A 57494-nucleotide genomic window follows, 5' to 3' on the forward strand; every position below is an offset into this window, starting at 1 on the left:
CCATGACCTTGCGGAGCGCGGACCCGAGCGCCCGGTCCAGGCCGAGCGCCGAGTGCGCGCCCCGGGACGCGAGGACGAACAGGGCCCGGGACTCGTCCTCGGTGAGCCCGGTGACATCGGTCCGGAACCCGGGCAGCAGGGTGATCCCGCCGTACCGCCCGCGCTCGGCGTAGACCGGGACCCCGGCGGCGGAGAGCGCCTCGACATCGCGGTAGATGGTGCGCACGGAGACCTCCAGGCGCTCCGCGAGTTCGGCGGCGCGCACCAGCCCCCGGGTCTGGAGGAGGAGCAGGATCGACAGGAGCCGGTCGGATTTCACGGGCTCGATCCTCCCGCCCCGAGGTGACGGGCGGTGGCGGGTTTCCCGTGGAGAGTGCGGATCGTCACAGCGCGGACGGCCACCGGGAGACGGACTGGACGAACGCGGCGCCGCCCGCTTCCCGGAGCCGGTGAGGACCGTGTGGCCGGGGCCCGTGCCCTCAGCCCGGCAGCCGTCCCAGCCGGGCCGCCAGCTCCGCGATCCTGGCCCGCCAGGCGTCGAGGGCGGCCTCGGGGGCGGCCGTGGGCGGCCCGGTCTGGGTGAGGATCAGCCGGGCGCCGTGGCCCGTGCCGCCGGTGAGCCGCCAGCGGACCTCGCCCGGCGGGGTTCGGGCGTAGGCGAGCAGCCCGGGCGGGCGCAGTGCGGTGATCCGGCCGGGCGGGCTCGCGGGGGTGGTGAATCCGCGCGGGACGGGCCCGCCGAGCAGCGGGGTCGAGCCCGCCGCCAGCTCGGCCCAGACCGTCCGGGCCGGGCGCACGAGCTGGCGCTCGAAGCGGATGCGCCAGCCGTCGCCGGTGGTCTCGACGGTGCCCTGGTCGAGGCCGAAGCGGGCGATGTACTCCTCGTGCAGGGTGCCGCCGGTGTCCCGCTCGGCGCTGATCTCCGCCCCGTCGAGCAGCTGTCCCAGGGCGGTGACGCAGAGCTGCCACCCGGCGGCGAAGCTCGCCGCGCCGAACCGGTCGCCGAAGGTGTGCGCCAGGGTGAGGAGGGAGCCGTCGCCGTCGGGGGCGATCTCCCAGCGCAGCCGGTCCTCGCCCCAGGTGTACGCGAAGAGGCGCGGCTCCTCGGCGTCGGTGACCGTACCGGTGGTCTCGGGCTCTCCCCCGCCGGGGAAGAGGAAGCCGATCCTGCCGCCGGGGTGCGGCTCCACCCGCACCTCGGCGGGGAACCAGCGGGCGAGCAGCCCGGGCCGGGTGACCGCCTCCCAGACCCGCTGGGGCGGGTGCGCGAGACGGCGCTCCATCCGCAGGGTGGTCCGGCCGTCGACGGTGGTGAGGGTGTCGGGGTGGTGGGTGGTCATGGGGCAGCCGTCCTCCGTCGAGGCCCCCCGGTCGCGGGTCCTCCCGGTCGCGGGTCGCCGGCCGTCGCGGGTCGCCGGCCTGTCACGGGCCCCCGGTCGCAGTCTGCGGCAGTCCCGGGACCCCTGCACCCCGGCCGGCCCGGCCACCCGGGCCCGCGGGCGGACGGTGACCGGCCCTCGCGGCCTCAGTGCCCGCCCGGCACCTTCGCGAGCTGGCGCGACTGCGCCACCAGCCGGTCGCGGCTGTCCCAGACCTCCGCGTCCTCCTCCAGGAAGCCGCCCGCCACGTTCCGGGTGGTGATCGCGACCCGGAGCGGGCCCGGAGCGGGCCGGCAGCGGATGTGGGTGGTCAGCTCGATGGTCGGGGTCCAGCCCTGGATGCCCAGCTCGAAGGCGGTCGGCGGGAGGGCGTCCACGGTGAGCAGCAGGGAGAGCGGATCGGCGTCCCGCCCGTCGGCGAGCCCGAACCAGCCGCGCATCTCCCCCTTGCCGGAGGGCGCGCCGAGGGCCCAGCCGACGGTCGCGGGGTCCAGCCGGAGGCTCAGCCGGTCCAGGATGGCGGTGCTGCCGGGGAGCACCGGCTGCGGCGCGTCGTCGGTGCCGGGGCACTGCTCGTACGGCGGGATGGGCGGCGGGGTCGCCGATGTGCCCACGTCCGGGGTGAGCAGCTCCAGGTCGCCGTAGGTGGCGAGCACCCGGATGCGCTCGACCTCGGTGCCGTCCTCCTCGTACTGGACGAGGGAGGCCTGTCCGGTGGAGAGGGTGCGGCCGGTCCGGACGGTCTCGGTGCGGATCACGGCGGGGCCGGGCCGGGAGGCGCTCAGATAGTGCGCCGAGACGGTGAAGGGGTCGGGGTGCGGGAGGGTGTCGCTCAGCGCCCGGCCGAGGAGGGCGAGCAGATAGCCGCCGTTGACGGCGCGGAGGATCGTCCAGCCCGCCGAGAGCTCGGCGTCGTAGACGCCGGGTGCGCGCCGGGTGACGGCGGTGTCGCGGTCGAACTCGCTGTCCCCGATGGATGCCTGAACTGCCTGTGCCATGGCAGCACCGTACAAGAATGACCCTACTGAGCGGTAGCTTTTTCCGGGAGGATCTCCCCCTCACTGACCGTCGTCCGCCATCGCCGAGCGGCGGTTCCAGGCGCGCGGCGCCCGCCAGTGGTACCGGATCGCGAGCAGCCGCAGGGTGAGCGCGGTCATCACGGCGAGCCCGCTGGTCAGCGCGTTCAGGGCGTCGAAGCGGATACAGAGCGCGGTGATCACCGCGCCGACGATCGCGGGTACGGCGTAGAGGTCGCGGTCCCAGCGCAGCAGCGAGGGGACCTCATTGGCCAGGACATCGCGGAGCACCCCGCCGCCGACCGCCGTCGCGAGCCCCAGCACCGCCGAGAAGGTCAGGCCGAGGCCGTACTCGTACGCCTTGACCGTCCCCGTCACACAGAACAGCCCGAGCCCGGCCGCGTCGAAGACATTGACGCCCGTCTGGATGCGCTCCACATGGGGGTGGAGGAAGAAGACGAGGGCGGTGGCCACCAGGGGCATCAGAAAGTACCCGAGGTCGGTGAAGGCGGCCGGGGGCACGGCCCCGATGATCAGGTCGCGGAAGAGCCCTCCGCCCAGCGCGGTCACCTCGGCGAGCACCGCGATGCCGAAGACATCGAAGTTCTTGCGTACGGCGAGGAGCGCGCCGGAGATCGCGAAGACGAAGATCCCGGCGAGGTCGAGCGCGTGCTGGACGGAGGGGGTGAAGAATTCTTGGAGCACCGCACGATTGTGCCGGGTGCCGGGAGCGCTTCCGGCCCACCCGCTCCCGACCCGCCCGGCAGCCCGCAGGTCCCGGCCCGGTGACTCCCGGCGACTCCCGGTGACTCCCGGTGACTCCCGGTGACTCCCGGCGACCGTCCGGCCCGGTGGCTCTACTCCGCCGCCGTGCCCGGCTCCCCGGCTCCGCCCTTCACACTCTCCGTGATCTGCGCGCCCTCCGCGCCTTCTGTGTTCTCAGCGGTCGCGGCGTTCGCCGCGTTCGCGGTGCTCTCAGCGTTCTCCGGGTGGTGGCAGGCCACCTGCCGGTCCGGCCCCAGCGCGATCAGCGGCGGCTCCTTCTCCTCGCAGACCGCGGTCGCCTTCCAGCAGCGGGTGTGGAACCGGCACCCGGGCGGCGGCGCGATCGGTGACGGCACATCGCCCTTCAGCAGAATCCGCTCGCTCCGCACCCCGCGCCGCCGGGGGTCGGGCACGGGCACGGCGGAGAGCAGGGCCTTGGTGTAGGGGTGCATCGGCGACTCGTACAGCGAGGCCCGGTCCGCCAGCTCCACGATCTTGCCGAGGTACATCACCGCGATCCGGTCCGAGACATGGCGGATCACCGAGAGGTCATGGGCGATGATCACATAGGTGAGCCCCAGCTCGTCCTGGAGGTCGTCCAGCAGATTGACCACCTGCGCCTGGATGGAGACATCGAGCGCCGAGACCGGCTCGTCCGCCACCACCAGCTTCGGCTTGAGGGCGAGCGCGCGGGCGATGCCGATGCGCTGGCGCTGGCCGCCGGAGAACTCGTGCGGATAGCGGTTGAAGTGCTCGGGGTTGAGACCGACCAGCTCCAGCAGCCGCTGGACCTCCTTCTTGATCCCGCCCTCGGGCCTGATGCCCTGGAGCCGGAACGGCGCCGAGACGATGGTGCCGATGGTGTGCCGGGGGTTCAGCGAGGAGTACGGGTCCTGGAAGATCATCTGGACGTCGCGGCGCAGCGGGCGCATCGCCCCGACCCCGAGATGGGTGATGTCGTGGCCCTGGAACTCGATCTTCCCGGCGGAGGGTTCGAGGAGCCGGGTGATCAGCCGGCCCATGGTCGACTTCCCGCAGCCGGACTCGCCCACCACGCCGAGGGTCTCCCCGGGCCGGACGTCGAAGGTCAGCCCGTCGACCGCCTGGACGGCGCCGGTCTGCCGCCGCAGCATCCCCTTGCGGATGGGGAAGTGCTTGACCAGCCCCTCGACCTTCAGCAGCGCGTCGGGAGCCGCCGCCGGGACGCCGGCCTGTCCGGGAATCTTCACAGTCTCACTCACAGCTTGGGCGCAATCTCTTCGGTCCAGATCCGCGTCCGCGTCTCCGGTGCCATGTGGCAGGCGGAGAAGTGCGCGCCGCCGACCGTCCGGAGGTCCGGGCGGACGGTACGGGTCACATCCTTCTCCGGCACGTCGGCGTACGGGCACCGCGGATTGAAGGCACAGCCGTCGGGGATGTTGATCAGGCTGGGCGGGGAGCCCTTGACCGGGATGAGCCGCTCGGTCTGGTCGCGGTCGATACGGGGCATCGAGCCGAGCAGACCCCAGGTGTAGGGGTGCTGCGGCTCGTAGAAGACCTTCTCGGCCGGGCCGCGCTCCACGCACCGGCCGCCGTACATCACCAGGATGTCGTCGGCGAGTTCGGCGACCACCCCCAGATCGTGGGTGATGACGATGACGGCGGAGCCGAACTCCTTCTGGAGGTCGCGGATCAGATCGAGGATCTGGGCCTGGACGGTGACGTCCAGGGCGGTCGTCGGCTCGTCGGCGATCAGCAGCTCGGGGTTGTTCACCAGCGCCATCGCGATCATCGCGCGCTGGCGCATCCCGCCGGAGAACTCGTGCGGATAGTTGTCCACCCGCTTGTCCGGCTGGGGGATGCCCACCCGGTCGAGCATCTCGACGGCCCGCTTGCGCGCGGTCTTCTTGTCGACGTCGTGGTGGACCCGGTACGCCTCCACGATCTGCCGGCCGATCGTGTAGTACGGATGGAGCGCGGAGAGCGGGTCCTGGAAGATCATCGCCATGTCCCGGCCCCGGAGCCTGCGCACCCGGTCGGGGTCGGCGCCGAGCAGCTCCTGCCCGTCGAGCCAGACCTCACCGGAGATCCGCGCCTTGCGGCGGCCGTACTGCCCGGCGGTGTGCAGGCCCATGATGCCCAGCGAGGTGACGGATTTGCCGGAGCCGGACTCGCCGACGATGCCGAGGGTCCTGCCCTTCTCCAGCTGGAAGCTGAGCCCGTCGACGGACTTCACCAGACCGTCGTCGGTCGGGAAGTGCACCCGCAGATCGCGGACTTCGAGGAAGGCGGTCGGGGCGGCCGAGCCCGCGAGGGCGACCTCGCCGGCGGCCAGTCCGGACGGACCCGGTGCGCCGGCCGGGCCGGACGCGCCGGGGTCGGCGGACGCGCCGGGGTCGGTGGGGTCGGTGGGGTCGGTGGTGCCGAGGTTGGTCATCCGAGCCTCACTCGCGGGTCGACAACGGCGTACAGCAGGTCCACGAGGAGGTTCGCGACACAGATGAAGAGCGCCGCGAAGAGGGTCACGCCGAGGATCAGCGGAAGGTCCTTGGTGTTGATGGACTCGATCGCGAGCCGTCCGAGGCCGGGAAGGTTGTAGGTGGACTCGGTGAGCACGGCGCCTCCGAGCAGGGCCCCGAGGTCCAGTCCCAGCAGGGTCAGCACCGGCGTCCAGGTGGAGCGCATCGCGTGCCGGCCGATGACGACCCGTTCGGTGAGGCCCTTGGCGCGGGCGGTGCGGATGTAGTCCTCACCCATGATCTCCAGCATGGTGGCGCGGGTGAGCCGCGCGTACATCGCCGCGTACAGGAAGGCGAGGGTGATCCACGGCAGCACCAGCGTCTGGAACCACTGGGCGAAGTCCTCCTCCAGCGGCGCGTACTCACCGCTGACCCAGTCGAGCTGGTAGCTGAAGACGGCCAGCGAGAGCAGGCCGGTGAAGTAGATGGGGAGCGAGACGCCGGCCAGGGCGACGGTCATGGCGGCCCGGTCCCACACCGTGCCCCGGCGGAGCGCCGAGACCACTCCGGCCGCGACTCCGCCGCCCACCCAGAGGAGACAGGCCCCCGCGGCGAGCGACAGGGTGACCGGGATCGCCTCGGTGAGCTGGGGCCACACATCCTGCTCGGTGCGGAAGGAGTAGCCGAAGCAGGGGGCCGGGCACTTGGTGACATCGGCGCCGTTGGCGTACTCCCGGCCGGCGAACAGGCCCTGGACGAAGTTCCAGAACTGCACCAGCACCGGATCGGCGAGGCCGAGCTTCTGCCGGATGCCCTCGATCGCGGCCTCGTCGGTCTGCTTCCCGGCGAAGAGATACGCCGGATCGGTGCCGGCCCACTTGGGCAGCACGAAGAAGATGCAGAAGGTCGTCAGGGTCACGACCAACAACATCATGGCGACGGCGAACAAGCGCCGGATGACATAAGCAAGCACTGTGCGCGGCCCGGCGGTGGCCCGGGGAACCCCTCATCGGGGTTCCCCGGGCCACCGCCCGAGGCCATCACCTGCCCTTCGGGACTGGCGGGGTGGGCGATGGTGGGAGGTGACTCGTCACCAGGGGCGGTCGGCCCGCCGGCTGGCAGCCGGTGACTTCTACTTGACGACGCCGAGCGAGACGTAGTCGTACCGGCCGTTGTACGCCGCCGAGGAGTAGGCGTTCGTCAGCCGCGAGCTGCGCCAGGTGAAGTTCTTCTCGTAGATGAACGGCATCATCACGGCGAGGTCCGCGACGGCGTGGTTCATCTCCTTGTAGATCTCACCGGCCTTGTCCGGGTCGGTCTCCTTGAGCGCGTCGTCGAAGAGCTTGTTGATCTTCGGGTCGTTGGTCTCGGAGATGTTGTAGTTGCCGTTGGGGACGATGAAGCGGCCGTCCACGATCGGCTGCGAGAAGCCCTGGCCGGTCGGGAAGTCGGGACCCCAGCCGATCATGACCAGACCCAGACCGCGCTTCTTGACCACCGCGGGCGAGCCGGTGATGCTGGCGGACTCGGCGCCGTCCAACGTCTCGACCTGGGCGTTGATGCCGACGGCCTTCAGCGACTCCTGGAGCGCCTCGGCGGTCTGGACCTCGCCCGGGTTGTTGGTGCGGGCGGTGATGTTGGTGGAGAAGCCGTCGGGCTTGCCACAGGCCTTCAGCGCGGCCTTCGCCTTGGCGATGTCCGGCTTGCCCTCACGGGCGAGGATGCCGAAGGGGTCGTAGTCGGAGGAGCCCTTGATGGACTTCGGCAGCATATTGGTGGCGATGTCGCCACCCGCGTCCGGGCCGCCGCGCACGGTCTGCATCGACTTGTAGTCGGCCGCGTAGATCACGGCCTTGCGGCACTCGATGTTGTCGAACGGCGCCACCTTGCTGGCGATGTTGACGTACCGGATGAAGCTGGTCTCGATGTTGTCGACGTTGTCCTTGTGCTGCTTGAGCGCCTTGGTGCGACCCGCCTGCGACATTCCGGTGGCGTTGAGGTCGATGTCGTACTCGCCCTTGATCAGCAGCTCGTCGATCGCCTCGATGTTGGAGTTGATCGTGACGGTGACCTTGTCGGGCAGCGCGGCCCGGATGGGGTCGGACGCCTTCTGCCACTTGTCGTTGCGGACGAGGACGGCACCCTTCTTCGGGGTGTACGACTCGAACTTGTACGGGCCCGAGGAGAACGGCTTGAGCTGGTACTTGCCGCCCGTGTCCTTCTCCTTCTTCACCGGGGAGCCGGTCGGCATGGCGAGCATCTGCTCGAAGTCGCCGTTGGCGGTGGCGAGGTTGAAGACAATGGTCTTGTCGTTCGGGGTCTGGATCGCCTTCAGACCGAGCTTGTCGGCGCTCTTGTCCTTGTAGGGGCCCTTGTACTCGCCCTTGGGGTCCAGGACCTGGCGCAGATAGGCGGGGCCGCCGGTGATGACATCGGTGGCCCAGCTGCGCTGGATGCCGTACTTGATGTCCTGGGCGGTGATCGGCGTGCCGTCCTCCCAGGTGATGCCGTCGCGCAGCTCGTAGGTGTAGGTCTTGCCGTCGTTGGAGACGACACCCTTGGCCTTGGCGAGGTCGGGCACCAGCTCGGCGCCGGCCGGGCCCGGCTTGGGGGCGTACGAGATCAGCTGGCGGGCGTAGAAGCGGGAGAAGTCCCAGGACATGCCGTAGTACTGGCGCTGCGGGTCGGTGGAGTCGAAGTCCTGCTTGCCGATGAACTTCAGCGTGCCGCCCTTCTTGGCGGACTGGTTGGCGACGCCCTTCACCGCGGCGTTGTAGCCGGCGCCCTTGCCGTCGCCCCCCTCCTTGCCGCCGCCACCGCCGCCGCACGCCGCGGTGGCCGTGAGGGCGGCCACGACGAGCGCCGCTCCGGCGATGCGCCTGGTCCTCGACGAACGTTGGGGTGTCATTGTTCCTGCAACCTCCGGGGTAGCGCGGTTCCCGTGGAGCCGGGGACCATCGGGTGCCGCCTGGCCTGCTGTGGCAGGGGCGCGTTCAGTTGTGGGTCGGTCGGTGGTGCTCGGGCGCGGATCGGCGGTGCTCGGGCGCGGCCCGGGGGTTCTCACCGGGTGCCCTTGGGGTCGAGCGCGTCGCGCACGCCGTCGCCGAAGAGGTTGAAGGCCAGCACCGTCACGAAGATCGCGAGCCCGGGGACGACCATGAAGGTCGGATTGGACTCATAGGTGTCCACCGCGGTGGAGAGCATCTGGCCCCAGGAGGCGGTGGGCGGCCGGACCCCCGCGCCGAGGAAGCTGAGCGCGGCCTCGGTGAGGATGTTGGTGGGGATCATCAGCGTGGTGTAGACGGTGATCGGGGCGACCAGGTTGGGCAGCAGCTCCTTGAAGAGCACATAGCGCTGGCCGGCGCCGAGGCTGCGGGCGGCCTCGACGTATTCCTTCTCGCGCAGGGAGAGGGTCTGACCCCGGACGATGCGTCCGACGTAGGGCCAGCCGAAGAAGCCGATCACCAGGACCAGGATGGTGATGCGGACATTGCTGCCGGTCATGCCCAGCAGGTCGTTGGGGAGGACCGAGACCAGCGAGATGATGAAGAGAAGCTGCGGGAAGGCCAGCAGCATGTCCATCACCCGGCTGATGGCGGAGTCGACCCAGCCGCCGAAGTAGCCGGCGATGATCCCGAGGACGGTGCCCAGCACCACGGCCACCACGGCCGCGAGGAAGGCGACCAGCAGCGAGATCCGCGCCCCGTAGACGACCCGGCTGAAGACATCGCGCCCGTTGTTGGGTTCGACGCCCAGCAGGTGCTCGGAGCTGATGCCGCCGTAGGAGCCGATGGGGGTGCCGAAGAGCGGGTCGATCTTGTCCTGGTGGAACTGGTTGGGCGGATGGCCCAGCAGGCTGACGATCAGGGGGGCGAAGACCGCGACGACGACGAGGAGGAGCACGACGACACCGCCGGCGAGCGCGAGCTTGTCCCGCTTGAGGCGGGCCCAGGCGATCTGCCGCAGCGACCGTCCCTCGACCGACGTGCCGGCTGCGGTCGCCGCGGCATCGACGGTCGCGGACTTCTCCGCGTCCACGCTGGTGTCGTGCAATGGTGCCGTCATCGTGGTGGGGACCCCTCTCGGCCGGAGGTATCCGGCCCGTACCCGCCGCTGAAGCGGCTTCTCTCACAACATCGGGTGCACCAAGGCCACTTGATACGAGTACGTACCGGTGCGGCGCTCCGTACACGGGGGGAATCTTCCCTTGCTGCGGGAGTCTTCAATGGTCGTGCGACCAGCCGCCAGCCCCCTCGGTGAATGGTTGCTCAAACGTGATGCGCGTAGAGGGATTCCGTTATCCGGACGGCGCCGTTGGCTGAGCGGGACGCCATCTTCCGTCTACTGATGGGTAGTTGACGGAATCGGAGAGAGGGGACCGACGGAACCGCCCTGGGATTCCATGGTGTTGAGCGGGACTGGGTGGTGAATTCACCGGAGGATGGGGGTGGAGACCGTGGAACAAAGGCGGGGTGGGGTGGGTGGCGTCCGCTGAAACGAGCGAGCCCCGAACGCGTTTGCGTTCGGGGCGGGTTGGGTATCCGGCGGCCCCCGGAGTTCCGCGCGGGTGCCGCGATCGCGGGTGCCCCGGCGGCTGCCGGCCCCCGCGGTGATCACGGTGATTCCGGTGATTCCTGAGTGATCACGTGTGATCGAGGGGCCGGGCGGGGCCGGTGGGGCGGTGGGGCGATGGGTCAGTGGGTCAGTGGGGCGGTGGGCCGGAGGGGCGGTGGGGCGGTGGGCCGGAGGGGCGGTGGGCCGGAGGGGCGGTGGGGCGGTGGATCAGCGGGGTGGGATCGGCGGAACGGGCGGGGCCGGCGGGTAGCCGTAGCCGGCGGCGGGGCGGTCGGGGGCGCCGTGCGCCTCCCGGTCGTAGAACGGACGGGCGTGGGCCCGCAGCCACATCGTCACCGGGTCGTACTCGTCCGACATCGCGACCGTCGACACCGGCAGCCCCTCGGGGACCGCCGCGATCGACTGCTGCATCATCGCCCGGGCCGCGTCCACCGATGGCCGGCCGGTGTCGTAGAGATCCAGCCCGATGACGAGATACGGGGCACCCAGCGCGGGCTGCACCCAGGCCCGGCGCAGCGATCTGACGGCCGGGGTGCGGTGGGCGTTCTGCGAGAGCAGGGCGTAGAAGTGCGGGATCTCGATGGCCGGCTCGGAGAGCCGCAGCGGACCGGCGGGCATCCGCTCCAGGCCCGTGGCGATCCGGCGCAGATCCGGCCAGGGGATGCCGACTCCGCCGCCGGGAGCGTGCGGATTCAGCCAGATCCCCCAGCGCTCGGGGAAGAGGGTGCGGGCGATGTCGGCGCCCGAGACCCTCTCATGGGCCCGGTTCCAGCCGGAGACGGCCAGCTCCTGCGCGGAGGTGACACAGGGGGCGTACCCGGCGCCGTCGATCTCCATATTGCCGTACTGGGCGTCAGGAGAACCGGGCATACCGTGCCAGAGCAGCATCCAGACCTGGCCGGTGGCCGGGTCGGCGAGCGCCTTGAGCAGTGCCTCGTACGCGTCGTAGCGCCCGGGCGACACCTGGCGCAGCATGTGCTCGACCTGCCCGGCCGCAGCGGTGCCTGACGCGCTCACCCTGGTTCCGCCCCTCTCCGACTCCATGGGAACCAGCTTAATCGGCCGCCTTGACGCCGACTTGACGACCTTCGGGACTACGCGTGATCGCGCTGATAGAAGGGGCGCATCCGCGCCAGCATCCAGTCGGCGACGGGGTCCTGGGCCACATCGAGAAGGATGAGATTGACCGGCCAGGGCGTCTGGACCCGGCCGAGCGCCCGGCCGAGGGCGTCGAGCGCGGGGGTGCCGTCCGGGGAGTCGAGCTGGACGCCGACGAAGAGGGAGGGCGGACCGGCCTCCACGGAGGCGAGGGCGCGGCGCGCGGTGCGGACGGTCCCCGCCTCCTGGAACTCGCCGGCCGCCGCCGCCAGGAAGTCGACCGGCTCCTCCTGCCAGTCCGGCTCGAAGAGCCGCACCCGCCCGCCGGCGGGCGGGCCCTCCGGGTGCCGGCACAGCTCGGCGACGGCGGGCGGGGGCAGCGGGGCGCCGACCGCGCCGCCCGGGTTCACGGCGATGCCGAGCTGCGGGGGCAGGCCCCGGGCGAACTCGCGGGCGGGGGCGACGGTGAAGGACATATGGGGGCCGACGCAGCTCATGAACTGCTGCTCGGAGCTGAAGACGGGGACATAGGCGGCGCCGTCGATCTCCAGGGTGGGGAGGTCGAGGTCGCGGCTCTCCGGGGAGCCGCCGTTGGGGAGGGGGACCCAGAGGGGGCTGCGGCCGAGGACCTCCAGGAGGCGGGGGGTGGCGGAGGGGGTGTCGAGGGAGGCGGTGAGGGCCTCCTCCAGCTCGTTGGCCGGCCAGCCGGCGGTGTGCGGCTGTGCCTGATCCGGAATGGTCATGTCGCTGGCCCTCTCCCCCGGCTGCGCCGGTCGTCCCCACGGCTTTCCCCATGACCCTAATGCCGCCGGGCCCTCCCCTCGAACCCGCCGGGGCACGACATCCAGCCCCTCCGGCGGTGGAGAGCGGGAGTTCGGGGGCCGGCCCCCGACGGAGGCCCGCACCGTGCGGCCACCTGTCGCAGCGGGTCCGTCCTCAAACTCCCCAGAGCTGCCTCTGGGAGGTACCCCGGACCGGCTGAGTCCGCTCGGGCACCCCGTGGCACAGGGCGGGCCGCTACGGTGAGGGCTCGAAGGTCAAGTGGGTCAGGGCCGTCGTCGCGTCGCGGTCCAGCAGAACCGCCGACGCGCACCCGGCGGGCAGCCTCCCCGCCTCCGCGTCGGCGATCAGACGCCCCACCCCCCTGCGGTGCCGCGCGAACGCGTACCCGGAGACCCCCCGCCCCCGCTCCCGCTGCCCCTGCCGCGCCACCTGCGGCGGCACATCCAGCAGCACCAGATGGAGTGCCGTCCCCCGGCTCCGGGCCCGCCGGGCCAGCCAGCGCCGCACCCACGCCTGCGTACCGCAGTCGTGCACCACCACACTCTCCCCGGAGCGCAGCGCCCGCCGCAGCCCGGCGTAGTGCGCGATACGGACGAGCGGGCGGTAGACCGCGTACGGCAGAAACCCCGGCGCACGCGCGTCCCACCGGTCCCGCGCGTCCTGCGAATCGATCCCCCGGCCCCGCGCGGCACGCCTGATCAGGGTGGATTTTCCGCTCCCCGGCAGCCCGGACACCACCACCACATCCCCGGCGGCGAACATCAGCCGCCGAGGGCTGCGCCCGGCGCGCCCCCGCAGATCCCGCAGGACCGGGACCGGCGCCCCCAGCCCGCCCCGGAGCCGCCGGGCCGCTACCGGCTGTGGCTGCGCGGGCACGCCCGCGGTCGCGGCGCAGGCACCACCGGAGTGCTGCAACGTCATCACACCCTCCCCCTCGTCAGGTCACCCACACACTTGCCCAAGAAGCGTAAAGAAATGGTAATGGGACACAACTGATTTGCTGTTGAGGCGCGTCCGTGAAGTGGCGCGCCTCCCCCTCGCGCCGTTCCCCGCGCCCGGCGCGGAACGAGCCCCGCCCCACCCCCCATCCGACCCCGATGCGTGCAATGATGTGGCCCCAAACTGCATACCGGCCGCTTGAATCCGCGCGGGAGAGTCCCGGTCACCTCGGTGCCGGGCGCCGAAGGAGCAAGTTCCTCCCTTGAATCTCTCAGGCCCCGTACCGCGTGCGATGAGGCAGATCTGAAAAGCGGGCCGCCGCCGTGCGGCTCCACCCAAGGTGCAAGTCACGACCATCCGTACGCGGGGTCGCGACGAACCTCTCAGGTTCCGATGACAGATGGGGAGGATTGTCCTCGTCCGCCATGCCTTGGGAGCTTTATCCATGAGTAATGCCCCCCGCCACACCGCGCTCGACGCCCTCCATCGCTCACTGGGCGCGACCATGACCGACTTCGCGGGCTGGGACATGCCCCTGCGGTACGGCAGTGAGCGCGACGAGCACCTGGCGGTCCGCACGCGGGCCGGTCTCTTCGACCTCTCCCACATGGGCGAGATCACCGTCACCGGCCCGGGCGCGGCCGCGCTGCTGGACTACGCCCTGGTGGGGAACATCGGCTCGGTGGGCGCCGGCCGCGCCCGCTACACCATGATCTGCCGCGAGGACGGCGGCATCCTGGACGACCTGATCGTCTACCGGCTCGGCGAGACCGAGTACATGGTCGTGGCCAACGCCGGCAACGCCCAGACCGTCCTGGACGCGATCACCGAACGCTCGGCCGGCTTCGACGCCGAGGTGCGCGACGACCGGGACGCCTACGCGCTGATCGCGGTGCAGGGCCCCGAGTCCCCCGGCATCCTGAAGTCGGTCACCGACGCCGATCTGGACGGACTGAAGTACTACGCGGGCCTGCCGGGCACCGTCGCCGGGGTTCCCGCGCTGATCGCCCGTACCGGCTACACCGGCGAGGACGGCTTCGAGCTGTTCGTCGAGCCCCGGTACGCGGAGCGGCTCTGGCAGGCGCTGACCGAGGCCGGCGCCCCCGCCGGACTGGTCCCCTGCGGACTCTCCTGCCGCGACACCCTGCGCCTGGAGGCGGGCATGCCGCTGTACGGGCATGAGCTGACCACCGCGCTCACCCCCTTCGACGCGGGTCTCGGCCGGGTCGTGAAGTTCGAGAAGGAGGGCGACTTCGTCGGGCGGAAGGCTCTGACGGCCGCCGCCGAGCGCGCCGCGACCAGCCCGCCGCGCAAGCTGGTCGGGCTGATCGCCCAGGGCCGGCGGGTCCCCCGCGCGGGGTACGGAGTGGTGGCCGGCGGATCGGTGATCGGCGAGGTCACCTCCGGCGCGCCCTCCCCGACGCTGGGGAAGCCGATCGCCATCGCCTATGTGGACGCGGAGCACACCGAGCCCGGCACCGAGGGCGTCGGGGTCGACATCCGCGGCACACACGAGCCGTACGAGGTCGTCGCGCTGCCCTTCTACAAGCGCGCGAAGTAGCGCCTTCCCCGCTCTTCCCCTCTTTCCCGCGCTTCGGCGGTGGCCCCGGCGTCACGCACCGTGACACGAGGCGGCGCCCGACGTGACCAGCGGCACTCCCCATCACCCCCCGTCCGTTCATCCCCCCTTCCCGCGTACAGGAGAATTCAGGTCATGAGCAACCCCCAGCAGCTGCGCTACAGCAAGGAGCACGAGTGGCTGTCGGACGCCGAGGACGGCGTGTCGACGGTCGGGATCACCGAGTTCGCGGCAGGCGCGCTCGGAGATGTCGTCTTCGCCCAGCTCCCCGAGGTGGGCGACACCGTGACCGCGGGCGAGACCTGCGGTGAGCTGGAGTCGACCAAGTCCGTCAGCGATCTGTACTCGCCCGTGTCCGGTGAGATCACCGAGGCGAACCAGAACGTGGTGGACGACCCCTCGCTGGTGAACAGTGCCCCCTTCGAGGGCGGCTGGCTGTTCAAGGTGCGCGTGAGCGAGGAGCCGAAGGATCTGCTCTCCGCCGACGAGTACACCGCCTTCTCCAGCAACTGACCACGACCACGACAGGGACCCGAGATGTCGCTTCTCAACACCCCTCTCCATGAGCTGGACCCCGATGTCGCCGCCGCCGTCGACGCCGAGCTCCACCGTCAGCAGTCCACCCTGGAAATGATCGCCTCGGAGAACTTCGCTCCGGTCGCGGTCATGGAGGCCCAGGGCTCGGTCCTCACCAACAAGTACGCCGAGGGCTACCCCGGGCGCCGCTACTACGGCGGCTGTGAGCACGTCGACGTGGTCGAGCAGATCGCGATCGACCGGGTGAAGGCGCTCTTCGGCGCCGAGCACGCCAATGTGCAGCCCCACTCGGGTGCCCAGGCGAACGCGGCGGCGATGTTCGCCCTGCTCAAGCCCGGCGACACCATCATGGGTCTGAACCTCGCGCACGGCGGGCACCTCACCCATGGCATGAAGATCAACTTCTCGGGCAAGCTCTACGACGTCGTCGCGTACCACGTGGACGAGGCCACCGGCCAGGTCGACATGGCCGAGGTCGAGAAGCTCGCCAAGGAGTCCCGTCCGAAGCTGATCGTGGCCGGCTGGTCCGCCTACCCGCGCCGGCTGGACTTCGCCGCCTTCCGCCGGATCGCGGACGAGGTCGGCGCCTATCTGATGGTCGACATGGCCCACTTCGCGGGCCTGGTCGCGGCGGGTCTGCACCCCAACCCGGTGCCGCACGCCCATGTCGTGACCACGACCACCCACAAGACGCTGGGCGGCCCCCGGGGCGGAGTGATCCTCTCGACCCAGGAGCTGGCCAAGAAGATCAACTCCGCGGTCTTCCCCGGTCAGCAGGGCGGCCCGCTGGAGCATGTCATCGCGGGCAAGGCGGTCTCCTTCAAGATCGCCGCGACCGAGGACTTCAAGGAGCGCCAGCAGCGCACCCTGGACGGCGCCCGTATCCTCGCCGAGCGCCTGGTGCGGGACGATGTCACGGAGCACGGTGTCTCCGTGCTCTCCGGCGGTACGGATGTCCACCTGGTCCTCGTCGACCTGCGCGAGTCCGAGCTGGACGGCCAGCAGGCCGAGGACCGCCTCCACGAGGTGGGCATCACGGTCAACCGCAACGCCGTCCCGAACGACCCGAGGCCCCCGATGGTCACCTCGGGCCTGCGGATCGGCACCCCGGCGCTGGCCACCCGCGGCTTCGGTGAGGACGACTTCCGCGAGGTCGCCGACATCATCGCCGAGGCGCTGAAGCCGTCGTACGACACCGAGGCGCTGAGCGCCCGCGTGTCCGCGCTGGCCGCGAAGCACCCGCTGTACCCGGGGCTGTAGGACCGAGGGGGCCGGCCCGCGACCCGGGCCGGCCCTCCACGGCGATTCCGGGGGCACCACGCACACTGGAAGGTGAGCGCGGTGCCCCCGCCCGTCCCCCCGCCCCACCCCGTCCGTCCCGCTCGATCTGCACCACCCCGGCAGACAACGGCGTCTACCAACCCCTAGGAGTCCCCCCGTGGCCATCTCGGTCTTCGACCTGTTCTCGATCGGCATCGGCCCCTCCAGCTCGCACACGGTCGGCCCGATGCGCGCCGCCCGGATGTTCGCCCGCCGGCTGAAGAACGAAGGACTGCTGGAGCGGACCGCCTCCGTCCGGGCCGAGCTGTACGGCTCCCTCGGCGCGACCGGCCACGGCCACGGCACCCCCAAGGCCGTACTCCTCGGTCTGGAGGGCAGCTCGCCCCGGACGGTCGACGTGGAGGGCGCCGACGACCAGGTGGAGAAGATCAAGTCCTCGGGGCGCCTCAGCCTCCTCGGCACCCATGAGATCGACTTCGACTTCGACAGCGATCTGATCCTGCACCGCCGCGAGACACTGCCGTACCACGCCAACGGCATGACCGTCCTCGCGTACGACACCGAGGGCGCCACGGTCCTGGAGAAGACGTACTACTCGGTCGGCGGCGGCTTCGTCGTCGACGAGGACGCGGTGGGCGAGGACCGGATCAAGCTCGACGACACCGTCCTGAAGTATCCTTTCCGCACCGGTGACGAGCTGCTCCGGCTGACCCGTGAGACCGGGCTCTCGATCTCCGCGCTGATGCTGGAGAACGAGCGCGCCTGGCGCACCGAGGACGAGATCCGCACCGGTCTGCTGGAGATCTGGCGGGTCATGCAGGCGTGTGTCTCCCGGGGCATGTCCCGCGAGGGCATCCTCCCCGGCGGCCTCAAGGTCCGCCGCCGCGCCGCCAACTCCGCCCGCCAGCTCCGCGCCGAGGGCGATCCGCTGGCCCGCGCGATGGAGTGGATCACCCTCTACGCCATGGCCGTGAACGAGGAGAACGCGGCGGGCGGCCGGGTCGTGACCGCCCCCACCAACGGCGCCGCGGGCATCATCCCGGCGGTGCTGCACTACTACATGAACTTCGTCCCCGGCGCGGACGACGAGGGCGTGGTCCGCTTCATGCTCTCGGCCGGCGCGATCGGCATGCTCTTCAAGGAGAACGCCTCCATCTCCGGCGCCGAGGTCGGCTGCCAGGGCGAGGTCGGCTCCGCCTGCTCCATGGCGGCCGGCGCCCTCGCCGAGGTCCTGGGCGGCACCCCCGAGCAGGTCGAGAACGCGGCCGAGATCGGCATGGAACACAACCTCGGCCTGACCTGCGACCCGGTCGGCGGCCTGGTCCAGATCCCGTGCATCGAGCGCAACGGAATGGCGGCGGTGAAGGCCGTCACGGCGGCGAAGATGGCGATGCGCGGCGACGGCAGCCACAAGGTCTCCCTCGACAAGGTCATCAAGACCATGAAGGAGACCGGGGCGGACATGTCGGTGAAGTACAAGGAGACGGCGCGGGGCGGGCTCGCGGTGAACATCATCGAGTGCTGAGCGTGTCGTGACGGGTGGGGCCTGACCAGCGCTTTTCCGCATTTCAGCGCTGTCAGGGCCTTCCCTGCCCGCACGGCGGAAAGTCCCTGGATCGGCCCTGGGATGCCCCTTCTGGTGCGGCCCTGAAGGTGTCGGTTGCTGCAGTCTCCTGAGACTCGAAGGTCTTGGCCGAAGAGCTCGGTACCGCCGCTCGGTTCGAGCTCGGACTCGCACACCACCCTGACCAACAGGTCACCCTTGGGTGTACGCAGACCCTGCCTGGATTGAGCACCACGACCTCGGCATCGACCACAGCCCTGGCATGACCGTGATCGTTACACCTCCCCCAGGTAAATCGGGGTGGAACCTCAACTCTGGAGTCAGGACACAACCAGGGGCGGTTCAGTGACGGACAAGCAGTTTGGACTGGATACCGTGGCGGCCGAGCAGGCCGTCGCTTCTGTGTTTGGGCAGATTGTCGCCATCCTTGCGCGCCGGGCTGACACGGCTATCGATGACGCGGTCTTGTTCCGGCTGGCGAACACACTGTTTGCTGCGTTTGCCCGCGCGGGCGAGGACGGGCTGACAGTAGAGCAGATCAGGGCGGCATGCGCCGCCTTTCCGGACGAAGTGAGTCCGGCCAGTCCAATCCGTTTCAGCGTTCGTCCAGGAGCCTTGGCCGTCTCCCTGAGCAGGGAACCAGACGGTGGGCAGGTGTGGGGGCGCTCGCGCCCCGCAGTAGTAGTTCCTAGATCCAGGATCCTAGGTCCTAGATCCGGACCATGAGCCCTCACGGCCAGCTCCGGGCGGCGACGCCCTCACTCTCCGGAAGAGGTCTTCGGAGGCCGGGATGAATCCTGTGATTGGCCCAGGATCACAGTGCGGGCGGTCAGCGCCAGGACGCCCTGGGAGTGCATGGTCAGCCCCATCCGGTTCCAGTGGAAGATCACGTGGAGGCTGAGAATCCGGCGCAGCCCTCGGTCGAGTGTGCCGAGCCGGACGGCTTCGGCGAGCGATCGGCCGGTCTCCCCGAAGGCGGCGGCCCATTCCTTGACGGGTTCGAGTGGCCCGCCGGGGCGCAGCAGGCTGTCGTGGTCGGCTCGTAGGAGGGTTCCGATGGCCTCCGAGATGACTTCGAGCTTCTCCGGGGACATGGGGTTGACCGGGGTGCGGTGTTCGTCGGTGATGACGCGGTGCCAGACGTCGGCCTGTTCGTACCATTCGAGGCCGGCGGCGCGCATCATCAGGGTGCAGAGGAGAAAGGACAGTTCGCGGCGGCCGAGGGGGACGTCCTGACGGTCGTCGATGCGGGGGATCTCCCGGCTGTCCGCGACGAACAGTCGGTGTGCGGCCATCATGCCCGCAGGACCGCCGAAGGCCGTGGTCTCCGGCTCATAGATGCCGGTCCACCACCGTTCGAGGAAGCCCTGGGCCGGGGCGGTGAGCCGGTCGAAGCCTTCCGTCAGTGCGGCCCTTGCCGTCGGCTTCGTGGAGAGCCGAATACGGAGGCGCCAGCAGGGGTGTTTGCGCGTGTACCACCAGCCGTCGATGTCCCCTGCGGCCTCAGCGGCGCGCAGGAGGGGCATGATCACGGCCAGGAAGTGGAACTCGGCCATCCGCCACTCGGCGAAGTGGAGGTTCACCTGCCACCACTCGGAGTCGGTCGAGCTGCTCCGGAGGGCCTCGGTCCCCGCGTGCCGGAAGAGCTCGACCGCGTCGGTGAGGTCGGACGGATCCATCTCCGCTGTGCGGGCGGCCTCGGAGACCGCGGTCCCGGCCAGCACGTCGAGGACCGCTTCCGCGGCCTGGGACGGATCGGTCCGGGTCAGTCGATCAGAAGACATGCGTCCCATCCCGAGGTCGGGGTCTGCTGCGCGGTAAGGGTGGTCAGGGCGAGCGCCGTACCCGCGTCGCCGTTCAGAAAGCCTGGGTTCCGGCCTCCGGCGGGGTGCGCACGATCCCGGAAGGCGGTGCCGAGGAGAGCGGGCAGAGTGCGGAGACGGGGGTCGTGCGCGTCGTGGGCTGCCCGGACAGCTGTTTGGTAGACGCCGGCCCATCCGTGGCAGAGACCGTTGTCCGTGATGCTCGCGAGCTGGGTGGGGTCGGTCAGCGCCCGGTGGAGAGCGTCTTCATGGACAGCCTGAAGTTTGGCGTCGTTCAAGGCGATGCCCGCGAGCTGGCCGGCGCGGGCGATGCCGGTGGTGCCGTAGCACCAGCTCGGACGGGCGGGGCCGGGCTGGTGGGGGCGGCCGGTGGCGAGGTCGTGGCGGGTGAGGTGCTCCGGCCACCAGGGGCCCGTTTCACCCTGCTGCTGCCAGGTGTCGAGGTGGTCGCAGATCGTACGGATGGCTTCGGGCTGGCCGGGGACAGTGACGCCCCGGCGGAGAGCCTGGGCGAGGAGGAGCAGCGGGCCGGTGATGCCGTGGGCGACACCGAGGTTGCCGTGCCCGCCGGGAAAATCGGCGGAGTGCTCACGGTTCGGGCCATGATCGACCCACCAGCCGGGGAGGCCACGGTGGTCTTCGTCGAGCGGACGGGTCAGAGCGACCAGGCAGCCGAGGACTCGTTCCAGGGCCGCACCCCCAGGGTCGGTGCGCAAGAGGTAGGCGCCGATTCCCGAGAGGCCGTAGAAGACGTCGTACTCCGCGAACGAGACCGGGCCTTCGTGGTGGATTCGTGAGAGCGCCGCGTCGGTCCGGCGGTGGGCGAGCTCCGTGATGTGCCGGTGCAGGGTGGCCCGCGCGTCGGCGTAGAGGTGCTCGGCCGACGGGGGTGTGGTGCTGAGGAGGAAGGCAACGGCCGGCGCCCCGAGGAAGAGGCCGGTGGTGTCGGCTGCGCTGACCTCTCCGGCCACCGCTTGGGTGATCCAGCGATGGGCGTGCTTCCAGGGTGCCAGGCCGAGGCGGGCGCGTTCGATGTGGAGGAGGGCGATTCCCGCTGCTCCTTCGGCGAGGGACTGGGCTCGCCAGGGCTCGTCCGCGGGCGGCGGGACGGGGTCGGCCAGGCGGTCGGTGAGCCACTGGAGGAGTTCGGGCGCCGGGGCGGTCATCACGTTCCCCTCCGGTGCTGGTGGTGCAGGGCTGCGGTTCGGGCGAGTCGTAGCGTGGCGGCTTCGGTGGTGGGATCCGGTCCGAGGGCGCGGGCGTGGTGCTGGTGGATCAGCGAGCGGGCTGTGGTCAGTGGGGCGCGCTGGCCGGTCAGGGCTCGCCAGTAGTCGCGGACGGCGGTGGCACGGGTGGCCCATGCCTCCGTGACCCCGGTGCCGCCCGGGAAAGCTGTGCGCGCGGCCCGGTCGCCCAGGGTGGCGAAGCCGAGGGTCTGTTCGCACAGGTGCCGGTCCAGTCGCCCGCTTCCCTGAGGTGTCTGTTCGATCAGCCAGTCCTCCCCCTCTTCGGGGCTGGGGGCAATGTGTCGTACGAGGTCGAGGATGCTGGCCGCTGCCAGGGCTTGGGGTGAGTAGTTGGGGTTCTGGTCAGTGAGTCGGATCTGGGCGAGGGCTGCCGCTGAGTCGGCGGCGAAGAGCCGGTGCGCGGCGGCCAGCGCCGGCCCATGCCCGTACTCACCCGGGCGTGGACGGAAGTCGGTCAGGGTGAGTTTGGAGGCCATCGCCTTCTCGTGGAGAGAGCGGGACCACGCCTGGACGTGTTCGGCCGCCGTGCCGTACGTGCCGGGTTCGATGTGGAGGACCAACCCCAGGTACGAGGAGGAGTCATGGTGGCGGGTGAACCACCACATCGGCGGGGTGGCACCGAAGCGTTCGAGGAGGCCGGACAGGTGCCGGTCGAGGATCTCGTCCTGGCGCCGTGGGTGGGCATGGAGCTGGGCGCGCAGGACTGTACCGGCGCCGGGTAAGTCGAGTTCTCCCCTGTCGACGAGGACGGTCGAGGTCAGTGCGGAGCGCTCGGCATCGCCGTCGTCCCTATGGGTGGAGTGAAGCGACAGCCAGATCTCGTGGGCGCGGCCGAGCCAACCATGGGCGTCGGTGTCCGGTGCTTCGCGCAGGACCAGGCGACCGGCTCCGTTGAGGTGCGTGCGGAGGATGTGGCGGTGGACGCTGTGGGTCAGGTCCAGCAGGAGGCGCTGGTCGTGTTCGGCCATGATGACGCGTTCCGGGACGCGGAGCCGGTCCCGCCAGGCGTCGAGGGCGCGGTCCCATTCCTTCACCGTGGCCGTCCGGTCGGGAAGATCCTGGGCATCAAGCAACCAGCGGGCTGGGGTGAGGATGGTGCGTCGGTAGCGCACCCGGGGCAAGTACGGCAGGCGGGCAGCGGCCCCGTAGTCGAACGGCTTGTAGACGGCGTGCCGGGCGGTGGCGATCTCGGCGAGGAACCGGGCCAGCGGTGGGGTCTGGAGCGCCGCTTCGAGGGCGTGCGGCACCCGTACGGTGATCGGCCCGCCGGTGGAGACCTGGACGAGGCGGAAGCCGCGGTCATCGGCGGTGACGGCGAGATCGGTGAGAGGGGTCGCACCGTCGTCCGGCTCGCGGTGCTCAGCAAGCGGGATGACGTGGGAGAGCAGGCGCGGGACGCGGACGACGTTCTCGTTGCGCCGTCGGCGGGGAGCGAAACTGAGCTGCGCGGCGACCCCGCCGGTGTTGTCCGTGTACGTGGCGGCCAGCGCGTCCCGGTGCTCCGCTGGAAGCAGGTGAGCGAAACGGCCGGCCATGCTGCTGCCCGGTCTCGGCACGCCGGTGATCAGGACCTGGAAGGCTCCCTGCGCGAGTGCCGCAGTAGATGCGGAGTGGATCTCGAAGGCGACCTCCACCCGAGGGACGAGCGTCCTGTCGTCGGTGCCCGCAGCCTGGGCCAGGGCAGCGATCACGGTGTCGGTAAGGACCACTTCGTCGCGACCCGCCATAACGGTTTCCTGAGCCAGGGAAAGAAGGATTCCATCCTGGTCCGTCAGGTGCCTCGCCGGCCGTTCGCGGACGGATCCGGTGTAGCCGGCGGGAAAGCCGAGGCCCGTGTCCGACACCAGGTCCAGAACGGGGACAAGCGTTCCGGTGCCGTACTCGGCCAGGAACTCGTGGTGGTAGTCGCGCCAGTGCTGGTAGCCGTACGGCTGCGGGGTGATGCGGTACAGCGCCGCGACGGCGCGCTGCGCCTCGTCCACCACCGGCTGGGGGATCCTGACCTCGCAGTCAAGGGCCGTGTCGACGAGAACCGGGGTCGCGGTGATTGAGGAGACCGCTCGCATCCGCTCGACCGTGGCACCGAGCGTCGTACGGTCAAACCGCACCCCGGACAGCTCCTGGTGAATCGCGTACAGCTCCCGCACCAGGTCCCCGACCCCGTCCGCCGTCTCCGCGTCCGCCTTCCCCAGCTCGGTGCAGAGGTGGCCGAAGGCGTCGACGGTGGTCATGGGTGCCCACAGGCTCGTGATGAGGAGGTGGTGCGAGACGAGTTCCTGGAGCAGAGTGTCGATCTGTTCGATGGCGGCCCGTGGGAACCGGATACGAAGCTGGGCACGCAGATCCCCGTACGGGATGGGTGCCCGAGCCGCGTCCATCGCGGCTGCGAGCGAGCGTGTGTTCCATACGGCTATCTCTTCCGGCGCCAGGTGCGTCGCATGGGCGTCGGCGGGCCGGCCGGGGGCGACGAGCCGGTCATCACGAATCTGAACCGGCGCATGGGCGATCACGGGCAGCCGGTCACGGAGCCCGGAGCTGGCCTGGAGGCGCTGGATGATCTCAGTGAGCCACTCGGCATCCGCTCGTACGGTCGCAGTCGGTTTCGTACCCCATCGGACCGAGGGCTCCGACCCGACGAGGAGTGGGGCCGTACCGGCGAACAGCCCAAAGGGGGTGGGGCGGTGCTGCCAGCGCAGAAGGTAGGAGGCGACCGAGAGCACGGCCCGGCGGATCTTCCGGGGCTGGGTCTGTTGTCCCTGGACGGCGGCTTCGACGGTCTCGCACAGCACCGGCGCGGCGAGTCGCAGCGCCTCCCGTACGTCATCGCGCTGCCAGGTCCGGGCGAGCCAGTCTCGGAGGAGCACGGTGTTGTCCAGGTCCAGTGCGCGGGGCAGGTCGACAACGCCCGTGCTCGTGGTCGCGCGGAGCAGAGCCACGCCCTGCCAGCGGTATCCGACCTCGGTGTTGGCGGTCATGGAGAGGAACCCCTTCGGTCGGCGCGGATGCAGGAAGCGGTTCGGTGGACCGGACCGAGGCCGGTCCGATCCACCGAAAGCGCCTGATCAGGCGGAGTCCTCCACGAACGAGTTGCAGGCGGAGGCCCCGCCCTGGCACGTCGGTCCGCAGCCGTCACCGGTGGAGCACATGAGCTTGCCGTACGGGTGTTCCGCGACGACGACCCGCACGTCGAGCGGGGCGAAATCGTCCTCTTCGAAGGCCAGAGGCGGTTCGGCCTGGGCCAGGGTGGCGTTGGTCATGCCGTGCCCTTCCTTTTCTTCTGGGATGGTGCGGGACGACCTGGTCTCCCGCGGCTATGCCGGAGGCCAGGCGAGTGAGATCCGGCTGTGCACCTTGTCGATGACCCGGTCGGCCGGGATCTGCTCGTCGGGAGTGCCGGCCGGATGGACGCGGATGACCGGGTTGGGGCCGCCGCGCCGGTCGCGGGCCCAGTCACGGACGTGGTCCGCGACGATCTTGGCGAAGCCGGAGGCCGTGGGGCCGAGAGCGTGGACGCCGTACTCGACACCCCGGTCGTCCTCGGTCCGGCGGACGGTGAGATAGGCGAAGTCGGCGCCGTCCACCGCCGCCAGGGAGAAGGACTTGTTCGAAGGAGCGACGATCCCGGTGTCCAGGTCGGGGTCGACCGTCATGACGCAGAAGCCGGGCAGTGTGATCGCCAGGTGCATCTGGAGGGTGTCGACGAGTTCGCCGCGACCGACCTCGACCCCGGTCCACAGCTCCACCCGGGGTGTGGTGACGGCGTTGTCGAGCAGGCTCGGATCGGCTGGCAGTCCGTCGTCGAACCGCAGCCCGATCTCGGGGGTCCCGGCGACGAGCAGCAGTTCCTCCCGGTGCGCGGTCGAGCCCTGCATGGGGACGAAGCCGCAGACGAACGCGGACTCGCTCTCCATGTGATCGTCGACGCGGACGAAGGTCACGGACCGGGTGAGCCCGCGCATCCGCAGCGGTACCACCAGGCGTCCGCCGGGGGTGAGCCGCCCGGTCCACGCGGGCGGGATGTCCCATGCGCCGACGGTCACCATGACGAGGTCGAACGTGCCGAGGCCGTCCAAGGGCTCCGCCGCGTCGACGCAGACCACTCGGACCCGGCCGTAGCCGTGCTCGTCCAGCAGCCTGCGGGCCCGGTCCGTGACGGTGGGGTCGATGTCCACGGTGACCACGTCACCGGCTTCCCCGACCAGCTCGGCGAGGTAGGCCGCGTTCAGACCGCCCGAGCCGATCTCCAGCACCCGCATCCCGGGGCGGACCCGGGCCTGCTCCAGCATCATCGCTTGAATCTGCGGCGCGGAGACCGAGCTGAGCTGGACGCCGTGCTCGTCCGTCTTGGTGATGACGGCCGCGTACGGCGCGTACGCCTTCTCCAGTGTCGCCTCGGGAGCGAACGCGTGGCGGGGGACCTTCCGCATCGCGGCCTCGACCTCCGGGGAGGAGATCGCGCCGTCCGCGACCAACCGGCCCACGACCTCGTTGCGCAGTCGTGCGGCCTCGTCGGGGTCGACCGTCGTGTGGTTCATGAGGGGTGTCCTTCGTTCGTGCATGTTCGGGGCGGGGAGACCGCCCGGCGAGGCACCGTCGGTGCCCACACGCCGGGACGCTATCGGCGGTCGTCGGTCTTCCCCGGTGAACGACAGGGGCCGGCCGGGATGCGCCGCGCCGGGTCGTGCGGTCTCCTGTGGGTCACGAGGCGTGCTCATCGCCGCAGCGGTGTCCCCTCCCTCGGACTCGGAATCGTGGTGCTTCCGGACGGCGTGTGCGGTGAGCCATGGGAGGAGTCTTGAGGTCGCGCGGGTTCAAAGGGACCGCTGGAGAGATATCGCTCCAGCGATACCGGCCTGCGCCTAGCCTGGTGCGGACGGTTGGTCGGGGTGAGGCAGTGCGGGAAGGACCGCTCTTGAAGTCGTCGTTTCGTTTGTGCGGCACGTGCGGTCACGGGTTGAGCCAGTACAACCCCGGTCCTCTGTGCGCTCCTTGTGCCCGGGGCGGCGACATCGCGCGGATTCCCGACCGGGCATGGCGTGATGAGCAGGTCCACAAAGCTCTGTCCGCCTGGGATTTCGGTGAGTTACTGCGGCTGCTGCGCAGGCGGTCCGGCCTCTCTCAGATGGCCGTCCGCTCTCTGACGGGCCTCACCCAGTCGTTCATCTCGGATCTGGAACGAGGCCGTAAGCACCTGGGGGGAGGCGAGGCCATCATCGACTTCCTCAACGGCCTCGGGTTTCCCGCAGACCTTCGTCCCCTGCTGTTGGCCCCGTTCGGTGAACCGGACCGGGGGATGTCGAACGGACCTCTCGACCCTGCTCTGCCGTGGAACGCCGACCGTATGGTGAGCTCACTTGAGTTCGCTGTCGGAGGTGTCATGAAACGCCGTGGGATGCTGGCGCTCAGCGGGGCCGGCCTGACGCAGTACGTGCTGCAATCCACCATCGCGGCCCCTGAGGCCATGGCCTCGATGCCTCCGAACGGCGCCAGAGTCACCATCCCGCTGATTACTTCTCTGGAGGCGACGACCGACGCTCTCCGGCACATGGACGCCAGCAGCGGCAGCGGCAGTCTGGCCGCGACTTCGCTGGGACACCTGAAGATCCTCGTCAGACTGCTGAAGCACGGTTCGTACGACGAGGCCCGGGGACGCCGGCTGGCGGCGGCGACCGCGGACGCGGCAACGCAGGCCGGCTGGTACATGTTCGACGGCGGCAACCACGCGAAGGCGCAGCGTCTGTTCCTCGCCGCGCTGCGGGCAGCCCACGCCTCCGGGGACTCCCGCCTTACCGCAGCGGCTCTCTCCTTCCTGTGCATCCATGGGTACTCCGCCGGAGATCCACGGGACGCGATCACCGCCGCCAGGGCCGCGCGGCTGGGTATCAGTGACCGCGACGCTCCGGCCCTCCAGGCGATGCTGCTGACCCGGCAGGCCCGAGGCCACGCACGGCTGCGCGAGGAGGCGGCCGCCCGAGCGGCCCTTGAGGAAGCCAGGGTGCTGTGTGCACAGGGCCGTGGGGAAGACGATCCGGACTGGCTGTACTGGATCAAGCCGGGCGAGATCCTCGGTCAGACGGCAAGCTGCCTGCTCGACCTCGGTCGGCCCAGCGAAGCGGCGGAGTCGTTCGACGCCGCTCGTCATGAGCTGAGCCAGGAGGAGATCCGTACGACCGCCCAGTTCCTCTCCCGAGCGGCAACCGCCCACATGCAGACGAAGAACCCCGACGCCGGATGGGGCATCGCCCAGGAAGTCCTCAGTCTCGTGGCCGGCGTGCACTCCGCCCGTCTGGACGATCATCTCCGCTCCATGCTTGCGGAGGTCCGTCGGTTCGAGGGCTCCCCTGCGGCACGCGACCTCCTCGAACGCGGCGAATCCATCATGAAAGGGCGTGCGGCGGCATGATCCTGGTCCTGTGGGACATCGACCGGACTCTTCTCTACGTCGGCGACATCGATCGGCTCGTCTACCGCACCGTCTTCGAACGGGTGGTGGGGCACGCTCCGGAGCGGCTTCCGGCAAAGGGGACAGGCGTCACCATGCCGGTCGCGGTGAAGGAACTCCTCACCGTGAACGGCGTCCCCGGGGACCGGGTGCAAGCATTCGCCCGGCGGATCATCGGCCTCATGCCTGGGGAGTTGGAGCGGCACCGGGAGAGAATGCCGGCGGATGGACTGCTGCTCCCCGGTGCGGCCGAGTCGCTCACCGCCGTGCGGAGGTCTCCCCATCTTCTGCCGTCCGTCGTCACCGGAAATCTTCAGGCCAGCGCAGAAATCAAACTCTCGGCATTCGGCCTGATCGACCTGGTCGACCCGGCGGTCGGCGGGTACGCATCGGACGATCCTCATCGGCCGGCTCTGGTGGGCGTCGCGCAGCAGCGGGCCGGGGCCGCGTACGGCCACAGCTTCGACCGAAGCAATACCGTCATCGTCGGGGACTCGCTGGAGGACGTCCGCACAGGACGCGAAGGCGGAGCCAGAGTGGTCGGCGTTGCCTCCGGAACGACCTCGGCAGCCGCCCTGGCCCACGCGGGAGCGGATGATGTCATCGCGGATCTGACCGACCCCCCACAGCTCCTGCGGCTGATCCGGCGCGAGACCGTGTAGAAGAGGCACGCATCGAGGAGCCGGCGAAGAGACCTCCTCTCCGTGGTGCCTGGGAACGGCCCGCTCGGTCGCGGGCGACAACACGGGTGGGGCACCGGCGGGTGGCTCTTCCGCATGGAGAGCCACCCGCCGCACCGTGGGGAGCGGCGGATGGCTCGTGCGCGCTACATCTGGATGTAGTCCGCCTTGTCGTTCCAGTTGCCGCCGGTCGGGTAGCCGGCCCTGGGGAACTTGTAGCAGTAGCCGTTGCCGAGAGAGATGAACGGGTCGGGCATGGCGGTGCGCGCGTCGTGGACGAGTGCGGCGCCCATGTCGCGGTTCACGCTCACCCCGCTTCAGGCGCTTCAGCGCCCTGGTCGCCGCAGCGAGTCTCTGGGCGTCGACCATCTGCCCGACCAGCGCCTCGGAGAAATCGGGCATCGGCTCCGTCGGCGACAGACATGACATCGCCACACGGTGCCGGCGGGCGGAGCGGGCGGTGTTGCGGAGCACGTTTGCGAGTCCACACCGACAAGTGTCCGCAGGGGCCGGCCGGTTCCATGGCTCGACGAAACAGTTTCCGCCGACTGCGGCGGAGTCCCCTCCCCACGCCCCGGTCCGGCCCAGGGGAGCGCCCATCACCCGCGGCGGCGGGCTGCCCCTTTCCCGCCCCATTGCCTAGGCTCACGCGTGTGCAGTGGCAGCAGTTGCTCGGCTTCGTCGTCGCGGTCGTCCCTCTCACCCTGATCCCGGGCGCCAGCTTCACCCTCGTCACCCAGCGGGTGATCGCCGGCTCCCGGGCCGATGGAGTGCTCGTCACCCTTGGTACGGCGACCGGGCTCCTGGTGCACGCGGCCTTCGCCGCCGTCGGGGTGTCGGCGCTGGTCATGTCGTCGGCTCAGGCACTGACGGTGGTGAAGCTGCTGGGCGCCCTCTATCTCGTCTGGCTGGGCGTGACCACCTGGCGTTCCGCGCGCCGGAGTGAGACGCCGAACACGCGGGGGCGGCCGCGGCTGCCGTGGGGACGGCTCGGGGGATACGGGCAGGGGTTCTGGTCCGATGTGCTCAACCCGAAGGCCGCCTCGGTCTATCTGACGCTGGTGCCGCAGTTCCTGACCTCCAGCCACCCCGTCGCACCGCAGATCGCCGTGCTCGCGGTCGCGCATGTGGGTGTCGTCGTCACCTGGCTCCTCTTCTGGACGTCGGTGGTCTCCGCCGCGCGGACCGTCATCGACACACCCCGGTTCCGGCGTGCGATGGCCCGCGCGGCGGGCGCGGTGCTGGTTGCCCTGGGGGTGCGTACCGCGGTGGTGCGGTGAGCGGAGGGTTCAGTCACGGGGAGCGGGCCGGTGGGCGCACTCGGCCCAGACCGTCTTTCCCGGGCCCACCCGGTCCGCCACACCCCAGCGGGTGGCGAGGGCGTCGACCAGGACCATGCCGCGGCCGTGGGCGTCGTCCGAGCGGGGGGTGACGCGGGCCGGCTGGGCGGGGTGGGCGTCGGAGACCTCGACGCGGACGACGCCGCGTCCGTCGTCGCAGGAGAGGTGGAGCGCGAAGTCCCGTCCGGGCACGTGGCCGTGCAGCACCGCGTTCGAGGCCAGCTCGGCGACCACCAGCGTGACCGCGTCGGAGAACTCCGTCCCGCGCGGGTGGCCCCACTCGATGAGCTGATGGGTGGCGAGCAGCCGCGCCAGACGGGCGCCGCGCCGGGTCGCGGAGAAACGCTGGGTGAAGGTGGCGGGGGTCAGCGCGGAGGTGTGAGGGGAGGTCATGAGAGCAGATTCCGGGAACGTCCCCCCGGTGAACAGGGACGTTCCCGATACAGGCGGCGGTGTCCCGGTGGCGGGTCGGGAGGCCGTACGGAGCCTCCGGAGCGAGGAATTCCGCGCGGTGTGACGCACATCCGTGCGGGAGTGGTCCCCTGAGGGTGACAGCCGGGCGGCGGCGGGCCGGGGGGCCCGAAGAGCCGCAGGTCGGTGGGGGCGCAACCCATACAGATTTCCTTGTACTGGTTGACTCCCTGGACTGGGTGGGTCACTGCCCGTGACCATGGTGGCCGTCGGCGTTGTACCGAGCGGCACAAGTCGGGTACGGGTACGAAAGGCGGGCGGGCTGCTATGGCGGCGGAGAACGGAGCCGGGACAGGGAGCGTCGGCGAAGCCGAACTGTCGGACAGTCTCAGAACCTTCGGCGCGGTGCTGAAGGCCCTGCGGGACGAAGCCCGGCTGACCCAGGAGCAGTTCGCTCCCCGGGTGCGGTACTCGGTGGCGTACATCGCCAAGATCGAGCAGGGCAAACGTTTCCCGCCGAGGGCTCTTCTGGACCGGTCGGAAGCGGTGTTGGGCCCGGTGGCGGCACGGGTGCTGGTGGCGGCGGCACGGAGCCTGACACGGAAGGCGGGGCTGGCGTCCTGGTTTCAGCAGTGGGCGGGGATCGAGGAAGAGGCGATCTCGCTGTACGCGTACGAGTGCAGTGTCATTCCGGGGTTGCTCCAGCCGGAGGCCTACATCCGGGCGGTGTTCGAGCGACGGCTTCCGCACCTGACGGAGGAGCAGTTCGAACAGCAGGTGGCAGGGCGGTTGGCCAGGCAACAGCTGATGACCGAGTTGCCGAACACCGCCTTCAGCTTCATCATCGAGCAAGCCCTGCTGGAACGTGGTCTGGGTGGTGCCGAGATCACCAAGGCTCTTCTGGACAATCTGCTCGCCATGGGCGGTCTCCGCAATGTGGAGATCCAGGTGATGCCCCTGCGCCAGGCGGATCATTCGGGATTCGAGGGGCCGATGCGACTTGCCGAGACGGACGAGCACCGCTGGATCGGCTACGTCGAAGCCCATGACAGCAGCATGCTGATCACCGATCCCAAAGCTGCCAGCGCCATGCTCCAGCGCTATGGCAAGATGCGCTCACAGGCTCTGAGCCGTCAGGCCACCACGAGCCTGCTGGAGCAGATGCGAGGAGCATGATGGGCACCACGGAACTGGTCTGGTTCAAGAGCAGCTACAGCGGCGGCGGGGGCGGCGACTGCGTCGAAATTGCCCTGAGAGCCGATGCCGTCCTGATCCGGGACTCCAAGGACACACGGCGGACACCTCTCGTCGTATCCCCCCACGCCTGGGCCGACTTCACCACACTCGCGGCGGAGGTGCGGTGACACTGATCTGGCGCAAGAGCAGCTACAGCAACGACGGCGGCGGCAACTGCGTCGAGGTCGCCGCCTGGTTCAAGAGCAGCCACAGCGATGGCGGCGGCGGCGACTGCGTCGAAATCTCGGTGAGAACCGCAGCCGTTCTGGTCCGGGACTCCAAGGACACCGAGCGCACCCCGCTCACCGTGTCCCCGAGTGCCTGGGCCGACTTCACCACACTGGCGGCCGGCTCTCGGCTCTGAGAGCCGTCGGCGCGGGCGGGTCCGGGATTCCGGGTCCGCCCGTGCGTGGGGCTCCCGCCGGGCGCGGGTCGTCGTCCGTCAGGGACGCCAGACAGCCGCGTACCAGGCCCCGCATCGTCCAGAGGAACACCGCATCGTCACCCAGCTCCCGGGCGTGGACGTGCTTGATGGGGAAGACCGAGAACTCCGGCGTCATCTGGGCCAGCACCTCCGTCCGCTGGGTGCGGGAGGCCGGGGTGCCGAAGACCGCCGTCGCGGCGATCGCCTGCTGGGCCACCGTGGACGCCATCCACGACGCCTGCCACGGTTCGAGTCCCAGCCGCACCAGACGCAGATGGGTCTGTTCGAAGCGGGCCATGCTCACCCGCGAGCCCGACTGGAGCTGGGAGAGATAGCCCGCGATCCCCGGGTGGTCCGTCACCAGCGCGCGCAGCGACACCGCGAGCGCCAGCAGGAAGTCCTCGACCGATTCGCCGTCGGTGTCCGGGGGGCTCCAGCGTTCCAGGATGCCCTCCGCGACCAGGAGTCGCAGTGATGCCTGGGACGGCACGTGTTTGTAGAGGGCGACCCGGGTGACGCCTAAGCTCTCGGCCACCGCCTGCACGGTGACCTCGTCCAGGGTCAGGGCGATACCGGCCTCGATGACCGCCTTGCGCGTGACCGTCCGTGGGCGCCCCCTCGGCGGTCGCCCGCCGATCGCTTCGGTTGTCATCCGCACAACAGTAGTCGCCGTAACGGGCTCACCAGGGCCGATCAGCGAATGCCCAGTCGTGCGCTCACCCAGTGCGGGTCCGGCACCACCGTCATGACCGCCGAGACGGCGACGATCACGGCCAGTACGGCGAGTTCGGCGCGGGCCGGGTTCCGGGCGTCCGGCCGGCCTCGGAGCATCCGGCGGCGGGCGGCCAGGGCCAGCGCGCAGGCGAGGGCGACCAGCAGCAGCTTGACGATCAGCACCCTGCCGTACGCCGAGGTGAGGACCACATCGGCGGGGAGCTTGCGCAGCGTGGAGGCGGTGCCGGTGAGGGCGAGGGCGGCCAGCAGCCAGGCGGCGGGGCGGGCGTAGCGGGCCAGGGCGGCGAGGGCCGCCGGGCGGTCGGCGCGGTGGAGCCACATCAGGCGCAGGGCGTAGAGGAGTCCGCCCGCCCACAGGGACGCGGCCGGCAGATGGACGGCGGTCAGCGCGGTGCCGATCTCGGGGGTGTACTGCTCCGGGTGGGCGCGCACCGACTCCGCCGCGACGACGGCGGTCAGCGGGAGGAGCGCGAGCCCGGGGCGGCGCAGGGCGGCACAGCCGGCGGCGGCGAGGAAGCCGTTGGCGGTGATGAGGAGGAGCCGGCCGTCCCGGGTGCCGTACGCGGTGGTCATGTCGATGGCGCTGACCTCGGCCAGGACGGCGATCTGGCCGGCCGAACCGGCCGCTCCGGCGAGTGCGGCGTACAGCGACCAGCCGCGCGGCAGGGCGCCGGGGGGTGCCAGCCGGGCACCGGCGAGTTCGCCGAGGTGGACCGCGAGGGCGGCGAGGACGGCCGTGCGCAGGACGGTGGTGGCTCCGGCGGCGGGGACCTTCAGCTCGCCGGTGCCCCGGGCGGCGAGATCGCCGCCGAAGAGGGCGGCGAGAAGAGCGATGAGCCCGCTCGTGAGGACGAGGGCGGCGGTCCGGCGGGCCGACCGGCGCGCGGCTCTGCGGCGGGCGGCCCGGCCGGGGGCCGGGGCCGGGGCCGGGGCCGGGCTCTGCTGGGGGGTGACGGCGGGGCCGTCACCGGGTGTCGCTGCCATGGCGCGGGTGACCGCTCCGGACCACCCCCCGGCGGCCGGGGCGAACGCCCCGGCCGGGTGCCGGGGAGCCGCTCCGGCAGGGTCAGGCCTTGTTCTTGTTGAGCGCGTCCCAGAACTCCTCGAAGGTCAGCCGACCGTCGCCGTTGGCGTCCTTGGTCTTGATGATGGCCTCGGCGACGGTCTCGGTGACATTGAAGTCGCCCAGCTGCGCCATGACGCTCTTGTACTCCGCGGCCGTGATGAGGCCGTCGCCGTCCAGGTCGTACCGCTCGAACGCCTTGCGCGCCGCTTCGATGTCCGCCACTGCTTACGCCCCTCCTAGGTGCACTGCGCACTACTGATGGAGATCAGATTATCGGCCCGCCCCGGTCGCTCCGTGCCAGGGGCCGTGGGCGACGATGGCGGCATGAGCGATGAACTGGCCCGTATCCTGCACGCCGCCGCCCGGGGGGAGTTCCCTCCGCCGGACGGCGGTACGACGGTGATCGGGCAGCCGAACGCCCGGGACGCGGGGGTGCTGGCGCTGACGGCGCACTCGGTGGTCTTCACGGACGAGGACCCGGAGTGGGTACGGGACCGGCTGGCGGCCACCCCGTCGGACTGGCTCGCCGCCTCGGTGCACCCGGTCTTCCTGGCCGCGATGCTGGCGCGGACGGGCCGGGTGATGGACACCGTCGACCTGGTGACGGCCGCCACGAGACTGCCGGGTCTGCCGGAGCCGGAGCTGCGGGAGATCGAGGACCCGGAGCACCCCCGGGTGGCGCGCGCCATGAAGCACCGGGACGGGGTGCGGGTGTGGGCGGCGGACGGCGGGCTGCTGGTACTCGGCCGGGGACTCGCGGGCCGCTGGGAGGCGGCGATCGAGGTGGACGAGGAGGCGCGCGGCCGGGGGCTCGGGCGGAGCCTCGCGGTGGCGGCCCGTCAGCTCGTGCCGGACGAGGTGGTGTGGGCGCAGCAGGCGCCGGGGAACGCCCGCAGTGTGCGGACGTTCCAGGCGGCGGGCTTCCGGCCGGTCGGCTCGGAAGCCCTCTTCTCGGCGCCCTAGGCCGTCTCTTCCGGATCTTGCCGGGCTCGCGAGCCCTGGTGCCGCGCCTCGCCGGTCCGGCCTGATCCGGGAGAAACTCCCCGGAGCCGCACTGGAGGTGGCCCGGAGACGTCTCGGGGAGGCGCCTCGGGGAGGGGCCGGGCGGGCACGAGGAGCCCGGCCCGGCCCGTGGCGGGCGTCAGCGGAAGACCCCCGTGTGGCCGAGCGAGTAGCGGCCCGGCTGCGGATAGACCGCGAGGCCGTGGGGGCCGTCGCCGACCGGGATGCGGGCCAGCTGCTTCCCGGTGCGGGTGTCGATGGCGTACACCTCGGCGTCGTACCGGCCGGAGAGCCAGAGGACCTTCCCGTCCGCCGAGACTCCGCCCATGTCGGGGCTGCCGCCGTCCGGCAGCCACCACTTCTTCGCGAGCTTGTTCTTGGCGAAGTCGAAGACGGAGACGGAGCCCTCACCCCGGTTGGGGATGTACATCTCCCGGGAGTCCCGGGAGATGTAGAGGCCGTGGGCGCCCTCGCCGGTGGGCATCAGCCGGGGGGTGGTGAACTTCTCGCCGTCGAGCACCCACACGCCGTGGGCCATCATGTCGGCGATGTAGAAGGTCTTGCCGTCCGGGGAGATCTTCACATCCTGCGGCATCGCGCCCTCGAACGGCAGCTTCTGCTGGCCGACGACCTCCATTCTCTCGGTGTCGACCTTCAGCAGCTCGCCGGAGAACTCGCAGGAGACGACGAAGTAGCGGCCGTCGGCGGAGAAGTCGGCGTGGTTGACCCCGAAGCAGGTCACCGGGGTGGTCTTCACCCGGTCCATGGTGTGCGGGTCGCGGAAGACCAGTTCGCGGTCGAGGGAGGCCATGACGACGGCGTGCTTGCCGTTGGGGGTGAAGTAGAGGTTGTACGGGTCGTGGACCTCGACCGGTTCGCCCGCCTCGCCGTTGGCGGGGTTGATGGGGGTGAGGGTGTGGCCCCGGTTGTTGTTGACCCAGAGCGTCTTGAGGTCCCAGGACGGGACGACGTGCTGCGGCTGGATGCCGACCGGGATGGTCTCCAGGATCTCGTAGGTCTTGGGGTCGATGACCGTGACGGTGTTGTCGTTGGTGTTGGGGACGTACACCCGGGAGGGGAACTTCCGCACCACCGGGGAGAGCATCCCCGGCCGGTCGGCGGCGTAGATGTCCTTCGGGTCGAGCACCGGCGGCATGCCGGGCAGTCCGGCCGGGGCGGCCGGCTCGGGCCTGGGGGGCGGGGCCGCCGCCTTCGACCTCTCGCGCTCGGTGCCGCCGGGCTGTTGCGGGATCTCCGCGCCACAGCCCGCGAGGAGGGCGATCAGGGCCCCGGCCGCCAGCGCGCCGGCCCGCCGGGTGAGTCTCAGTGGTGTGGTTCCTGGGTGCATCAGCTCAGCAGCTCCGTGGTGGTCACCGCACGCAGTCCGCGGCGGTCGAGATCGTCGAGGAGGGCGGGCAGCGCGGCGACCGTGTCCGCGTAGCCGAAGTGCAGGCTCACCACCGATCCGCGCTGGATCTGCCCGGTGACCGTACGGGTCACGGCCGCGGCCCCGGGGGAGGTGAAGTCGAGGGAGTCGAGGTCGTACGAGAGGACGTGCGGGTAGCCGGCCCGGTGGGCGAGGCGGGTGATCCTGGGGGTGGCGCGCTGGGTGCGGGAGGGGCGGAACCAGGTGCCGATGGAGCCGGTGAGTCTGCGGAGCCGGTCGGCGCAGCCGGTGATCTCGGCGTAGGCGTCGGCGTCGGACATCTCGGTGATGGTGAGATGGCGCTGGGTGTGGTTGCCGAGGTCGTGGCCGCCGTCGAGGATGCGGCGGGCGAGATCCGGGTGGTCGTCGAGCCAGCCGCCGACGGCGAGGACGGTGACGCGGGCGTCCGCGCGGGCGGCTTCGGCGAGGACGGCCCGGGCGGTGGCCGGGTCGCCGCCGCCGTGGAAGGTGAGTGCCACCCGGTCGCGGTCGCGGGGGCCGTGGACGATCTGCGCGGGCTGTCCGGGGAAGCGGCGGGCGGCGGGGGCCGGCCGGTGCGCGGGCCGGTGGGCCGGGCGCGGCGGGGCGGTGGAGGCGGGGGGCGCGGGCAGGTCCGGGGGCGGGAGGTCGGCGCGGGCCGGCGCCCGGTCGCGGGCGCGGCCCTCACCCGCGCAGCTCGTGGCCAGGCCCGCGGCGGTGGCCAGGGCCGCGGTCCGCAGGGCGCGGCGGCGGTCGATCGGGGTCACGGAGAGGGAGCGTAGGCCCGATTTGCGCAAAAAATGATGATTGCCCGCACGGGTGGCGTCTGCGGGTCGCGCCGGGCGGGGGCGGACCCACGGTCCATCTGATGCGGACAGATCAAGGAAACATTCGCCGCAAGCGAACTTCACGCACTATTTACCAGGCGAGTGGCCCAGCTCACCTGGGATTCACAAAAGATCTATCACCATTCGCCCCTTATGTCGGAGTAGAGGATTTTGATCCGGCGGCCCCCGTCTGCCATAGTCGCTGACACGACCCCCCTTGACCCGGGCCAGGTCGGCATCAGCGGCCGTGGAGACACCCCCCCTGCTCCACGGCGCTCCACAGAGGCCCCCGGCACCGACACCCTCGGTCCACGGGGGCTTCTGTGCGTCCGGGCCCGGCGATCAGACCGCGGTGGCGGTCGCGGCGGCGGTAGCGGTCGCGGGCGCGGTGGCGGTCGCGGTCGCGGTCGCGCTGGCGGTCGCGGTCGCGCTGGCGGTCGCGGTCGCGGTCGCGCTGGCGGTCGCGGTCGTGGTGGTGGTCACCGCGACGGTGACGGGCGCGGTGCCGCGGTCGGCGATCCGCATCTCGAACCAGGTGGTCTTGCCGCGCGGCAGCAGATCCACGCCCCACCGGTCGGAGAGCTTGTCCACCAGGAAGAGCCCCCGGCCGCTGATGTCCATCGGCTGGACCGGCAGCAGACAGGGCAGCCCGCGCGAGGGGTCGCGCACCTCGATCCTGATCCAGCCCCGGCGGCGCAGCATCCGCAGCCCGAAGACCCGGGCCCCGGTGTGCCGTACGGCATTGCCCACCAGCTCCGAGACGAGTAACACCGCGTACTCGGCGGTCTGGGCGGAGAGCGCCCACTGGCGGAGCACCACACAGTGGGTCAGCCGGCGGGCGGTCGCGGCGGATTCCGGGCGGGAGGGCAACCGGACCTCGGCCTCGGTGGGGTTGCCGTGCAACTCCAGCGCCCTCAGGGTCTGTTCGTCCTCGATGGCGGTCATCCACCGGGTGGCGACAGCACCGCCACGCTGCCGCGGTTGTTCCACACCTTCGAGGCCCGCCATGTCCCCCATCATCGCCGCACCGGGGGACTTCTGTGGCCGTTCCCGTGGAAGAGGGACGGGTGGGCACCCCCGTCCGGGGGTGCCGGTCCGCATATGACACCGGTGCGGGACTCTCGCCCCCGCCCGAGCCCACCTGCGCTGACTCCTTGTCAACAGGGGGCTCGGGGCCGGGTCGCGGGCCCCTTTCCCACAGCTGGATCGATTCTCTTCCGGGGCGCCCACCGGGTTGACGGCGCCCGGTCCCGCGACCGCCGGGGCGCCGGACCGCGCCATGTCAGAGGAATTCGGCCTTCCCGGGGCCGTCCTCGACGAAGCTGCGCATCCCGCGCTCGCGGTCCTCGGTGGCGAAGAGCCCGGCGAACCAGTTCCGCTCGATCGCGAGTCCGGTCCCGATGTCGGTCTCCAGACCCGCGTCGACGCTCTCCTTCGCGGCGCGCAGCGCGAGGGCGGGCCCCTGGGCGAGCTTCGCGGCCCAGGCGTGCGCCTGCTCGTAGACCTCGGCGGCCGGCACCACCCGGTCCACCAGGCCGAGGGCGAGCGCCTCCTCGGCGCGCACCTGGCGGCCGGTGAAGATCAGGTCCTTGGCCCTGGACGGACCGATCAGCCGGGCGAGCCGCTGGGTGCCGCCCGCGCCGGGGATCAGCCCGAGGAGGATCTCGGGCTGGCCGAGCCTGGCGTTGTCCGCCGCGATCCGGTAGTCGGCGCAGAGCGCCAGTTCGCAGCCGCCGCCCAGGGCGTAGCCGGTGACGGCCGCGACGACGGGCTTGGGGATGCGGGCGATGGCGGTGAACGACTCCTGGAGCGCGCGGGAGCGGACCACCATCCCGGCGTGGTCCATCTCCCGCATCTCCTTGATGTCCGCACCGGCGGCGAACACCTTCTCACCGCCGTACAGGATCACCGCCCGCACGTCATCGCGGCGGCCCGCCTCGGCGGCCAGTTCCAGCAGCCGGTCCTGGACGGCGATGTCCAGCGCGTTCATCGGAGGGCGGTCCAGCCGGATGGTGCCGACACCGTTCCGGACCTCGAAGTGCACAGTCGCAGTCGTCATGGAGGCAGGTTAACCGCCGCTAACGGGGCTGTGCCGGTGTGGTGGCTCACACCGCGGGGCCGGGGCGGGGGGAGAGGGTCCCGGGGGCGGAGAAGGGTCCCGGGGGCGGAGAAGGGTCCCGGCGGGTGCTGGGGGGCTTCCGGGAGGGGTGGGGCTACTTCTTCCACTCCTCCCAGGACATGTTCCAGCCGTTGAGGCCGTTCCCGGGCGCTATCCGCTTGTCCTTGGAGTTCTTGACGATCACCACATCGCCGAGGAGCGAGCGGTCGTAGAACCAGGCGGCCGGGGACTTCTTGTCGTATCCGCCGCGCACATCGCGCAGCCCCACACAGCCATGGCTGACATTCGACGATCCGAAGGTGCCGGACGAGGCCCAGTAGTTGCCGTGGATAAACGTGCCGGAATCGGAGAGCCGCATCGCGTGCGGCACGTCCTTGATGTCGTACTCCCCGCCGAATCCGACGGTGGCGCCGTTCATCCGCGTCACCTTGTGCTTTTCGCTGATCACCATCTGGCCGTTGTAGGTGGTGGTCGCGGGCGCCCCGGCGGTGATCGGAATGTTCTTGATCTCCTTGCCGTCCCGGACCACCCTCATCCGCTTGCTCTTGGCGTCCACCGTGGATATCTGGCTGCGGCCCACGGTGAACGAGACCGACTTGGCCTGCTTTCCATAGACACCGGGGCGGCCCTGCACCCCGTCCAGATTGAGTGTGAGGGTCACCTCGGTGCCGGGGGCCCAGTACTTCTCCGGGCGGAAGTCCAGCCGGTCGTTGCCGAACCAGTGGCTCTCGATCGGCACGGACGGCTCGGCCGTCACCCTGATGGCCCTCTCGACGGCGGCGGGGTCGGTGATGCCCCGGGTGAAGCGGAGGGAGACCGGCATGCCGACGCCGACCGTGGTCCGGTCCTCGGGGGTGTAGTGCCCGATGAAGGTGTTCTTCGGTACGAGGGTGGTGAAGACGGAGTCCCGGGCGGACTCGCGGCCGTCCTTGTCCCGGGCGACGGCGTGCACCCTGTACCGGGTGGAGCCCGCCAGATGGTGCAGCGGCTCCCACGCCGTGCCGTCCGCCGCGATCCGGCCCTCGACCTGCCGCCCCTTGTCGTCCCGCACGGTGACGGCGGTCAGCCTGCCGCCGGCGGCGGTGACCTTCAGGGCGCCGCTGGTGGCCACCGACTTCGCGCCGTCCCCGGGCAGCACGGTGACCACCGCGCGCGAGGCCTCGGCGACCGCCCGGCCGCCGTCCCCGCCCTTCCCGTCGTCGGCGGCGTCCGTGCCCCCGCCGCCCCCGCAGGCGGTCACCAGCACCAGCAGCGCCGCCGTGGCACCCGCCCGCAGAACGGAACCCCGGGCCCCGCCCGCCACACGGGCCGATTCCCTCGCTGTCGGACGCCCTTCCACCATGGTCTCTCCCCTCGCACGGCCTGGCCCCGGCCCGGCCCGCACACCCCCGCACGCCATCCGTACGCGCTCGAACAGACAACCACACGAGGGGGATTGGGCGCCTTCCGCTGTATGTCACCGTTCAGTCCCAAGTTGTCCGGTGAGGCGAGCCCCAAGCGGGGAAGAGGGGAATGCCCGGCAAAAGGATCGGAAAGAGCCGGGGAAAGGCCGGAAGGGAACGGGCGCGGGCCGAAAAGAGCCGGGGAGGGGAACAGGGAAGGGCACGGGAAGGGAACAGGGAGGGGAAAGGAGACCCCGGGCGCGCGGGTCAGTCCCGGGCGGGCTCCTGCTTCCACCGCTGCCATGTCATGTTCCACCCGCTCAGCCCATTGTCGGGCGGCACCACCTTCTCCGGGGAATTGACCACCTCCACCACATCCCCGATCAGGGTCCGGTCGAAGAACCAGCCCGCCGGGGTGTCCCCGCCGCCGCCCTTCACATCGCGCAGCCCCACACAGCCATGGCTGACATTGGCCCGGCCGAAGGTCTCCGGCGGCGCCCAGTAGTTGCCGTGGAGGAAGGTGCCCGTCCGGGTCAGCCGCATGGCGTGCGGCACGTCCTTGATGTCGTACTCCCCGCCGAAGCCGACCGACCCGCCGTCCATCCGGGTCACGTCGTGCATCTCGCTGACCACCATCTTCCCGTTGTACGTGGTCGACTTCGGCGCCCCGGCCGTGATCGGCAGGGTCGCCAGCAGGGCGCCGTCGCGCCGGACCTCCATCGTCTTGGCCTCGGCGTCGACGAGGGAGGTCTGCGAGCGGCCCACCGTGAAGGTGACGGTCCGGTCCTGGACGCCGTAGGCGCCGGGCGCCGCCTCCACGTCCCGCAGCCGCACATCGACGGTGACCTCGGTGCCCGGCTCCCAGTACTCCTCGGGCCGGAAGTCCAGCCGGTTCCTCCCGAACCAGTGCCCCTCGATCTCCACCGGCGGATCGGCCGTGACCTCGATGGCCCGCCGCACGGCGGCCCGGTCGGCGATGTCCTGGTTGAAGCTGAAGGAGACGATCATCCCGGTGCCGACGGTCGCCCGGTGCTCCGGCTTGAAGTAGCCGATGAAGCGCTGCTCGGGGACCTCGGTGGTGAAGGTGGTGTGGCGCGCCGAGCGGCGGCCGTGGCCGTCCAGGGCGACCACGTCGACGCTGTACTTGGCCGCGATGTCCAGCTTCCCCGGCGGGTCCGGGCGCCAGCGCAGACCGTCCTCGGAGATGGCCCCCGGGACATCGGCCGGCTTCTCGTTCTCGATCCGCCTCACCCTGACCCGCTCCAGCCGGCCGCTGGGCAGCCGCACTTCGAGGCGCCCGTCCGGGTCCACGTCCCGCGCGCCGTCCCCGGGGATCACCCGGATCGCCTCCTCGGGGGCCCGGGGCTTGCTCGCGATGTCGAGCGCGCCGCCGGTGCAGCCGAAGAGGCCGGTCACCAGCCCTGCCGATGCCAGGGCTGCTGCTGAGCCCCGGCCTGCCCGTCTCAGTACATGTCTCACGACCACCCCAACGACGGGGGCCCGGGAGGGAAACGTGGACCGCGTCCAGGAGTGGGAGGAGGGGCCCGGTGGGCACAACAGCGGAAGAGGACCGCGCGCGGGCCCCGGCCTCCCGGGGCCGGCGGCCGGGTCCCGCCGACCCCGGGAGGCCATCAGGTGTCGAGCACGGCGGAGCGGGAGCGGGAGTCGGGGGCGGGGGCGGGGGTGGATTTGGTGCCGGTGCGGGAGCCGGTGTCGGAGTCGGAGCCCGTGCCGGAGTCGGAATCGGTGCGGGAGGCGGTCCCGGTGGCGGAGGTGTGGCCGGGGGTGCCCGCGCCGCTCGGGGCGCGGTGCGGGACCGGGCCCGGCGGGACCCACGGCACCAACTTCGCGCTCTGGGCGGGCGGGGCCGAGGGCGTCGACCTCTGCCTCTTCGACGAGTCGGGCGCCGAGACCCGGCTGCCGCTGGCGGCCCCCACCGAGGGGATCTGGCACGGCTTCGTCCCCGGGGCCCGCCCCGGCCTGCGGTACGGCTACCGGGTGCACGGCCGCTGGGACCCCTGGACCGGGGCCCGCTGGAACCCGGCGAAGCTGCTGCTCGACCCGTACGCCCGCGCGGTGGACGGCGAGTACGCGCTGCCGCCCGAGGTCTACGGACATGTCCGCGACCGGGCCGGGCCATGGGCCGCCGACACCGTGCGCGACGACCGGGACTCGGCCCCGTACGTCCCCAAGGGGGTCGTGGTCCGGGACCACTCCCCCGCGACCGGGCCGCGCCCGGGGACCCCCTGGGCCGAGACGGTCCTCTACGAACTGCACGTCCGGGGCTTCACCCGGCTCCACCCGGACATCCCCGACCGGCTGCGCGGCACCTACGCGGGCCTGGCGCACCCGGCGGCGATCGGCCATCTCACCCGGCTGGGGGTGACCGCCGTGGAGCTGCTCCCCGTCCATCAGTACGCCCACGAGGACCATCTGCTGAAGCGGAACCTCCGCAACTACTGGGGGTACAACTCCATCGGGTACTTCGCCCCGCACGCCGGATACGCGGCCGGCGGGACCCGGGGCGAGCAGGTCGGCGAGTTCCGGTCGATGGTGGCGGCGCTGCACTCCGCCGGGATCGAGGTCATCCTCGACGTGGTCTACAACCACACGGCGGAGGGAGGCCGGCCGGGCCCGACGCTCTCCCTGCGCGGGATCGACAACCCGGGCTACTACCGGCTCCAGCCCGACGCCCGCGCGTACGCCGACCACACCGGGTGCGGCAACACCCTCCGTACCGCGCACCCGCCGGTGCTGCGGCTGATCACCGACTCGCTGCGGTACTGGGTGACCGAGATGGGCGTGGACGGCTTCCGCTTCGATCTGGCGTCCGCGCTGGCCCGTACGGCGGACGGGGTCGACATGGAGTCCCCGTTTCTCGCGGCGCTCGCCCAGGACCCCGTACTGCGGGGGGTGAAACTGATCGCGGAGCCCTGGGACCTGGGTCCCGGCGGCTACCGGCTGGGCGCCTTCCCCGCCGAGTGGAGCGAGTGGAACGACCGCTACCGGGATGCCGTACGGGACTTCTGGCGCGGCGCGCTGCCCGATGTGCGGGAGCTGGGGTACCGGCTCTCGGGGTCCAGCGATCTCTACGCCCCCGGCGGGCGCCGGCCGCGCGCCTCCGTCAACCACGTCACCGCGCACGACGGATTCACCCTGCGGGACCTGGTGAGCCACGAGCGGAAGCACAACGAGGCCAACGGCGAGTCCAACCGCGACGGCGCGGACGACAACCGCTCCTGGAACTGCGGCGCGGAGGGCGAGACCGACGACCCGGGGATCAACGCCCTGCGGCGGCGCCAGGCGCGCAATCTGCTGACCACGCTGCTGCTGTCGACGGGGGTCCCGATGCTGGTCGCGGGGGACGAGATGGGGCGTACCCAGGGCGGCAACAACAACGCGTACTGCCAGGACAACGAGGTGGGGTGGGTGGACTGGTCGCCGGTCACCCGCGCGGGGGCGGGCGGTCTCTCCGGGGAGCGGGAGCGGTCAGGGGCACTGGAGCGGGAGCGGGAGCGGTCAGGGGCACTGGAGCGGGAGCGGGAGCGGTCGGGGGCGCTGGAGCGGGAGCGGGAGCGGTCGGGGGCGCGCGGGCTGCTGGATCTCACCACCCGGCTGCTCGCCCTGCGCCGGGACCATCCGGCACTGCGCCGCGCCGACTTCTTCTCCGGGCGGGCCGGGGCGGCGGACGGGCTGCCGGACCTCGCCTGGTTCACCGCGCGCGGCACCGAGATGACCGAGCGGGACTGGTACGCGCCCGCCGCGACGCTCGCTCTGCGGCTCTCCGGCCGGGACATCCCCGGCCGGGACGCGCGGGGGCGGCGGATCACCGGCGACAGCTTTCTGCTGATCCTCCACGCGGGGGACGCCCCGGTGGACTTCACCCTGCCGGGTCCGCCGTGGGCGTCGGCGTACGAGGTGCTGGTGGACACGGAGCCCGAGGACCAGTCGGGCGCGCCGGGGGCGGTGCGCGCGGGAGGGGAGGCGGTGGCGGTCGGGCCGAGGGCGGCGCTGCTGCTGCGGGTGGTGCCGGGGAGCGGGGCGGAGGGCGGGGCGGAGGGCGGGGCGAAGGGCGGGCCCGGTGGATAAATCGGATGAGGGCTGTCAGGGATGAACCGTAGGCTCACTCCTGATGTCCACTTCACACATAGCTCCCGAGGGCCGGTCCGCCGTACGCTCACTGCTGCGGCTCTGGCCCTATGTACGGCCGGTCCGGGCCCGGCTGTTCATCGCGGCCCTCATCGCCATCGTGGCCTCCTGTCTGAGCCTCGTCATCCCGCTGGTGCTGAAGTGGATGGTGGACGGTCCGATCGCCGACCGCGACCCCGGCGGAGTGTGGCTGGGGGCGCTCGCGCTGCTGCTGCTCGGCTTCGCCGAGGCGGTGCTCTTCGGTATCCGCCGCTGGCTGGTGGCCCGCCCGCTGGCGGGGGTGGAGGCGGCCATGCGGGCCGGGCTCTACGCCCATCTCCAGCGGCTGCCGGTGGCCTTCCACGACCGGTGGGCGTCGGGGCAGCTGCTGTCGCGCGGCACCACGGATCTGGCGCTGATCCGGATGTTCCTCGGGTTCCCGCTGACCTTCCTGCTGGTCAACGGCACCACCATCCTGGTGGGCTTTGTGATCCTGTTCGCGCAGGAGTGGCTGCTCGCGCTGGTGCTGCTGGTTCCGGTCGTACCGCTGATGATCCTGATCTCCTGGTTCGAGTCGCGGTACGCGTTCGCCGCGCGCCGCGCCCAGGACCAGGTGGGCGATCTGACGACACTGATCGAGGAGAGCGTCCTCGGCATCCGGGTCGTCAAGGGCTTCGGCCGCCACCGCAGCCAGGCCCGCGCCTTCACCGCGATGTCGCACGAGCTGCGCGGCACGGAGCTGGCCAAGGCCAGGCTGCTGGCCTGGATCTGGTCGGCCGTCACGGTGATCCCGGAGATGGCGATCGGCTCCGCGCTGGTGCTGGGCACGGTCCAGGTCGCGGACGGGGATCTGTCGGCGGGCACGCTGGTGGCGTTTCTGTCGATCGCCCTGGCGCTGCGGTGGCCGGTGGAGTCGCTCGGCTTCCTGCTGGCGATGTGCCAGGAGGCGGCCACGGCGGCGGACCGGTACTTCGAGGTGATGGACGAGAAGCGGGAGCCGGACACCTCGGAGGCGGCTTCGGTGCCGGCTTCGGCTTCGGCTTCGGCTTCGGCTTCGGCTTCGGCTTCGGCTTCGATGTCGGGCTCGGCTCCGGCTCCGGCGGCGGCTCCTGCGGCGGGGCTGCGGTTCGAGGGGGTCCGGTTCCGCTATCCCGACACGGCCGACGACACCCCGCCCCTGCTCGACCGGATCGATCTGCACATCCGGCCCGGCGAGACCATGGCCCTGGTCGGCGCCACCGGCAGCGGGAAGACCACCCTCACCGCGCTCGTACCCCGGCTGCACGAGGCGACCTCCGGCCGGATCACCCTGGACGGCGAGGACATCGCGGCCATGCCCAGGGAGCGGCTGCGCGGGCTGGTGTCCGTGGCGTTCGAGGAGCCGACGCTCTTCTCCGCCACGGTCGGCGAGAACGTCCTCATGGGCGCGGGGGACGGCGACGCGGCGGAGAGGGCCGAGGATCTGGAGCGGGCGCTCCGGGTGGCGCAGGCACAGTTCGTGCACGGCCTCCCGGACGGAGTGCGCACCGAGGTCGGTGAGCAGGGGCTGAGCCTCTCCGGCGGGCAGCGCCAGCGGCTCGCGCTGGCACGGGCGGTGGTCGGCAGACCCCGCTTCCTGGTGCTGGACGATCCGCTGTCGGCGCTCGACGTGCACACGGAGGCGCTGGTGGAGGCGGCCCTGCGGGAGGTCCTGGAGGACACCACGGCGCTGGTGGTGGCCCACCGGCCGTCCACGGTGCTGCTCGCGGACCGTGTGGCGCTGCTCTCCGAGGGGCGGATCGCGGCCGTGGGGACGCATCAGGAACTGCTGCGGACGAGCGCGGAGTACGCCTGGCTGATGTCGGGTGCGGAAAGCACAGAGGGCGCAGAGGCCACTGAGGGCACAGAGGGCGCAGAGGGAGAAGGGGACCCACGATGACCACCACCGCCTCCGGGCCGGAGGCCGCCCAGGCGCCCCCGCCGCCCGCCGCGCCGCCGGCCGAGCAGCCCGCCGATCACTTCGACCGGGACGATCTGCCCACCGTCAAGGGCGCGACCGGCACGCTGCTGCGGTCGCTGCTCCGGCCGCACCGCCCCCGGCTGATCCGGCTCGTCCTGATCCTGCTCGTCCAGCAGGCCACCATCCAGGCGGGCCCGCTGCTGGTCGCCTACGCCATCGACCGGGGCGTACCCGCCTTCCGGGAGCAGAACTACGGGCCGCTGATCGCGGTCGCGACCGGTTACGCCCTCTGCTCGCTGGGCGCGGGGCTGTTCCAGTATCTGTTCATCCGGGTCTCCGGGGTGCTCAACCAGGATGTGCTGCTGGATCTGCGCGGCCGGATCTTCCGCCACTCGCAGGCCCTGAGCCTGGACTTCCACGAGCGCTACACCTCCGGCCGGCTGATCTCGCGCTCCACCTCGGACGTGGAGTCCCTGCGCGAGCTGCTGGAGGAGGGGCTCCAGGAACTGATCGACGTGGTGCTGGCCTTCGTCTACATCTCGGTGATGCTGCTCTGGCTGGACCTGGGGCTCGGCGGGGTCGCGATCGCGTCCTTCGTACCGCTGTTCCTGCTGGTGCGGATCTACCGGCGGCGCGCGGGGGTCATCTACAGCACCCGGTCGACCGCCATAGCCGGGGTGATCGTGAAGTTCACCGAGACGCTGAACGGCATCCGGCCGGTGCGGGCGTTCCGCCGGGAGCGGGCCAACGATGAGGCGTTCCGGGTCCTCAACGACCACCACGGCCGCAGCAACGGGGACACGCTGATCGAGATGGCGCGGTATGTCGTCGGCTCGCGGCTGGTGGCCAACACGGCGGTCGCCGGGATCGTGCTGTGGGGCGCCTACCGGGTCGCCGACGGGACGCTGGCGCTGGGGGTGCTGGCGGCGTGTGTGCTCTATCTGCGGCGGCTGTACGACCCGATCGACCGGCTCGGGATGTTCCTCAACTCCTACGAGAGCGCCGTCGCGTCGCTGACGAAGATCGCGGGACTGCTGGCCCAGACGCCGAGCGTGCCCGAGCCCGAGCGCCCCGGGGAGCTGCCGCCGAGGCGCGGCGGGGAGCCGGGCAGGGCGGTCGTCTTCGACCGGGTGCGGTTCGCCTACCGTACGGGCGGTGAGGTGCTGCCCACCTTCGGTCTGACCGTCCCGGCGGGCCAGACGATCGCGGTCGTCGGCTCCACGGGCGCGGGGAAGTCGACGCTGGCGAAGCTGCTGGCCCGGTTCTACGACCCGACGGAGGGGCGGGTGCTGCTGGACGGGGTGGATCTCCGGGAGCTGGCGCTGCCGGAGCTGCGGCGCGGGGTGGTGATGGTGACGCAGGAGGCGTTTCTGTTCTCCGGGACGGTCGCCGAGAACATCGCCATCGGGCGTCCGGACGCGAGCCGCGCGGAGATCGAGGCGGCGGCGAAGGCGATCGGCGCGCACGATTTCATCAGCGCGCTGCCGGAGGGGTACGACACGGACGTACGGAAACGCGGTGGCCGGATCTCGGCCGGCCAGCGGCAACTGGTGGCGTTCGCCCGAGCGCTGCTGGCCGACCCGGCGGTGCTGATCCTGGACGAGGCGACCAGCTCGCTGGATGTTCCGGGGGAGCGGGCGGTGCAGCGGGCGATGGACACGGTGCTGAGGGGGCGGACGGCGGTGGTGATCGCGCACCGGCTGTCGACGGTGGAGGTGGCGGACCGGGTGCTGGTGATGGAAGGGGGGAGGGTGGTGGAGGACGGTTCGCCGGGGGAGCTGATCGCCGCGAAGGGGCACTTCGCCAACCTCCACCAGGCTTGGCGGACGAGCCTGGCCTGAGGCTGTGGTGGGGGCTCCCCGCGGTGCGGGGTCTGTGGCACAGGGGGCGTCCTCAATCTCCCCCGGAGCTGCCCCCAGACGGGCTGGGATTGCCCGGGCCACCCGTCGCGCGAGGGCCGGCCACCGGCGCCGGACGCACACCAACCCAGCTGGTACCCGCGCCGAGCGCTCACGGTGCATCCCGCTCGGGGCGCGGTCAGCTCGTTCCTCACGGAGCAGCCCGCCGCCACCGCGGCCGGGGCCCGCACCATCGGGGGATCTCGGCGGCCCGGGAGGCGGTCGGCGACTGCCGGGGGCGGGGCGTACGCCGCGCTGTGGCGGTCCTGGCATGGAGGGAGCGGCCCGGAACCGGTCCGTGACCGACGCTCGTCTGAGACGATGCCCCCCGGTCCGGGGGTTGGGTCGCGCGGGAGGAGTACCGGTGGAAGCTCTGCGACCGGGTGATCCGGAGCGGGTGGGTGGCTACCGGCTGGTGGGCCGGCTGGGCTCCGGCGGGATGGGGGACGTCTTTCTGGGGCGTTCGGCGGGTGGCAGGCCCGTGGCGGTGAAGGTGGTCCGCGCGGAGTACGGGGCCGATCCGGGGTTCCGGCGGAGCTTCGCGCGGGAGGTGGCGGCGGCCCGGCGGGTCGGCGGGTTCTTCACGGCGCAGGTGGTGGACTCCGATCCGTACGCGGAACGGCCCTGGCTGGTCAGCGCCTATGTGCCCGGGCCCTCCCTGCGGGAGGCGGTGGACGGGCACGGCGCGCTGCCGGCCGGCGCGGTCCGGGTGCTGGTGGCCGGGCTGGCGGAGGGGCTGGACGCGATCCACGACCGCGGGCTGGTGCACCGCGATCTGAAGCCCGGGAATGTGATCCTCGCGGGGGACGGGCCGCGTGTCATCGACTTCGGGATCGCCCGCGCCCTGGAGGCGACCTCGCAGACGACGACCGGGGTGATCCGGGGGACCCCGGCGTACATGTCCCCGGAGCAGGCGCGCGGTGACCGGGAGGTGGGGCCCGCGAGCGATGTCTTCTCGCTGGGGTCCGTGCTGGCCTTCGCGTCGGGGGGCGCGGCGCCGTTCGGGGAGGGCCATCCGGCGGCGGTGCTGTACCGGATCGTCCACGAGGAGCCGGATCTGTCGCGCGTCGATGGCGCCTTCCGTTCGCTGGTGGCGTCCTGTCTGGCCAGGAATCCGGCGGACCGTCCGTCGATGGCGGAGATCGTGGACACCTGCGGCGGCGGGGAGCCGGTGAGCGGGGAGTGGCTGCCGCCGGCCGTCTCCGCGTCGGTGGGGGGCGTACCGGCGGGCGGGGTGGGGGACGGCGGGCTCTCCGGGCCCGGGGAGCCCGAGGGCGTGGAGTCCGGGTGGAGCGGGGTGGCCTGGGGGGCGACGGTCGCGGAGTTCCGTGAGCGGTTTCCGGGGACCGCGCGGCGGAACGGTGACTGGTGGGTGACGGGGCTGGACCCCGAGCCGTTCTGCGGGATCGCGATGTCCACGCAGTACGCCTTCAACGGGCGCGGCCGGCTGTATCTGGTGGCGTTCTACCCGTCGGTGGAGGACCGCGAGCGGCTCGCGGGGGCGGTGCTGGCGGAGCTGGGGGCGCCCGATGACGAGACCACGCGGTGGACGCGGGGGGAGGTCGTGGTGGAGGTGAAGGTGGCGGGGGTGGTGGCCAGCATCACCCACCGGGGGTTCGCCACGGCCTGACCCCGGCCCCGCGGCCCGGGTGGCCGAATCCCCCACCCATGACCGGTGGCTCCGTGTCGCGGGGCGCGGGCCCTGCGACACGGGGTCCGTTCACATGCCGGACAGGCTGAGCGTGCGCCCGCCTCCCGTGGCGCGGGTCGGTTCCGGAACTCCCCCGGAGCCGCCTCGGGGAGTTGATCCCGGACGGGCTGGACTGCCCCCGTCACCGACAGATCAGAGCCCCCAGCCCCCCCAGCCCCTCCGGCGATTGAGGAGCGGGGGTTCGGCTCCACCGGCGATCGAGACACACGCAGCCGGCCTCCCCGGCCCTTGAGGAGCACGACCTCAGCCCCTCCGCGATCGAGCAGCACCACCCCGGCCCCACCGGCAGCCCAAGCACCCCAACCCCACCGGCGGCCCCAGCCCCCCCCCAGCCCCTCCGGCGATTGAGGAGCGGGGGTTCGGGGGCAGGCCCCCGACCCGGGCCCGCGCCGGGCGGGGGGGCAGGCAACATGGGCGCAACGTTCGGTTAACGAACACCCCCCCTCGCTCAACGGACGAATTCCGGCCAATTCTTGACGCGCCCCTGACAGAAACTGGTTACTCCTGCCACTCTTCCCCCGTTCCTCGAACACTCGCTCGGCATGCTCTGCCCGGACGGCCCGCCCTGCCGTCCGGTACCGCCTTCGCAGAAGGAGTACGCGTGAGATCCACCTCCCGCCGTCGCACCACCGCGACCGGAGCCCTCATCGCCACCGCCGCGCTCGTGGCCGTCGGCTTCCAGGCCGGCCCCTCCTCCGCCGCCGGCGCGGCGGCCTCCCCCGCCGCCGCCAAGGCGGGGAAGGCCGACCCGGGCGCCCTGCCCGTCGCGCTGACCCCCGCCCAGCGGGCGGAGCTGATACGCGAGCAGAGCGCCGGCACCGCCGCCACCGCCCGGGAACTCGGGCTCGGCGCCCAGGAGAAGCTGGTCGTCCGGGATGTGGCCCGGGACCGCGACGGCACCGTCCACACCCGCTACGAGCGCACCTTCGGCGGCCTCCCGGTGCTCGGCGGCGACCTCGTCGTCGCCGAGACCGGGGCCGGTGTCACCGAGTCCGTCACCAGGGCCTCGCGCACCGCCCTCAAGGGCGTCGCCACCAAGGCGCTGATCGCCCCGGCGGCGGCCGAGAAGCAGGCCCTGGCCCGCGCGAAGGCGGAGGGCTCCACCCGCACCGACGCGGACCGCGCGCCGCGCAAGGTGGTCTGGCTGGCGCAGGGCGGCAAACCGGTGCTGGCGTACGAGACGGTCGTCGGCGGCCTCCAGCACGACGGCACCCCCAACGAGCTGCACGTCGTCACCGACGCCGCCACCGGCGAGAAGCTCTACGAGTGGCAGGCGGTGCACAACGGCACCGGCAACACCCAGTACAGCGGGCAGGTGACGCTCGGCTCCACCCAGTCGGGGTCCACGTACAACCTCACCGACCCCGGGCGCGGCAACCACCGCACCACCAATCTGAACCGGGGCACCTCCGGCGCCGGCACCCTCTTCTCCGGGCCGGACGACATCTGGGGCAACGGCCTGCCCGCCAACACCGAGACCGCCGGCGCGGATGCCGCCTACGGCGCCGGGGTGACCTGGGACTACTTCAAGAACGTGCACGGCCGCAGCGGGATCAGGGGCGACGGGGTCGGCGCCTCCTCCCGGGTCCACTACGGCAACAACTACTCCAACGCCTTCTGGACCGATAGCTGCTTCTGCATGACCTACGGCGACGGCGCGGGCAACGCCAAGCCGCTGACCTCCATCGATGTCGCCGCGCACGAGATGACGCACGGCATCACCTCGTCGACGGCCAACCTCGTCTACAGCGGGGAGTCCGGCGGGCTGAACGAGGCGACCTCCGACATCTTCGCGGCGGCGGTGGAGTTCCACGCCAACAACCCGCAGGACCTCGGCGACTACCTCGTCGGCGAGAAGATCGACATCCGGGGCAACGGCACCCCGCTGCGGTACATGGACCGGCCGAGCCGGGACGGCTCGTCCAAGGACTACTGGTACTCGGGCATCGGCGGAGTCGACGTCCACTACTCCTCGGGCCCGGCGAACCACTGGTTCTACCTCGCCTCCGAGGGCAGCGGCGCCAAGACGCTCAACGGCGTGAGCTACGACTCGCCGACCTCCGACGGGCTGCCGGTCACGGCCATCGGCCGCGAGAAGGCCGCGCTGATCTGGTACAAGGCGCTCACCACCAAGTTCACCTCGACCACCAACTACGCCGCCGCGCGCACCGGCACGATCGCGGTGGCGACGGAGCTGTACGGGGCGAACAGCGCCGAGGTCGCCGGTGTGACCAACGCCTGGGCCGCCATCAACGTCGGCGCCCGCCCCGGCGGCGGCAACCCCGACCCGGGCACCAGCTTCGAGAACACCGCGGATGTCTCCATCCCGGACAACGGTGCCGCCGTGACGTCCGCGGTGACCGTCTCCGGCGTGGCGGGCAACGCCCCGGCGACGCTGAAGGCCGCGGTGGACATCGTCCACACCTGGCGCGGTGACCTGGTGGTGGACCTGGTCGCCCCCGACGGGTCGGTGTACTCGCTGAAGCCGTACAGCTCCTCCGACTCGGCGGACAACGTCCAGGAGACCTACACGGTCAACGCGTCCTCCGAGGTCGCGAACGGCGTCTGGAGGCTGCGGGTGCAGGACCGCGCCGCGCAGGACACCGGGTACATCAACAACTTCAAGCTCACCTTCTGACCCGGGACCGCACGGACCGGCGATGACCCGTTCGCCCGGGGGAGGAGCCACGGCTCCCTCCCGGGCGACACCCGTTTCCGGCCCGTTCCCGTTCCCGTTCAGGCGGGGAGGTATCCACGCGCGGCCACCAGTTCCCCGGTGAGACGGGTGAACGCGCGCGCGGCGGCGCTGCGGTAGCCGCTCTCCCGGCGGAGCAGCGACACCGTGCGGGCCGGCAGGGCCGGTTCGAGGGGGATGGGGCTCAGATGGGGGTGGTCGTGGGCGATGGCGTCGGGCAGCACCGTGGCGAGGGGGGTGCGGCGGACGATCTCCGTCAGGGCCTGGATGGAGTTGGCCTCCACGACGATCCGGGGGCTGACGCGGTGCCGGGCGAAGTAGGCATCGGTGTGGCCCCGGGTGGCGAAGTTCCCGCTGAGGAGCGCGAGCCGGTGACCGGCCAGCTCCGCCACGGGGAGCGGACGCCCGCGTCCCGCCTCCGGCCGGTGCGCCCCCACGACCAGGCTGAGGGTCTCGGTGAACAGCGGGGTGGCGGCGATCCCGGGCAGATGGGGCCCGGCGAAGGCGATCCCGATGTCGAGTTCGTCGGCGAGCAGCCCGGCCTCGATGCGGTCCTGGGTCATCTCCTCCACGTCGAGCGTGATGCCGGGGTGGCGGGAGTGCACCTCGGCGACGAGCGGGCCGATGAGATACGCGGTGAAGGTCGGGGTCACCGCGAGCCGCAGGCTGCCCCGGGAGAGGTCGGCCACGTCGAGCACCGCCCGCTCGGCGGCGGCCAGGTCCCGCAGCGCGCGCCGGGCGTAGTGCACATAGGTCTCCCCCGCGTCGGTGAGACGCACGGTGCGGCCCGTGCGGTCGAGGAGCTGTACGCCCACGGCGCGCTCCAGCTGCTTGATCTGCTGGGAGAGGGTGGGCTGGGAGATCCGCAGGTCCTCGGCCGCGCGGGTGAAGTTGCCGTGCTCGGCGACGGCGAGCAGATAGCGCAGATGACGCAGTTCCATGGCCATGAGACCAATCATAGATCAGATCAATAGCAATCATGCCTACTACGTCTTGGACACTATAGATACAGGTCATGCAGGGTGGATTCCGTCAGCCCGATCGGGCCGACGCCCACCGAAGGGAGTGACCCGTGCACGATCTCGTCCAGGGCCTCACGCGTTTCCAGCGGGAGGTCTTCCCCGGCAAGGCGGAGCTGTTCGGCAGGCTCGCCGGCACCCACCGGCCGGGAACCCTGTTCATCGGCTGCTCCGACGCCCGGGTGGTGCCGGAGCTGATCACCCAGAGCGAGCCGGGTGAGCTGTTCGTCATCCGTACTGCCGGAAATCTCGTCCCGGCCCACACCCCGGGCGGCGACGGCATCGCGGCCAGCGTCGAGTACGCCGTGGCGGTGCTCGGCGTCCGTGACGTCGTGGTGTGCGGGCACTCCGCCTGTGGCGCGATGACCGCGCTGGCCGAGGGCCACGACCTCAGCGGAGCGCCGGCCGTCGCCGGCTGGCTGCGGCACGCGGACGCCTCCCCGGCCCGCACCGCGACCGGCGGCACCGCGGCGGAGTCGGTCGCCGCCCTCGTACGCCGGAATGTGCTGGCGCAGCTCACGAATCTGGCCACCCATCCCCCGGTGGCCCGTGCGCTGGCGCGGGGAACGGTCACACTGCACGGCTGGGTCTTCGACATCGCCACCGGCGCCGTCGAGGAACTCGACCCGGGCGCCCACCCGAACGGCCACCGCCCGGCGGCCCTCGCGGCCTGACCCCCGCGCGTCCGCCACACCCTCCCGCGACCCGCCGTCCCCGCCACCCCGGCGGCGTACGGCCCCACCCCGAAAGGACACCCCTCCCATGGCGCACTCCCAGTTCGACCCCACCGCCCGCCAGGCCCTCGCCAACGCCGCCGTCGACGCCAAGACGCGCAAGGACCTGACCTGGCAGCAGATCGCCGATGTCACCGACTTCTCGGTGGCCTTCGTGACCGCCGCCGTGCTCGGCCAGCACCCGCTGCCGGAGGCCGCGGCGCAGGCCGTCGCCGAACTGCTGGGCCTGGACGACGACGCGGCGCTGCTGCTCCAGACCATCCCCACCCGGGGCTCGATCCCCGGCTCCGTCCCCACCGACCCGACGATCTACCGCTTCCACGAGATGATCCAGGTCTACGGCACCACCCTCAAGGCGCTGGTGCACGAGCAGTTCGGTGACGGCATCATCAGCGCGATCAACTTCAGGCTCGATGTGAAGAAGGTCGCCGACCCCGACGGCGGCGAGCGCGCCGTGATCACCCTGGACGGCAAGTACCTGCCGACCAAGCCCTTCTGAACCGGATCGGCCGAGGGCCCGTGCGGGGCCGGACCGCACCGGAGCGGTGATATCACCGCCGGTGTGGGCCGGCCCCGCATCCGTCAGCGATCATGAATTCATGTCAAAACCCACTAGACGCACCTTTCTGACCGCTGTGGCCGCGGCGACCGCCACCCCCCTGATCGCCCCGGCCGCCACCGCGCAGGCCGCGCAGGCCGCGCAGGCCGCGCAGGCCGCGCCCGCGCGCACCGCCGCCGGCCTCGCGGCGGCCGGCCCGCCCCGGTCCACCACCGGACCGGGCGGCGGCTCCGTCCTCCTCGCCGCCAACGACGCGATGCTTCACGGCTCCGTCGGCGGCGGGCTCGGCCCGGTCACCGCCGAAGCCGTCGGCGGAGCGCTCCCCGGCACCCGGATCACCCGGGAGAACCCCGACCACCCCGGGGACGCGTCGCAGCGCGTCGAGGTCGCCGTGCTCACCAGGAACGCGCGCACGGTCCGGATGCGCGGCCCGGAGCGGACCTTCGGCGAGTCCAAGCTGACCTTCTCCGACCGCTTCGACCGCAGCAGCACGGAGGGGTGGGGCGCCGGGCCCTCGCGGAACTTCTGGGTGCACAACAACGGCCCGGACAGCGACTTCACCGTGACCCCCGGCACCGGGACGGCCTCCGGCACCGGGGCGATCGCGATCACCGCCACCAACCCCACCCTCGCCCGCCACTCGACGCTCTCCGACGACATGATCACCGATGTCGACGCGCGCTCCACGGCGAGCTTCGACAGCGCGCCCGCCGGGGTCACCCTCTCCCACTCCCTCTCCTTCGGGTTCCAGAGCTTCGACGACCACTACCGCGCCCGGCTCTCCTTCCTCCCCGGCGGCGCCGTCGAACTCCGGCTGGAGAAGGAGCAGCAGAACACCGTCACCGTCCTGGACGGGCCCGTCACCCTGGACAGCGGCGGCTCCGCGCTCGACCCGTGGACGATCCGGGTCAGCCGCCAGGGCGGCTCCCTCAGGGCCCGGGCCTGGCGCGCCGACCGGGCGGAGAACCCCCAGTGGGGCGTCGAGAAGGCGTCGGACACCACCTTCGGCGCGGGCCGGGTCGGCGTCCGGGCGGCGGCGGGCGCCGTCGCCACGAGCGCCCTGCCGATCCGGCTCAAGGTCTCCGAGTTCACCGTCACCAGCGCCTCCTGGGCCGAGAACCCCTCCGTCACCCACCGGGAGTGGATACGGGTCCTGAAGGACCCCTACAACGGCACCTGGACGCCCGCGCTGGAGCAGCAGATCCGGGACTGGTACGGATCGACGGAGCCCGACGCGCTCGCCCTCGCCGCCATGTTCCTGCCGGGCGCCCCCGGGGTGGTGTCGGCCGAGGCCGGGAAGCAGCAGTTCGGCAAGCGCGTCCTCGGCGAGTCCCGGTACGGCCCGCCGGCGAACGGCGGCCCGCGGGAGGGCGCCGACTTCCACGAGTACATGGAGACGGACTGGAACTTCCCCGACGGCCACCGCCACTCGGCGGACGCGGCCAACGCCCGCTGCCTGGACTGCTCGGGCTATGTCCGGATGGTCTTCGGGCACCATCTGGGGATCGGGCTCGGCGACTTCAGCTCGGGGAACAGCGGCGGCTTCCTGCCGCGCACCTCGGAGTGGATGGCCCAGTGGGCCGGCTCGGCGCAGGTGGCCCACTCGGCCGCGACGCCGCCTTCCCTGACCGGGCTCCGGGTCGGCGATCTGGTCTTCTTCGACGCCACACAGGGCACCGAGTTCATCGACCACGTCGGGATCTATCTGGGCCTCGACCAGAACGGGAAGCGGCGCTTCCTCTCCAGCCGCAAGACGCCCAACGGCCCGACCCTGGCCGATGTCGGCGGCCCCTCGCTCCTGGACGGCACCAAGAAGTACGCCACCCGCCTGCGCACGGTCCGCCGGCTCTGACGGCCGCCGGCGGGCGCGGGGTGCGGCGGGAGCGGCCGTGCCCCGCGCCGTAATCTGACCGTATGACGACCTCCGCCGGCCCCGGTCCCGACACCGCCGTACGCGTTCTGCTCGCCGACGACGAGGCCATGATCCGCGCCGGGGTGCGGGCCATCCTCGGCGCCGAACCCGGGATCGAGGTCGTCGCGGAGGCCGGGGACGGGCACGAGGCGGTCGATCTGGCGCTGCGGCACCGGCCCGATGTGGCGCTGCTCGACATCCGGATGCCCCGGCTGGACGGGCTGCGCGCCGCCGAGGAGCTGCGGCGGGTGGCGCCGGGGACAGCGGTCGTGATGCTGACGACCTTCTCGGAGGACGAGTACATCGCCCGCGCGCTGGACTCCGGGGTGAGCGGCTTTCTGCTGAAGTCGGGGGACCCCCGGGATCTGATCTCCGGGGTGCGGGCGGTCGCCGGCGGCGCGGCCTTCCTCTCCCCCGAGGTGGCGCACCGGGTGATCGCCCAGCTCGGCGGCGGCCGGCTCTCCCGGGCCGCCGACGCCCGCTCCCGTCTCGAACCGCTCACCGCGCGCGAGGGCGAGGTCGTCGCCCTGGTGGGGGCCGGTCTCTCCAACGGCGAGATCGCCGGCCGCCTCCATGTGGTGGAGAGCACGGTGAAGGCCCATGTGAGCGCCGTCCTGGCGCGCCTGGGGCTGCGGAACCGGGTCCAGCTCGCGATCCTCGCCCACGAGGCCGGTGTGGTGGAGCGCGGACCGGGACTTTCGTCGGGGGACCCGGGCCGGGCGCGTCCGGCAGAGTAGCCGCATGCGCAGCCAACGGACCCGGCACCTCCTCGTCGATCTCGCGCTCTGGGCGCTCCTCAGCGGCCC

The 57494-nt window shown here is 71.6% G+C and carries 49 protein-coding genes, 1 pseudogene and 1 riboswitch (2 of these 51 cut by a window edge); of the genes and pseudogenes, 21 read left to right on the plus strand and 29 right to left on the minus strand.

Annotated features, from left to right (window positions below; translation table 11 throughout):
* From ACWCRA_RS06980 to ACWCRA_RS07035, 12 genes are all read right to left on the minus strand, one after another.
* Positions 1–319 carry the 5' portion of a helix-turn-helix transcriptional regulator gene (locus ACWCRA_RS06980; protein WP_351548798.1) on the minus strand. 638 nt of this gene lie to the left of the window's left edge, so the window shows 319 of its 957 coding nt (coding positions 1–319); its start codon is at positions 317–319; its stop codon lies off the left edge, out of view.
* Between the two features lie 160 nt (positions 320–479).
* A complete protein-coding gene (locus ACWCRA_RS06985) occupies positions 480–1340 on the minus strand; it encodes an SRPBCC family protein (RefSeq protein WP_351548795.1) in 861 nt (286 codons plus the stop codon).
* 185 nt (positions 1341–1525) lie between these two features.
* Entirely contained in the window at positions 1526–2377 is an 852-nt protein-coding gene (locus ACWCRA_RS06990) for a thioesterase family protein (protein ID WP_451066982.1), read from the minus strand.
* Between the two features lie 60 nt (positions 2378–2437).
* Positions 2438–3100, minus strand: coding sequence for a trimeric intracellular cation channel family protein (locus ACWCRA_RS06995; protein WP_351548789.1), 663 nt, complete (start codon positions 3098–3100; stop codon positions 2438–2440).
* A 152-nt stretch (positions 3101–3252) separates the two neighbouring features.
* Positions 3253–4401, minus strand: a complete 1149-nt coding sequence (locus ACWCRA_RS07000; protein WP_451066983.1) for an ABC transporter ATP-binding protein — start codon at positions 4399–4401, stop codon at positions 3253–3255.
* Positions 4398–5576: an ABC transporter ATP-binding protein gene (locus tag ACWCRA_RS07005; protein ID WP_451066984.1), complete on the minus strand. Its 1179-nt coding sequence runs from the start codon at positions 5574–5576 to the stop codon at positions 4398–4400. Before ACWCRA_RS07005 ends, ACWCRA_RS07000 begins: the two co-directional genes overlap by 4 nt.
* Positions 5573–6571 (minus strand): ABC transporter permease, encoded by a 999-nt coding sequence (locus ACWCRA_RS07010; RefSeq protein ID WP_351548783.1) that lies wholly within the window; start codon positions 6569–6571, stop codon positions 5573–5575. The genes ACWCRA_RS07005 and ACWCRA_RS07010 overlap by 4 nt, the downstream gene beginning before the upstream one ends.
* A gap of 159 nt (positions 6572–6730) precedes the next feature.
* Positions 6731–8506 (minus strand): ABC transporter substrate-binding protein, encoded by a 1776-nt coding sequence (locus ACWCRA_RS07015; protein WP_351548781.1) that lies wholly within the window; start codon positions 8504–8506, stop codon positions 6731–6733.
* A 152-nt stretch (positions 8507–8658) separates the two neighbouring features.
* Positions 8659–9663, minus strand: a complete 1005-nt coding sequence (locus ACWCRA_RS07020; protein ID WP_351548778.1) for an ABC transporter permease — start codon at positions 9661–9663, stop codon at positions 8659–8661.
* A 717-nt stretch (positions 9664–10380) separates the two neighbouring features.
* On the minus strand, positions 10381–11190 hold the full coding sequence (locus ACWCRA_RS07025; protein ID WP_351548933.1) for an enhanced serine sensitivity protein SseB C-terminal domain-containing protein: 810 nt from the start codon (positions 11188–11190) through the stop codon (positions 10381–10383).
* Between the two features lie 77 nt (positions 11191–11267).
* Positions 11268–12014, minus strand: coding sequence for an enhanced serine sensitivity protein SseB (locus tag ACWCRA_RS07030; protein ID WP_351548775.1), 747 nt, complete (start codon positions 12012–12014; stop codon positions 11268–11270).
* A gap of 274 nt (positions 12015–12288) precedes the next feature.
* Positions 12289–12975 (minus strand): AAA family ATPase, encoded by a 687-nt coding sequence (locus ACWCRA_RS07035; protein WP_351548772.1) that lies wholly within the window; start codon positions 12973–12975, stop codon positions 12289–12291.
* Between the two features lie 217 nt (positions 12976–13192).
* Positions 13193–13289, plus strand: a riboswitch (glycine riboswitch).
* A 149-nt stretch (positions 13290–13438) separates the two neighbouring features.
* Between ACWCRA_RS07035 and gcvT the strand changes: the two genes are divergently transcribed.
* The 4 genes from gcvT (at position 13439) to ACWCRA_RS07055 (ending at position 17915) form a co-directional block, all read left to right on the plus strand.
* A complete protein-coding gene (gene gcvT / locus ACWCRA_RS07040) occupies positions 13439–14554 on the plus strand; it encodes a glycine cleavage system aminomethyltransferase GcvT (protein WP_451066985.1) in 1116 nt (371 codons plus the stop codon).
* 153 nt (positions 14555–14707) lie between these two features.
* Positions 14708–15085 (plus strand): glycine cleavage system protein GcvH, encoded by a 378-nt coding sequence (gene gcvH / locus ACWCRA_RS07045; protein ID WP_351548767.1) that lies wholly within the window; start codon positions 14708–14710, stop codon positions 15083–15085.
* A gap of 24 nt (positions 15086–15109) precedes the next feature.
* Positions 15110–16369 carry a serine hydroxymethyltransferase gene (gene glyA, locus ACWCRA_RS07050; protein WP_351548764.1) on the plus strand — a complete coding sequence of 420 codons (1260 nt, stop codon included), beginning with the start codon at positions 15110–15112 and terminating at the stop codon, positions 16367–16369.
* 178 nt (positions 16370–16547) lie between these two features.
* Entirely contained in the window at positions 16548–17915 is a 1368-nt protein-coding gene (locus tag ACWCRA_RS07055) for an L-serine ammonia-lyase (RefSeq protein WP_351548762.1), read from the plus strand.
* A 797-nt stretch (positions 17916–18712) separates the two neighbouring features.
* Here ACWCRA_RS07055 and ACWCRA_RS07060 read toward each other — a convergent pair.
* From ACWCRA_RS07060 to fxlM, 5 genes are all read right to left on the minus strand, one after another.
* Positions 18713–19738, minus strand: a complete 1026-nt coding sequence (locus ACWCRA_RS07060) for a thiopeptide-type bacteriocin biosynthesis protein (RefSeq protein ID WP_451066986.1) — start codon at positions 19736–19738, stop codon at positions 18713–18715.
* Positions 19720–20943: a lanthionine synthetase C family protein gene (locus tag ACWCRA_RS07065; protein ID WP_451066987.1), complete on the minus strand. Its 1224-nt coding sequence runs from the start codon at positions 20941–20943 to the stop codon at positions 19720–19722. The genes ACWCRA_RS07060 and ACWCRA_RS07065 overlap by 19 nt, the downstream gene beginning before the upstream one ends.
* The gene (locus ACWCRA_RS07070) at positions 20943–23999 is read right to left on the minus strand and encodes a lantibiotic dehydratase (protein WP_451066988.1); all 3057 of its coding nucleotides are present in this window, start codon (positions 23997–23999) and stop codon (positions 20943–20945) included. Before ACWCRA_RS07070 ends, ACWCRA_RS07065 begins: the two co-directional genes overlap by 1 nt.
* An 87-nt stretch (positions 24000–24086) precedes the next feature.
* Positions 24087–24281 (minus strand): FxLD family lanthipeptide, encoded by a 195-nt coding sequence (locus ACWCRA_RS07075; protein ID WP_362373269.1) that lies wholly within the window; start codon positions 24279–24281, stop codon positions 24087–24089.
* 54 nt (positions 24282–24335) lie between these two features.
* Entirely contained in the window at positions 24336–25559 is a 1224-nt protein-coding gene (gene fxlM / locus ACWCRA_RS07080) for a methyltransferase, FxLD system (protein ID WP_451066989.1), read from the minus strand.
* 359 nt (positions 25560–25918) lie between these two features.
* Here fxlM and ACWCRA_RS07085 point away from each other — a divergent pair, with 359 nt between their 5' ends.
* Positions 25919–27427: a helix-turn-helix domain-containing protein gene (locus tag ACWCRA_RS07085; RefSeq protein WP_451066990.1), complete on the plus strand. Its 1509-nt coding sequence runs from the start codon at positions 25919–25921 to the stop codon at positions 27425–27427.
* Entirely contained in the window at positions 27424–28128 is a 705-nt protein-coding gene (locus ACWCRA_RS07090; protein WP_451066991.1) for an HAD family hydrolase, read from the plus strand. Before ACWCRA_RS07085 ends, ACWCRA_RS07090 begins: the two co-directional genes overlap by 4 nt.
* Before the next feature lie 164 nt (positions 28129–28292).
* On the opposite strand, the gene ACWCRA_RS07095 is transcribed toward ACWCRA_RS07090, so the two are convergent.
* On the minus strand, positions 28293–28457 hold the full coding sequence (locus ACWCRA_RS07095) for a hypothetical protein (protein WP_451066992.1): 165 nt from the start codon (positions 28455–28457) through the stop codon (positions 28293–28295).
* A gap of 342 nt (positions 28458–28799) precedes the next feature.
* Between ACWCRA_RS07095 and ACWCRA_RS07100 the strand changes: the two genes are divergently transcribed.
* The gene (locus ACWCRA_RS07100) at positions 28800–29426 is read left to right on the plus strand and encodes a LysE family translocator (protein ID WP_351548759.1); all 627 of its coding nucleotides are present in this window, start codon (positions 28800–28802) and stop codon (positions 29424–29426) included.
* 9 nt (positions 29427–29435) lie between these two features.
* Here the strand turns inward: ACWCRA_RS07100 and ACWCRA_RS07105 are convergent, their stop codons facing one another.
* Positions 29436–29879 carry an ATP-binding protein gene (locus tag ACWCRA_RS07105; RefSeq protein WP_451066993.1) on the minus strand — a complete coding sequence of 148 codons (444 nt, stop codon included), beginning with the start codon at positions 29877–29879 and terminating at the stop codon, positions 29436–29438.
* Positions 29880–30224: 345 nt separating this feature from the next.
* On the opposite strand from ACWCRA_RS07105, the gene ACWCRA_RS07110 reads away from it, so the two are divergent.
* The 3 genes from ACWCRA_RS07110 to ACWCRA_RS07120 are packed head-to-tail and all read left to right on the plus strand — an operon-like array spanning position 30225 to position 31497.
* Positions 30225–31073: a helix-turn-helix domain-containing protein gene (locus ACWCRA_RS07110; RefSeq protein ID WP_351548754.1), complete on the plus strand. Its 849-nt coding sequence runs from the start codon at positions 30225–30227 to the stop codon at positions 31071–31073.
* Complete coding sequence (locus tag ACWCRA_RS07115; RefSeq protein ID WP_451066994.1) at positions 31073–31261, plus strand: DUF397 domain-containing protein; 189 nt, start codon at positions 31073–31075, stop codon at positions 31259–31261. Before ACWCRA_RS07110 ends, ACWCRA_RS07115 begins: the two co-directional genes overlap by 1 nt.
* Entirely contained in the window at positions 31258–31497 is a 240-nt protein-coding gene (locus tag ACWCRA_RS07120; RefSeq protein ID WP_451066995.1) for a DUF397 domain-containing protein, read from the plus strand. Before ACWCRA_RS07115 ends, ACWCRA_RS07120 begins: the two co-directional genes overlap by 4 nt.
* Here ACWCRA_RS07120 and ACWCRA_RS07125 read toward each other — a convergent pair.
* The 3 genes from ACWCRA_RS07125 to ACWCRA_RS07135 all read right to left on the minus strand — a co-directional run bounded on the left by ACWCRA_RS07125 (position 31466) and on the right by ACWCRA_RS07135 (position 33580).
* Positions 31466–32209 (minus strand): TetR/AcrR family transcriptional regulator, encoded by a 744-nt coding sequence (locus ACWCRA_RS07125; RefSeq protein WP_351548745.1) that lies wholly within the window; start codon positions 32207–32209, stop codon positions 31466–31468. The genes ACWCRA_RS07120 and ACWCRA_RS07125 overlap by 32 nt on opposite strands.
* Before the next feature lie 41 nt (positions 32210–32250).
* Positions 32251–33276 (minus strand): CopD family protein, encoded by a 1026-nt coding sequence (locus ACWCRA_RS07130; RefSeq protein ID WP_451066996.1) that lies wholly within the window; start codon positions 33274–33276, stop codon positions 32251–32253.
* 82 nt (positions 33277–33358) lie between these two features.
* The gene (locus ACWCRA_RS07135) at positions 33359–33580 is read right to left on the minus strand and encodes an EF-hand domain-containing protein (RefSeq protein WP_351548739.1); all 222 of its coding nucleotides are present in this window, start codon (positions 33578–33580) and stop codon (positions 33359–33361) included.
* Positions 33581–33682: 102 nt separating this feature from the next.
* Here ACWCRA_RS07135 and ACWCRA_RS07140 point away from each other — a divergent pair, with 102 nt between their 5' ends.
* Entirely contained in the window at positions 33683–34321 is a 639-nt protein-coding gene (locus ACWCRA_RS07140; protein WP_351548736.1) for a GNAT family N-acetyltransferase, read from the plus strand.
* Between the two features lie 178 nt (positions 34322–34499).
* On the opposite strand, the gene ACWCRA_RS07145 is transcribed toward ACWCRA_RS07140, so the two are convergent.
* From ACWCRA_RS07145 to ACWCRA_RS07170, 6 genes and pseudogenes are all read right to left on the minus strand, one after another.
* Positions 34500–35708, minus strand: coding sequence for a YncE family protein (locus ACWCRA_RS07145; RefSeq protein WP_351548733.1), 1209 nt, complete (start codon positions 35706–35708; stop codon positions 34500–34502).
* Positions 35708–36532: a polysaccharide deacetylase family protein gene (locus tag ACWCRA_RS07150; RefSeq protein WP_351548730.1), complete on the minus strand. Its 825-nt coding sequence runs from the start codon at positions 36530–36532 to the stop codon at positions 35708–35710. The genes ACWCRA_RS07145 and ACWCRA_RS07150 overlap by 1 nt, the downstream gene beginning before the upstream one ends.
* Before the next feature lie 567 nt (positions 36533–37099).
* Positions 37100–37612 (minus strand): annotated as a pseudogene (locus ACWCRA_RS07155) (ATP-binding protein); the annotation flags it as partial.
* 262 nt (positions 37613–37874) lie between these two features.
* Complete coding sequence (locus ACWCRA_RS07160) at positions 37875–38651, minus strand: enoyl-CoA hydratase/isomerase family protein (protein WP_351548727.1); 777 nt, start codon at positions 38649–38651, stop codon at positions 37875–37877.
* Between the two features lie 154 nt (positions 38652–38805).
* Positions 38806–40050, minus strand: coding sequence for a L,D-transpeptidase (locus ACWCRA_RS07165; protein ID WP_451067042.1), 1245 nt, complete (start codon positions 40048–40050; stop codon positions 38806–38808).
* Between the two features lie 310 nt (positions 40051–40360).
* The gene (locus ACWCRA_RS07170) at positions 40361–41572 is read right to left on the minus strand and encodes a L,D-transpeptidase (protein ID WP_351548721.1); all 1212 of its coding nucleotides are present in this window, start codon (positions 41570–41572) and stop codon (positions 40361–40363) included.
* A gap of 156 nt (positions 41573–41728) precedes the next feature.
* On the opposite strand from ACWCRA_RS07170, the gene glgX reads away from it, so the two are divergent.
* The 5 genes from glgX (at position 41729) to ACWCRA_RS07195 (ending at position 52407) form a co-directional block, all read left to right on the plus strand.
* Complete coding sequence (glgX, locus tag ACWCRA_RS07175) at positions 41729–44182, plus strand: glycogen debranching protein GlgX (RefSeq protein ID WP_451066997.1); 2454 nt, start codon at positions 41729–41731, stop codon at positions 44180–44182.
* A 43-nt stretch (positions 44183–44225) separates the two neighbouring features.
* Complete coding sequence (locus ACWCRA_RS07180; RefSeq protein ID WP_451066998.1) at positions 44226–46139, plus strand: ABC transporter ATP-binding protein; 1914 nt, start codon at positions 44226–44228, stop codon at positions 46137–46139.
* Positions 46136–48001, plus strand: a complete 1866-nt coding sequence (locus ACWCRA_RS07185; RefSeq protein WP_451066999.1) for an ABC transporter ATP-binding protein — start codon at positions 46136–46138, stop codon at positions 47999–48001. Before ACWCRA_RS07180 ends, ACWCRA_RS07185 begins: the two co-directional genes overlap by 4 nt.
* Positions 48002–48422: 421 nt before the next feature.
* Positions 48423–49688: a serine/threonine-protein kinase gene (locus tag ACWCRA_RS07190; protein ID WP_451067000.1), complete on the plus strand. Its 1266-nt coding sequence runs from the start codon at positions 48423–48425 to the stop codon at positions 49686–49688.
* A 682-nt stretch (positions 49689–50370) separates the two neighbouring features.
* Positions 50371–52407 (plus strand): M4 family metallopeptidase, encoded by a 2037-nt coding sequence (locus tag ACWCRA_RS07195; protein WP_351548710.1) that lies wholly within the window; start codon positions 50371–50373, stop codon positions 52405–52407.
* Between the two features lie 98 nt (positions 52408–52505).
* On the opposite strand, the gene cynR is transcribed toward ACWCRA_RS07195, so the two are convergent.
* Positions 52506–53411, minus strand: a complete 906-nt coding sequence (cynR, locus tag ACWCRA_RS07200) for a transcriptional regulator CynR (protein WP_351548707.1) — start codon at positions 53409–53411, stop codon at positions 52506–52508.
* Between the two features lie 125 nt (positions 53412–53536).
* On the opposite strand from cynR, the gene ACWCRA_RS07205 reads away from it, so the two are divergent.
* The 5 genes from ACWCRA_RS07205 to ACWCRA_RS07225 all read left to right on the plus strand — a co-directional run.
* Positions 53537–54157: a carbonic anhydrase gene (locus tag ACWCRA_RS07205; protein ID WP_351548704.1), complete on the plus strand. Its 621-nt coding sequence runs from the start codon at positions 53537–53539 to the stop codon at positions 54155–54157.
* 88 nt (positions 54158–54245) lie between these two features.
* Positions 54246–54716: a cyanase gene (gene cynS / locus ACWCRA_RS07210; RefSeq protein WP_351548701.1), complete on the plus strand. Its 471-nt coding sequence runs from the start codon at positions 54246–54248 to the stop codon at positions 54714–54716.
* 100 nt (positions 54717–54816) lie between these two features.
* The gene (locus ACWCRA_RS07215) at positions 54817–56628 is read left to right on the plus strand and encodes an NlpC/P60 family protein (protein WP_351548698.1); all 1812 of its coding nucleotides are present in this window, start codon (positions 54817–54819) and stop codon (positions 56626–56628) included.
* Positions 56629–56690: 62 nt separating this feature from the next.
* On the plus strand, positions 56691–57425 hold the full coding sequence (locus tag ACWCRA_RS07220; RefSeq protein WP_451067001.1) for a response regulator: 735 nt from the start codon (positions 56691–56693) through the stop codon (positions 57423–57425).
* Positions 57426–57429: 4 nt separating this feature from the next.
* Positions 57430–57494, plus strand: the beginning of a protein-coding gene (locus tag ACWCRA_RS07225) for a sensor histidine kinase (protein ID WP_351548692.1). It continues 1498 nt past the right edge of the window; the window shows 65 of its 1563 coding nt (coding positions 1–65); it begins with the start codon at positions 57430–57432; its stop codon lies beyond the right edge, outside the window.

Source organism: Streptomyces sp. NPDC001889, assembly GCF_053594535.1.

What these genes read in the sequence shown, in the direction of transcription:
- ACWCRA_RS06985 (WP_351548795.1), bottom strand. Translation starts at nt 1,340, where the DNA reads ATGACCACCCACCACCCCGACACCCTCACCACCGTCGACGGCCGGACC.
- ACWCRA_RS06990 (WP_451066982.1), bottom strand. Translation starts at nt 2,377, where the DNA reads ATGGCACAGGCAGTTCAGGCATCCATCGGGGACAGCGAGTTCGACCGC.
- ACWCRA_RS07005 (WP_451066984.1), bottom strand. Translation starts at nt 5,576, where the DNA reads ATGACCAACCTCGGCACCACCGACCCCACCGACCCCACCGACCCCGGC.
- ACWCRA_RS07015 (WP_351548781.1), bottom strand. Translation starts at nt 8,506, where the DNA reads ATGACACCCCAACGTTCGTCGAGGACCAGGCGCATCGCCGGAGCGGCG.
- ACWCRA_RS07020 (WP_351548778.1), bottom strand. Translation starts at nt 9,663, where the DNA reads ATGACGGCACCATTGCACGACACCAGCGTGGACGCGGAGAAGTCCGCG.
- ACWCRA_RS07030 (WP_351548775.1), bottom strand. Translation starts at nt 12,014, where the DNA reads ATGACCATTCCGGATCAGGCACAGCCGCACACCGCCGGCTGGCCGGCC.
- ACWCRA_RS07035 (WP_351548772.1), bottom strand. Translation starts at nt 12,975, where the DNA reads ATGACGTTGCAGCACTCCGGTGGTGCCTGCGCCGCGACCGCGGGCGTG.
- gcvT (WP_451066985.1), top strand. Translation starts at nt 13,439, where the DNA reads ATGAGTAATGCCCCCCGCCACACCGCGCTCGACGCCCTCCATCGCTCA.
- gcvH (WP_351548767.1), top strand. Translation starts at nt 14,708, where the DNA reads ATGAGCAACCCCCAGCAGCTGCGCTACAGCAAGGAGCACGAGTGGCTG.
- glyA (WP_351548764.1), top strand. Translation starts at nt 15,110, where the DNA reads ATGTCGCTTCTCAACACCCCTCTCCATGAGCTGGACCCCGATGTCGCC.
- ACWCRA_RS07060 (WP_451066986.1), bottom strand. Translation starts at nt 19,738, where the DNA reads ATGTCTTCTGATCGACTGACCCGGACCGATCCGTCCCAGGCCGCGGAA.
- ACWCRA_RS07065 (WP_451066987.1), bottom strand. Translation starts at nt 20,943, where the DNA reads ATGACCGCCCCGGCGCCCGAACTCCTCCAGTGGCTCACCGACCGCCTG.
- ACWCRA_RS07070 (WP_451066988.1), bottom strand. Translation starts at nt 23,999, where the DNA reads ATGACCGCCAACACCGAGGTCGGATACCGCTGGCAGGGCGTGGCTCTG.
- ACWCRA_RS07075 (WP_362373269.1), bottom strand. Translation starts at nt 24,281, where the DNA reads ATGACCAACGCCACCCTGGCCCAGGCCGAACCGCCTCTGGCCTTCGAA.
- fxlM (WP_451066989.1), bottom strand. Translation starts at nt 25,559, where the DNA reads ATGAACCACACGACGGTCGACCCCGACGAGGCCGCACGACTGCGCAAC.
- ACWCRA_RS07090 (WP_451066991.1), top strand. Translation starts at nt 27,424, where the DNA reads ATGATCCTGGTCCTGTGGGACATCGACCGGACTCTTCTCTACGTCGGC.
- ACWCRA_RS07105 (WP_451066993.1), bottom strand. Translation starts at nt 29,879, where the DNA reads ATGACCTCCCCTCACACCTCCGCGCTGACCCCCGCCACCTTCACCCAG.
- ACWCRA_RS07110 (WP_351548754.1), top strand. Translation starts at nt 30,225, where the DNA reads ATGGCGGCGGAGAACGGAGCCGGGACAGGGAGCGTCGGCGAAGCCGAA.
- ACWCRA_RS07115 (WP_451066994.1), top strand. Translation starts at nt 31,073, where the DNA reads ATGGGCACCACGGAACTGGTCTGGTTCAAGAGCAGCTACAGCGGCGGC.
- ACWCRA_RS07125 (WP_351548745.1), bottom strand. Translation starts at nt 32,209, where the DNA reads ATGACAACCGAAGCGATCGGCGGGCGACCGCCGAGGGGGCGCCCACGG.
- ACWCRA_RS07130 (WP_451066996.1), bottom strand. Translation starts at nt 33,276, where the DNA reads ATGGCAGCGACACCCGGTGACGGCCCCGCCGTCACCCCCCAGCAGAGC.
- ACWCRA_RS07140 (WP_351548736.1), top strand. Translation starts at nt 33,683, where the DNA reads ATGAGCGATGAACTGGCCCGTATCCTGCACGCCGCCGCCCGGGGGGAG.
- ACWCRA_RS07145 (WP_351548733.1), bottom strand. Translation starts at nt 35,708, where the DNA reads ATGCACCCAGGAACCACACCACTGAGACTCACCCGGCGGGCCGGCGCG.
- ACWCRA_RS07160 (WP_351548727.1), bottom strand. Translation starts at nt 38,651, where the DNA reads ATGACGACTGCGACTGTGCACTTCGAGGTCCGGAACGGTGTCGGCACC.
- ACWCRA_RS07180 (WP_451066998.1), top strand. Translation starts at nt 44,226, where the DNA reads ATGTCCACTTCACACATAGCTCCCGAGGGCCGGTCCGCCGTACGCTCA.
- ACWCRA_RS07185 (WP_451066999.1), top strand. Translation starts at nt 46,136, where the DNA reads ATGACCACCACCGCCTCCGGGCCGGAGGCCGCCCAGGCGCCCCCGCCG.
- cynR (WP_351548707.1), bottom strand. Translation starts at nt 53,411, where the DNA reads ATGGCCATGGAACTGCGTCATCTGCGCTATCTGCTCGCCGTCGCCGAG.
- cynS (WP_351548701.1), top strand. Translation starts at nt 54,246, where the DNA reads ATGGCGCACTCCCAGTTCGACCCCACCGCCCGCCAGGCCCTCGCCAAC.
- ACWCRA_RS07215 (WP_351548698.1), top strand. Translation starts at nt 54,817, where the DNA reads ATGTCAAAACCCACTAGACGCACCTTTCTGACCGCTGTGGCCGCGGCG.
- ACWCRA_RS07220 (WP_451067001.1), top strand. Translation starts at nt 56,691, where the DNA reads ATGACGACCTCCGCCGGCCCCGGTCCCGACACCGCCGTACGCGTTCTG.